The organism is Granulicella mallensis (assembly GCF_014203225.1).
GTDB classification, from domain to species: Bacteria; Acidobacteriota; Terriglobia; order Terriglobales; family Acidobacteriaceae; genus Granulicella; species Granulicella mallensis_A.
The window spans coordinates 57,672-115,342 of the sequence record NZ_JACHIO010000019.1 but is presented as its reverse complement, the minus strand read 5'-3'; the positions used below and the strand labels follow the sequence as shown (position 1 = coordinate 115,342).

General features: G+C 60.4%; 50 protein-coding genes (1 of these 50 only partly in view). 37 read left to right on the top strand and 13 right to left on the bottom strand.

Going from position 1 to position 57,671, the window contains the following annotated elements; genetic code table 11:
* The 3 genes from HDF15_RS19990 to HDF15_RS19980 all read left to right on the top strand — a co-directional run.
* Positions 1–897 carry the 3' portion of a hypothetical protein gene (locus HDF15_RS19990; protein ID WP_184258755.1) on the top strand. It extends 681 nt beyond the left edge of the window, so only the last 897 of its 1,578 coding nucleotides appear in the window; its start codon lies beyond the left edge, outside the window; the stop codon is at positions 895–897.
* A gap of 406 nt (positions 898–1,303) precedes the next feature.
* Positions 1,304–3,613, top strand: coding sequence for a sodium-translocating pyrophosphatase (locus HDF15_RS19985; RefSeq protein WP_221314528.1), 2,310 nt, complete (start codon positions 1,304–1,306; stop codon positions 3,611–3,613).
* A 565-nt stretch (positions 3,614–4,178) separates the two neighbouring features.
* Positions 4,179–5,531, top strand: a complete 1,353-nt coding sequence (locus HDF15_RS19980; RefSeq protein ID WP_184258753.1) for a DUF1015 domain-containing protein — start codon at positions 4,179–4,181, stop codon at positions 5,529–5,531.
* Positions 5,532–6,008: 477 nt separating this feature from the next.
* On the opposite strand, the gene HDF15_RS19975 is transcribed toward HDF15_RS19980, so the two are convergent.
* The 5 genes from HDF15_RS19975 to HDF15_RS19955 all read right to left on the bottom strand — a co-directional run bounded on the left by HDF15_RS19975 (position 6,009) and on the right by HDF15_RS19955 (position 10,869).
* Entirely contained in the window at positions 6,009–6,812 is an 804-nt protein-coding gene (locus tag HDF15_RS19975; protein WP_184258751.1) for an SDR family oxidoreductase, read from the bottom strand.
* A 338-nt stretch (positions 6,813–7,150) separates the two neighbouring features.
* On the bottom strand, positions 7,151–8,035 hold the full coding sequence (locus tag HDF15_RS19970; RefSeq protein ID WP_184258749.1) for a haloalkane dehalogenase: 885 nt from the start codon (positions 8,033–8,035) through the stop codon (positions 7,151–7,153).
* Positions 8,036–8,227: 192 nt separating this feature from the next.
* A complete protein-coding gene (locus HDF15_RS19965) occupies positions 8,228–8,809 on the bottom strand; it encodes a TetR/AcrR family transcriptional regulator (protein ID WP_184258747.1) in 582 nt (193 codons plus the stop codon).
* A 71-nt stretch (positions 8,810–8,880) separates the two neighbouring features.
* Positions 8,881–9,660 (bottom strand): thiazole synthase, encoded by a 780-nt coding sequence (locus tag HDF15_RS19960; protein ID WP_311733160.1) that lies wholly within the window; start codon positions 9,658–9,660, stop codon positions 8,881–8,883.
* A 180-nt stretch (positions 9,661–9,840) separates the two neighbouring features.
* The gene (locus HDF15_RS19955; protein ID WP_184258745.1) at positions 9,841–10,869 is read right to left on the bottom strand and encodes an acyltransferase; all 1,029 of its coding nucleotides are present in this window, start codon (positions 10,867–10,869) and stop codon (positions 9,841–9,843) included.
* 686 nt (positions 10,870–11,555) lie between these two features.
* On the opposite strand from HDF15_RS19955, the gene HDF15_RS19950 reads away from it, so the two are divergent.
* The 18 genes from HDF15_RS19950 to HDF15_RS19865 all read left to right on the top strand — a co-directional run bounded on the left by HDF15_RS19950 (position 11,556) and on the right by HDF15_RS19865 (position 30,337).
* Positions 11,556–13,073 carry a carbohydrate porin gene (locus tag HDF15_RS19950; RefSeq protein ID WP_184258743.1) on the top strand — a complete coding sequence of 506 codons (1,518 nt, stop codon included), beginning with the start codon at positions 11,556–11,558 and terminating at the stop codon, positions 13,071–13,073.
* Between the two features lie 33 nt (positions 13,074–13,106).
* Positions 13,107–13,550, top strand: a complete 444-nt coding sequence (locus HDF15_RS19945) for a PepSY domain-containing protein (RefSeq protein ID WP_184258741.1) — start codon at positions 13,107–13,109, stop codon at positions 13,548–13,550.
* 50 nt (positions 13,551–13,600) lie between these two features.
* Positions 13,601–14,584, top strand: coding sequence for an A24 family peptidase (locus tag HDF15_RS19940; RefSeq protein WP_184258739.1), 984 nt, complete (start codon positions 13,601–13,603; stop codon positions 14,582–14,584).
* 155 nt (positions 14,585–14,739) lie between these two features.
* The gene (locus HDF15_RS19935; RefSeq protein WP_158822922.1) at positions 14,740–15,147 is read left to right on the top strand and encodes an NADH-quinone oxidoreductase subunit A; all 408 of its coding nucleotides are present in this window, start codon (positions 14,740–14,742) and stop codon (positions 15,145–15,147) included.
* 6 nt (positions 15,148–15,153) lie between these two features.
* Positions 15,154–15,660: an NADH-quinone oxidoreductase subunit C gene (locus HDF15_RS19930; RefSeq protein ID WP_184258738.1), complete on the top strand. Its 507-nt coding sequence runs from the start codon at positions 15,154–15,156 to the stop codon at positions 15,658–15,660.
* The gene (gene nuoD / locus HDF15_RS19925) at positions 15,660–16,985 is read left to right on the top strand and encodes an NADH dehydrogenase (quinone) subunit D (protein ID WP_184258737.1); all 1,326 of its coding nucleotides are present in this window, start codon (positions 15,660–15,662) and stop codon (positions 16,983–16,985) included. Before HDF15_RS19930 ends, nuoD begins: the two co-directional genes overlap by 1 nt.
* A 50-nt stretch (positions 16,986–17,035) precedes the next feature.
* Complete coding sequence (locus HDF15_RS19920; RefSeq protein ID WP_184258735.1) at positions 17,036–17,329, top strand: hypothetical protein; 294 nt, start codon at positions 17,036–17,038, stop codon at positions 17,327–17,329.
* 2 nt (positions 17,330–17,331) lie between these two features.
* The gene (locus tag HDF15_RS19915) at positions 17,332–17,637 is read left to right on the top strand and encodes a transcriptional regulator (RefSeq protein WP_184258733.1); all 306 of its coding nucleotides are present in this window, start codon (positions 17,332–17,334) and stop codon (positions 17,635–17,637) included.
* Positions 17,638–17,719: 82 nt separating this feature from the next.
* On the top strand, positions 17,720–18,229 hold the full coding sequence (gene nuoE, locus HDF15_RS19910; protein ID WP_044178018.1) for an NAD(P)H-dependent oxidoreductase subunit E: 510 nt from the start codon (positions 17,720–17,722) through the stop codon (positions 18,227–18,229).
* Entirely contained in the window at positions 18,230–19,564 is a 1,335-nt protein-coding gene (gene nuoF / locus HDF15_RS19905; protein WP_184258731.1) for an NADH-quinone oxidoreductase subunit NuoF, read from the top strand.
* 54 nt (positions 19,565–19,618) lie between these two features.
* A complete protein-coding gene (locus HDF15_RS19900; protein WP_184258729.1) occupies positions 19,619–20,323 on the top strand; it encodes a thioredoxin domain-containing protein in 705 nt (234 codons plus the stop codon).
* Between the two features lie 74 nt (positions 20,324–20,397).
* On the top strand, positions 20,398–22,773 hold the full coding sequence (locus HDF15_RS19895) for a molybdopterin-dependent oxidoreductase (protein ID WP_184258727.1): 2,376 nt from the start codon (positions 20,398–20,400) through the stop codon (positions 22,771–22,773).
* A gap of 94 nt (positions 22,774–22,867) precedes the next feature.
* Entirely contained in the window at positions 22,868–23,932 is a 1,065-nt protein-coding gene (gene nuoH, locus HDF15_RS19890; RefSeq protein WP_184258725.1) for an NADH-quinone oxidoreductase subunit NuoH, read from the top strand.
* 68 nt (positions 23,933–24,000) lie between these two features.
* Positions 24,001–24,507, top strand: a complete 507-nt coding sequence (locus HDF15_RS19885; protein ID WP_014264608.1) for an NADH-quinone oxidoreductase subunit J — start codon at positions 24,001–24,003, stop codon at positions 24,505–24,507.
* Positions 24,508–24,622: 115 nt separating this feature from the next.
* Positions 24,623–24,925 carry an NADH-quinone oxidoreductase subunit NuoK gene (gene nuoK / locus HDF15_RS19880; RefSeq protein WP_014264607.1) on the top strand — a complete coding sequence of 101 codons (303 nt, stop codon included), beginning with the start codon at positions 24,623–24,625 and terminating at the stop codon, positions 24,923–24,925.
* Positions 24,926–25,025: 100 nt separating this feature from the next.
* Positions 25,026–27,065, top strand: a complete 2,040-nt coding sequence (gene nuoL / locus HDF15_RS19875) for an NADH-quinone oxidoreductase subunit L (protein ID WP_184258722.1) — start codon at positions 25,026–25,028, stop codon at positions 27,063–27,065.
* Positions 27,066–27,137: 72 nt separating this feature from the next.
* On the top strand, positions 27,138–28,811 hold the full coding sequence (locus tag HDF15_RS19870) for a NuoM family protein (protein WP_184258720.1): 1,674 nt from the start codon (positions 27,138–27,140) through the stop codon (positions 28,809–28,811).
* Positions 28,811–30,337 carry an NADH-quinone oxidoreductase subunit N gene (locus tag HDF15_RS19865; protein ID WP_184258718.1) on the top strand — a complete coding sequence of 509 codons (1,527 nt, stop codon included), beginning with the start codon at positions 28,811–28,813 and terminating at the stop codon, positions 30,335–30,337. The genes HDF15_RS19870 and HDF15_RS19865 overlap by 1 nt, the downstream gene beginning before the upstream one ends.
* A 290-nt stretch (positions 30,338–30,627) precedes the next feature.
* On the opposite strand, the gene HDF15_RS19860 is transcribed toward HDF15_RS19865, so the two are convergent.
* The 4 genes from HDF15_RS19860 to HDF15_RS19845 all read right to left on the bottom strand — a co-directional run bounded on the left by HDF15_RS19860 (position 30,628) and on the right by HDF15_RS19845 (position 32,532).
* Positions 30,628–30,933 (bottom strand): ATP synthase F0 subunit C, encoded by a 306-nt coding sequence (locus HDF15_RS19860; RefSeq protein WP_014264603.1) that lies wholly within the window; start codon positions 30,931–30,933, stop codon positions 30,628–30,630.
* Positions 30,934–31,094: 161 nt separating this feature from the next.
* The gene (gene atpB, locus HDF15_RS19855; RefSeq protein WP_184258716.1) at positions 31,095–31,826 is read right to left on the bottom strand and encodes a F0F1 ATP synthase subunit A; all 732 of its coding nucleotides are present in this window, start codon (positions 31,824–31,826) and stop codon (positions 31,095–31,097) included.
* A gap of 44 nt (positions 31,827–31,870) precedes the next feature.
* Positions 31,871–32,281: an ATP synthase subunit I gene (locus HDF15_RS19850; RefSeq protein WP_014264601.1), complete on the bottom strand. Its 411-nt coding sequence runs from the start codon at positions 32,279–32,281 to the stop codon at positions 31,871–31,873.
* Positions 32,281–32,532: an AtpZ/AtpI family protein gene (locus HDF15_RS19845; RefSeq protein ID WP_184258714.1), complete on the bottom strand. Its 252-nt coding sequence runs from the start codon at positions 32,530–32,532 to the stop codon at positions 32,281–32,283. Before HDF15_RS19845 ends, HDF15_RS19850 begins: the two co-directional genes overlap by 1 nt.
* Positions 32,533–32,619: 87 nt before the next feature.
* Between HDF15_RS19845 and lysS the strand changes: the two genes are divergently transcribed.
* Positions 32,620–34,431 (top strand): lysine--tRNA ligase, encoded by a 1,812-nt coding sequence (gene lysS, locus HDF15_RS19840; RefSeq protein ID WP_184258712.1) that lies wholly within the window; start codon positions 32,620–32,622, stop codon positions 34,429–34,431.
* Positions 34,432–34,610: 179 nt separating this feature from the next.
* On the opposite strand, the gene HDF15_RS19835 is transcribed toward lysS, so the two are convergent.
* A complete protein-coding gene (locus HDF15_RS19835) occupies positions 34,611–35,681 on the bottom strand; it encodes a PLP-dependent aminotransferase family protein (RefSeq protein WP_184258710.1) in 1,071 nt (356 codons plus the stop codon).
* Between the two features lie 44 nt (positions 35,682–35,725).
* Between HDF15_RS19835 and HDF15_RS19830 the strand changes: the two genes are divergently transcribed.
* From HDF15_RS19830 to HDF15_RS19805, 6 genes are all read left to right on the top strand, one after another.
* Positions 35,726–36,520: a TIGR00282 family metallophosphoesterase gene (locus tag HDF15_RS19830; protein ID WP_184258708.1), complete on the top strand. Its 795-nt coding sequence runs from the start codon at positions 35,726–35,728 to the stop codon at positions 36,518–36,520.
* A 66-nt stretch (positions 36,521–36,586) separates the two neighbouring features.
* Positions 36,587–37,351, top strand: coding sequence for a 2-keto-4-pentenoate hydratase (locus HDF15_RS19825; RefSeq protein ID WP_184258706.1), 765 nt, complete (start codon positions 36,587–36,589; stop codon positions 37,349–37,351).
* Positions 37,352–37,531: 180 nt separating this feature from the next.
* A complete protein-coding gene (locus HDF15_RS19820) occupies positions 37,532–38,476 on the top strand; it encodes a Ku protein (protein WP_184258705.1) in 945 nt (314 codons plus the stop codon).
* A 10-nt stretch (positions 38,477–38,486) separates the two neighbouring features.
* The gene (ligD, locus tag HDF15_RS19815; protein WP_184258703.1) at positions 38,487–41,240 is read left to right on the top strand and encodes a DNA ligase D; all 2,754 of its coding nucleotides are present in this window, start codon (positions 38,487–38,489) and stop codon (positions 41,238–41,240) included.
* 90 nt (positions 41,241–41,330) lie between these two features.
* On the top strand, positions 41,331–42,887 hold the full coding sequence (locus HDF15_RS19810) for a CoA-acylating methylmalonate-semialdehyde dehydrogenase (protein WP_184258701.1): 1,557 nt from the start codon (positions 41,331–41,333) through the stop codon (positions 42,885–42,887).
* Positions 42,888–42,980: 93 nt separating this feature from the next.
* The gene (locus HDF15_RS19805) at positions 42,981–43,625 is read left to right on the top strand and encodes a hypothetical protein (protein ID WP_184258699.1); all 645 of its coding nucleotides are present in this window, start codon (positions 42,981–42,983) and stop codon (positions 43,623–43,625) included.
* A gap of 113 nt (positions 43,626–43,738) precedes the next feature.
* Here HDF15_RS19805 and HDF15_RS19800 read toward each other — a convergent pair whose 3' ends face one another.
* Complete coding sequence (locus HDF15_RS19800) at positions 43,739–44,092, bottom strand: hypothetical protein (protein ID WP_184258697.1); 354 nt, start codon at positions 44,090–44,092, stop codon at positions 43,739–43,741.
* A gap of 317 nt (positions 44,093–44,409) precedes the next feature.
* Between HDF15_RS19800 and ppk1 the strand changes: the two genes are divergently transcribed.
* From ppk1 to HDF15_RS19755, 9 genes are all read left to right on the top strand, one after another.
* Complete coding sequence (gene ppk1, locus HDF15_RS19795) at positions 44,410–46,656, top strand: polyphosphate kinase 1 (RefSeq protein ID WP_184258695.1); 2,247 nt, start codon at positions 44,410–44,412, stop codon at positions 46,654–46,656.
* A 306-nt stretch (positions 46,657–46,962) separates the two neighbouring features.
* Positions 46,963–48,549, top strand: coding sequence for a pitrilysin family protein (locus tag HDF15_RS19790; protein WP_184258693.1), 1,587 nt, complete (start codon positions 46,963–46,965; stop codon positions 48,547–48,549).
* Positions 48,546–49,997, top strand: a complete 1,452-nt coding sequence (locus HDF15_RS19785; protein WP_184258691.1) for a pitrilysin family protein — start codon at positions 48,546–48,548, stop codon at positions 49,995–49,997. The genes HDF15_RS19790 and HDF15_RS19785 overlap by 4 nt, the downstream gene beginning before the upstream one ends.
* Before the next feature lie 264 nt (positions 49,998–50,261).
* The gene (gene pdxS, locus HDF15_RS19780; protein ID WP_184258780.1) at positions 50,262–51,272 is read left to right on the top strand and encodes a pyridoxal 5'-phosphate synthase lyase subunit PdxS; all 1,011 of its coding nucleotides are present in this window, start codon (positions 50,262–50,264) and stop codon (positions 51,270–51,272) included.
* A 5-nt stretch (positions 51,273–51,277) separates the two neighbouring features.
* Positions 51,278–51,862, top strand: a complete 585-nt coding sequence (gene pdxT, locus HDF15_RS19775) for a pyridoxal 5'-phosphate synthase glutaminase subunit PdxT (protein ID WP_184258689.1) — start codon at positions 51,278–51,280, stop codon at positions 51,860–51,862.
* A gap of 100 nt (positions 51,863–51,962) precedes the next feature.
* Complete coding sequence (locus HDF15_RS19770) at positions 51,963–52,727, top strand: cupredoxin domain-containing protein (RefSeq protein ID WP_184258688.1); 765 nt, start codon at positions 51,963–51,965, stop codon at positions 52,725–52,727.
* Positions 52,724–54,442, top strand: coding sequence for a cbb3-type cytochrome c oxidase subunit I (locus HDF15_RS19765; RefSeq protein WP_184258686.1), 1,719 nt, complete (start codon positions 52,724–52,726; stop codon positions 54,440–54,442). Before HDF15_RS19770 ends, HDF15_RS19765 begins: the two co-directional genes overlap by 4 nt.
* 20 nt (positions 54,443–54,462) lie before the next feature.
* The gene (locus tag HDF15_RS19760; protein WP_184258684.1) at positions 54,463–55,233 is read left to right on the top strand and encodes a cytochrome c oxidase subunit 3; all 771 of its coding nucleotides are present in this window, start codon (positions 54,463–54,465) and stop codon (positions 55,231–55,233) included.
* Positions 55,230–55,460, top strand: a complete 231-nt coding sequence (locus HDF15_RS19755) for a copper resistance protein CopC (protein WP_184258682.1) — start codon at positions 55,230–55,232, stop codon at positions 55,458–55,460. The genes HDF15_RS19760 and HDF15_RS19755 overlap by 4 nt, the downstream gene beginning before the upstream one ends.
* 229 nt (positions 55,461–55,689) lie before the next feature.
* Here the strand turns inward: HDF15_RS19755 and HDF15_RS19750 are convergent, their stop codons facing one another.
* Together HDF15_RS19750 and HDF15_RS19745 are read right to left on the bottom strand one after the other, a co-directional pair.
* Positions 55,690–56,463 (bottom strand): heme-binding domain-containing protein, encoded by a 774-nt coding sequence (locus tag HDF15_RS19750; protein ID WP_184258680.1) that lies wholly within the window; start codon positions 56,461–56,463, stop codon positions 55,690–55,692.
* Positions 56,460–57,455: a metallophosphoesterase gene (locus HDF15_RS19745; RefSeq protein ID WP_184258678.1), complete on the bottom strand. Its 996-nt coding sequence runs from the start codon at positions 57,453–57,455 to the stop codon at positions 56,460–56,462. Before HDF15_RS19745 ends, HDF15_RS19750 begins: the two co-directional genes overlap by 4 nt.
* Positions 57,456–57,671: the final 216 nt, after the last annotated feature.

Below are 57,671 nucleotides of genomic sequence, written 5' to 3'. Positions count from 1 at the left end.
ACGCTACTCTACTTCACCCTCGCAATGCCGGTGCTCAAGGAAACCTACTGGGCTATCGGCCATCTCTCTCTGCCCGGGCTGGCGATGGAAGCTATCGAACTCTGCCTGCTCGCCGCCGGAACCATCACGCTCTACGCAATCACCAAACCCCAGTCATTGCTCCTTCGTCTGCTGCTCATCGCGGGCACAGCCTCTCTCTTCGCCTACTTCCTGCAGGGAACGGGCTGGTACTACCAGCAGATTCCCGCCCTCGATCTCTTCGGCGCAGCCCTGGTGCTCCAGTTGCTCAACCTCGCCAACCGCAAATCACTCATAGCCCCACGCTGGAGCGTCCCTGCTGTCGCTGCGCTCTGCCTTCTGGCGCTCGCGCTCACAACCAACTTCACGGGCTACCCCTTCACCGCCGACCGTGCGTTCGCTATCGAGTCTCCCGATCCAGCGTTCTTCAAGGACCTTCCTTCCGACACTCCCGTCGCCACCCTGACCACCTCGGTCGACGAAGCCATGATGCCCATCGAGCGCTACCACCTGACCTGGGCCCAGCGCATGAACAACCTCTGGCTACTGCCCGCCATCCTCCGCAATGAAACTCCGGCAGCCGGCAAGCCTCCCAGCCGCATCCTGCCACCCAGCCAATTAGCAGCGCTCGAAGCCCTGCAACATCGCTTCATGGTGGAAGATTTCAACCACTGGCACCCTCAGCTCGTACTGGTCGAGCGCTGCCAGCAGGTCAGCATTCACTGCCAGGTGCTCGAGGACCGCAACGACAACCTGCTGACCTGGTTTCTCCGCGACCCCGCCTTCGCAGCCGTCTGGCGGAACTACACGTATCAAGGCTCACGCGGCTCCTTCGACGCCTACACCCTCACGCCACCTTCTCCCAGCGTGGGCAAATAGCACGAGCCTTTGTTGTTGCTTTTGCACTTGCCTTTCTGGTTGTCATTCCCGCAGGGAATCTGCTTCTGCCTTTGCCTTTGCCTTTGCTTTTGCTTTTGCTTTTCTGGTTGTCATTCCGAGCGCAGCGAGTGAACCTGCTTCCTCCCGTTCTTTGGTAGTGCCGCCACAGACGTTATGCGTCCACCAACCGCTCCTCACATGCCTTCTGAGCACCACCAGCGAAAAACGGGAGACAGCAGGTTCACTCGCCGCGCTCGGAATGACAACCAGAAAGACAAAGACAGCCCCGCGTTGACCCTGCCGCACGTGTGTGCTCTAATTCGCCCGTCTCCCCGGTGGGCAGTTATCCCGTTGCCAAACGGTCCGTTCACCCTCTATCTACGCGACTCAAGGAGGACCACCCTTCATGCACTTCGGCGTACTTACAGCAGCACTCTTCACCCTTCAAGACATCCCTTCCACCCCCGTAAACAGCAGCGACAGCCTCTGGCTCTGGATCGCCATGGGCGTCGGCGTACTGGCTCTCATCGCCGCCTTCGTCCTGGCCAGGATCGTTCTCGCCGGAGACACCGGCACCGCCGAGATGCAGGCCATCTCCAACGCCATTCGCGAAGGCGCCGAAGCCTTCCTCTCCCGCCAGTACCGCACCATCGGCATCCTCGCCGTCGTCATCGCGATCGTCGTCTTCTTCGGCTACTACTTCTCGCCCCGCACCCAGGATGTCGCGCTCAAGACCGTCATCGCCTTCCTGGTCGGCGCCATCTGCTCCGGGCTCGCCGGGTTCACCGGCATGTACGTCTCCATCCGGGCCAACATCCGCACCGCCTCAGCCGCCCGCACTTCTCTGAATAAAGCGCTCCAGGCCGCCCTGCGCGGCGGAGCCGTCACCGGCCTCGTCGTCGTTGCGCTCTCGCTCCTCGGTGTCGGCGCGCTCTTCTTCTTCTTCGGAGGCCTCGACCACCCACGCCAGGTTCCCTACCAACTCGTCGGCTTCGGCTTCGGGGCCTCGCTCGTCGCCCTCTTCGCGCAGCTCGGCGGCGGCATCTACACCAAGGCCGCCGATGTCGGCGCGGACCTCGTAGGCAAGGTCGAAGCCGGCATCCCCGAGGACGATCCCCGCAACCCCGCCGTCATCGCCGACCTCGTGGGCGACAACGTCGGCGACTGCGCCGGCCGTGGCGCGGACATCTTCGAATCCACCGCCGCCGAAAACGTCGGCGCGATGATCCTCGGCGCGGCGCTCTATCCCGTCTTCGGCATCAAGGGCATCCTCTTCCCCTTGATCGTCCACGCCATCAACCTCGTCGCCTCCATCATCGGAGTCGCCGTGGTTAAAACGAACGACACCGAAGACCCCATGTCCGCCCTCAACCGCGGCTTCTACGTCACTGCGATTCTGGCCCTGGCAGGCTTCGCGACAGCCGTCTACATGATGCTCAACGGTCCCGGCGTCCAGCCCCTGTACCTGCTCTTCTGCGGCATCATCGGCCTGGTAACGGCGTTCCTCTTCGTCTGGATCACGCAGTACTACACCGAGAGCAAGTACCGCCCTGTGCAGTCCATCGCCGAAGCCTCCCTCACCGGCCCGGCGACGAACATCATCAGCGGCATCGCCGTCGGCATGGAAACCCCCGCGATGCCCGTCATCGTCATCTCCGCCGCGTTGCTGCTCAGCTACTACTGCGGCGTCAGAGGCCTCGCCGGATTCCCCGGAATCTCCGACTACGCCAAGGGCATCTACGGCACCGCTATCGCCACCATGGGCATGCTCTCCTGCGCGGCCTACATCCTCGCGATGGACACCTTCGGCCCCATCACCGACAACGCCGGCGGCATCATCGAGATGTCGAACCAGGACGAGTCCGTCCGCGACAAGACCGACAAGCTCGACTCCGCCGGCAACACCACCAAGGCCCTGACCAAGGGCTACGCCATCGGCTCCGCTTCACTCGCGGCCTTCCTGCTCTTCTCCGCCTATCTCGAAGAGATCAAGTCCATCGTCACCGCCAAAGTTACCGCCGCCGGCCCCGCAGGCTACATGCCGCCCGGCTGGTCGTTCACCAACATCAACCTCGCCGAAATCCCCGTCTTCGTCGGAGCCCTGCTCGGCGCGATGCTGACGTATCTCTTCTCATCCCTCGCCATCAAAGCCGTAGGCCGCACCGCGCAGATGGTGGTAAAGGACGTCCGCGACCAGTTCCGCGAGAACCCGGGCATCATGGCGGGCACCTCCAAGCCCGACTACGCGCGCTGTGTCAGCATCGTAACCGGCGCGGCACTGAAAGAGATGGTCCTCCCCGGCATCCTCGCAGTCGGTCTCCCTGTAGCCGTGGGTCTCATCTTCCGCAACTTCAGCTCCACCTACGGCGCGGGCTCCGAGGTCCTCACCCGCAACGGCATCCTCAACGTGCCCACGATCAACGGAGTTCCGGTCAACCTCGGCGGAGCCTCCGCCGTAGCGGGCCTGCTGATGGTCGGCACCATCTCCGGCATCCTGCTCGCCATGCTGATGAACAACGGCGGCGGCGCCTGGGACAACGCCAAGAAGTGGATTGAAACCGGCCAGTACGGCGGAAAAAAATCCGACGCCCACAAAGCCGCCGTCGTCGGCGACACCGTAGGTGACCCTTTCAAGGACACCGCCGGCCCCTCACTCCACGTGCTAATCAAGCTGTTAGCAACCATCACGCTAGTGCTAGCACCGCTCTTCCTATAGGACGTCACTAGCGCTGCTCTTGTCGTTGTTTGTTTTTCGTCGTCATCCTGAGCCGTAGGCGAAGGACCCCCGCATTGGGACCACCACAAACGCAAAGCGCACCACCAATACGGGAGCCTTCATCTACCTCTCAGGATGAGCAACAGCAATTTTCAAGTGAAAAAAAGTAATAACCGGCACAAATCCCAGCCCCGAAGGGGCGATATATCCCAGCCCAGGGTGGAGGCGGCTGGCGAGCGCTTTTTGGTCGCCGTGTCGCCGGAACCCTGGGTTACAGGCCCGGAGAAGTTAGAGCCCTGAAGAGGCGACCTATCGCGGGTGTTATGGCCCCACCCAGGGCTTCACCCTTGACGCAAAGCGCGCCACAAACTTTTACATCGCGCTCTGCCTCAGTGCCCCTACCAATGCGGGGGTCCTTCGCCGTTGGCTCAGGATGACGACGAAAAACAAACAACAACCATTTGGCACGATCACCACCGATTACCCTGCTGTCTCGCTGTCTCGCTGACTTGCTGACTTGCTGACTCGCTGTCTCGCTGACTTGCTGACTCGCTACAATGAATCCATGGCACGCTTGTACCCCTTCCGCGCACTCCGCTACGATCCAGCCCGCGTCAACATGACCGACGTCGTCACCCAGCCCTACGACAAGATCTCTCCCGCGATGCAGGAGCGCTACTACGAGGTCAGCCCCTACAACCTGATCCGCGTCATCCTCGGCAAGCAGAAGCCGCGCGACACCGACAAGGAGAACGTCTACACCCGCGCCGCCGCCACCCTCAGCGAATGGCGCGCCGAAGGCATCCTGAAGGAAGAGGCCGAGCCCGCACTCTACGGTTACTCCCAGACCTACAAAGTTCCCGGCACGGAAGAAGTACGCGAGCGCCGCGGCTTCATCGCCCTCGCCCAGCTCTCCGACTATGCCGACCAGGTCGTCTATCGCCACGAACAGACCTTCCCCAAGCACAAGTCCGATCGCCTCGCCCTCTTCAAGGCGACGCGCGCCTACTGCGAGCAGATCTACATGCTCTACTCCGACCCGACCTTCACCGCCGAGAAGGCGATCTTCGAATCCGGCGCGGCTCCTGAGCTCGAGATCACCGACGAGTACAATGTCCTGCACCGCGTCTGGAAGCTCACCGACCCCGCGCTCATCCAGCGCGTGCTCACCGCGATGGACGATAAGAAGCTCATCATCGCCGACGGCCACCACCGCTACGAGACCTCGACCGGCTACATGCACGAGCGCGCCGCCGAACTGGGCGTCGACGAAAAAGCAGAGCCCACCCGCACCGCCGATGGCCTGCCCCAGCCCGCCTTCCCCGAACAGGCCATGATGATGACCTTCGTCAACATGGACGCCCCCGGCATCACCATCCTGCCGACGCACCGCGTCGCCTTCGGCCTCATCGACTTCCACGGCCGCGAGTTCGCGAGAAAAGCCGAGGCCTACTTCAACATCGAGGAGATCCCCAACACCCCCGAAGGCCTCTTCCCCGGCGACGCCGCCCTGCTGAAGCGCCTGAAAGATACCCCCGGAGTGGCCTTCATCGCAGCCACCCGCGACGGCGATTTCCTGCTCACCCCAAAGCCCGAAGCTATCGCTCCCCTGCTCAGCAGTCTCTCTCCACGCCAGCAGCAACTCGATGTAACGCAGCTGCATAAGGTCGTGCTGGAAAAGCTTCTCGGCCTGAACGAAGAGACGGTCCGCGCCGGCTCCAACGTGCGCTACCTGCGCGAGGCCTCAGAAGCCCTGGCCCAGGTAGGCAGCGGCAACGCCGACATCGCCTTCCTGATCAAACCCGTCACCCTCGAGCAGATGAAGGACATCTCCCTGAACCTGGAAGTCATGCCTCAGAAGTCGACAGACTTCTATCCCAAGCTTCTCAGCGGTCTGGCAATGTACACACTGGACTAGGTGGCCGGGTTATTATCACTGGCCCCTGCTCTTGCTTTTCTTGCTTGTCATTCCCGCAGGGAATCTGCTTCTGCCATTGCTTTTGTCGTTGCAGTTGCCTTTGCTTTTCTGGTTGTCATTCCCGCAGGGAATCTGCTTTTGTCGTTGCCGTTGCTTTTGCTTTTGCTTTTCTGGTTGTCATTCCGAGCGCAGCGAGCGAACCTGCTTCCCGCCCGTTGGGCCACCACCGCCAAGCACCCGCAATGCAGCCATTCAGCCCCGAAGGGGCGTTTCATCCCAGCCCAGGGCAAAGCCCTGGGTTGGCGCACAAAGAAACACAAAGGGCTGAAAGCCCGACTCATCCGTTCCGTACAACGATGAATCGGGCCTTCAGCCCTCTACCTTTACGGTTTCCCTAACCCAGGGCTTTGCCCTGGGCTGGGATGAAGCGCCCCTTCGGGGCTAAACCCCTCGGGGAGCCGCTACTCGAACCACTAGTTACTTCTTCAACCCATACCGCGCCGCCGCTTCCTTGCGCGAAAGGTTCGGACCAAGCGCCTTACGCGCCTCATCGTACTTCTCCCACTGGGCAATATCCGCTAATGCGGGGATCGTAATCAGCTCATGCTGGTCAAATCCCACCAGCGACGCATCGACCATGTCCGCAGCCGTCATGACCCACTCGCCCGGCAGATTGTGCACCGGCAGACCCGCGCGGTCCCAGAACTCCGTGCCGGTAGCTCCAGGAAGAACAGCCTGTACCTGAATACCCTTGTCCTTCACCTCGTTATGCAGAGACTGCGTGAGGTTCACAACATAAGACTTGGTGCCGCTATACACGCCATTGAGCATCTCAGGCGCCAGCGCCACGATAGAGGAGATGTTGATGATGATGCCGTTTCCGCGAGCGATCAGCCCCGGCAGAACAGCCGCCGTCAGACGGGTAAGCGCCGTCACATTCAGGTCGATCATGTTCTCCATGTCATCTACCTTGGAGTCGATCAATTTTGCGGTCGCACCGAATCCTGCATTGTTCACGAGGCCCGTAATAGCACCGTCGGAAGCCAGACGCTCCTCGACCTTCAGCCGGTCGGCCTTGACGGTAAGATCGGCAGGCAGAATATCGACCTTGCGTCCAGTCTTGGACGTCAGCGTAGCCGCCAGCTCCGTGAGCCGGTTTTTGTCGCGTGCCACAAGAATCAAGTCATAACCGCGCTGAGCGAAGCGATCGGCATACACAGCGCCGATGCCAGTGGATGCACCCGTGATAAGTACAGTGCCTTTAGTAGTTTGCGTCGTCATAGGAAACCTCGGTCGAACTGAAATGTGAAACGTTGAGTGCGTTCATGGATATGAGTAGACCAGTCTGTCTATAGATGCAGAATCTTTTCCAGAGTCTGTCTATTCCTAGGGCGTGTCCTCAAACTGCACTTTGAGGATGCTCGAACGGTGCAGTCAGTTTGTTGAGACACAGATCGGAAGGGCACGGTTTCAACCGTGCCATAAAAGATCAAACTGAAGACTTGTACCACTCTGCCGAAGGCCGGAGTGAAGCCCGAAGGGCGCAACGACTGAATTGCCTTCCTTCGTGCAAGCAAGCCAACCTGGCCATCAGCACGAACAAGCCCCACAAACGCCCGCTACAACTTCGCTATCCAGTCAGCAACGGCCTGCCCGATCTCATCCGGAGAATCTTCCTGAACGAAATGGATTCCCGCCACCGTCTTCTCGGTCAGTGCTGGCCATCCACGGACGAGGTTGACCAGCGTATCAATCGCGAGAAACGCCCCTGGCTCGGCCTTCAGGAACAGCTTGGGCACACGGCTCTTCCCCAGCCAATCCGCGTATTCCGCCGCGATCGCATGGACATCGGCGGGCTCGCCCGCGATGGGTAGCTGCCGGGGCCACGTCAGCGTTGGCCGCCGCCCCTCGCCCGGCTCTGCAAACGGACGCCGATACTCCGCCATCTCCTCCTCGGAGAGCGTACGCAGGACGGCACTCGGCAGAATCTCTTCAATGAAATGGTTGTTCTGTAGAGCCATCGCCTCGCCGGCCTCCGAACGCAGCGGGTCCACGGCTGAATGAACTCCCATCTTGTCCCAGTCCTCCTGGCTCAGCGGCGCCACGATCGCCTCCATGAACGCAATTCCCTTGATAGCCTCGCGATGGCGGTTGGCCCAATCGAAGCCGAGCCCCGAGCCCCAGTCATGGACAACCAGGGTGACACGCTCGTGCACGTTCAGGACCTCGAGCAGGGCGTCGAGGTAACGGCGATGATCAACGAAGCGGTACGAGCCTGGGCCACTGTCAGGCAGTTTGTCGGAGTCACCCATGCCGATCAGGTCGGGAGCGATGCAGCGCCCTAAGGGCTCCAGATAGGGCAACACGTTACGCCAGAGGTACGACGAGGTGGGATTACCATGCAGCAGCACGATGGGATCACCCTGTCCCACCTCCACGTACGCCATCTCGTGCCCGAGAACCCGTCGCCGCTGTTTTTGGTACGGAAATGCCGCAGAGATCACGCTGGCTTCTCCTTCTCTAATGTGGTCGCCGGATAGAGTCGGCACACCGTTATCACTGCATCTGAAAGACCAAAAGGCTCTCTTCGCAAGATCGGGAAAATCTCAATCGCTAACTGACGAATTGGAGACGGATGCCTGACTCTGACGGGAATTGGTCGCGAACTTCGTCGCAGCCAGCCCTAGCCCCTGCAACTACCCCTTCAAAAGCACCTTGAAGGTGAAATCCAGAAAGAGCTCCAGGGCCCGATCGCTTCGCTCAGCCTTCGAACGCAGCAACGCCCCTTCCCAGTTATTCACGATGAACGACGCCAACTCCCCGGGGTTGGCCGAGGGATCCAACTCCCCCCCCGCCACAGCCTCACGAAGCGCCTCGGCGACGGCATCCTCCCATGCACCGAAGCACCCCTTCAGCATCGGCTGCAATACGTCGCTGTGGTCGGCAATCTCCAGCGTCAGATTGCCCATCAAACAACCGCTGATCGGCCCGGTCTGTCCATACACGGAGATCAAATCTTCAAAGTACAGACGGAGCCGTTTCAAAGGAGCCTGGTTCTTATCTCCCAGTATCATCTCCCAGCGATGTGTCTCCCCCTCCCCATAGCGCTGCAACACCGCCGCGGCGAAGACTTCTTTACTGGGAAAGTGATGGTAGAACGAACCCTTCGGGACCTCGGCCAGGGCAAGAATCTCATTCACTCCCGTAGCGCCATATCCAGCAGTATGGATCTGCTTGAGTCCAACCTCGATCAACTGCTCACGAGTTTTCTGTGCCATGGGGAACCTCTAGACAGACCGGTCGATTCCCAGCCTACCTCATTCGATGCCAGCGGCCCAAAGGGGATTCGTTACCGGGAGATTCCTTCCAGGGGAGAACTTGCCGTGGCATACAACTTCTTCTCCATCCGGCCTGCCAGAAACGCCTCGCGCCCGGCCTCTATGCCCTTCTTCATCGCCGACGACATCAGCACCGGGTTCTTCGCGGCAGCCATCGCCGTATTCAACAGCACGGCATCGAAGCCCATCTCCATCGCCAGCGCCGCGTCGCTCGCCGTCCCCAACCCCGCGTCGACCACCAGAGGAACCTCGGTAATCAGCTCGCGCATCATCCGCAGAGTGTACGTATTGGCAATCCCCAACCCCGTGCCGATAGGCGCTCCCAGCGGCATCACCGCCGCCGCGCCTACGTCAATCAGGCGCTTCGCGAACACGATGTCGTCGGTCGTATAGGGAAGCACGGTGAAACCTTCCTTTACCAGCACCCGCGTAGCCTCCACCGTCGCCTGGACATCGGGATACAGCGTCGCCAGGTCGCCAATCACTTCAATCTTGACCCAGTCCGACAGTCCTACCTCGCGAGCCAGTCTAGCCGCCCGGATGGCCTCTTCGGCGGTGTAGCAGCCCGCGGTATTGGGCAGCAGAAAATACTTCTTCGGATCGATGAAGTCCAACAGGCTCTCTTTGGTCCGATCGAGGTTCACGCGCCGCACCGCGACCGTCACCAGCTCCGCACCCGAGGCCTCAATCGCGGCCTGGGTCTCCGCCCCGTCCTTGTACTTCCCTGTCCCGACAATGAGACGCGATTTGAAACTACGACCGGCAATAATCAATTCATCTGAAGAGTTCACATCCTCATCCTAATTCGATCGCGACAGCAGATGAAACTGGCCCGGTTTCACCTTTAAGCGCTTGATCATCTCGATAGGTATAGCGGAAGTGCCGTTTCAGTCGAAGAATCGGCGACTCAATCAATACCCACGTGATCCGCGCAATACCGAAACACACACAAATATTGAGCAGCGTAAAAATCAATTGGGCCCCATAGGATGCCCTGGCAGCAGATGATTTTGGAGACGGCGAATGATGAGAGCATCCATCAAAACCAGCACCGACGGGTGTATCAGATAGACGCTGTAGCTGTACTTGCCCATGCCGCGCAGCAGTCTGGTCCGAAAGATAGCCCCTGCCATTTTGCTTGTAAGGCAGATTGTCAGCAGCGACGAGTAAAAGACAGCGAACCCAGTGAAGGTAATCGCGCCCTGTGCCGCGGACGGCTGCGCCTTCCATATCAACAAAGCCAGACTCACAGCAAAAATGGGTACTGCCCAGCGAAGCAGTTTTGCCCCGTCGACGTGCTTGTACAAGATCGCCAGCAGACCGCCAAAGAGCAACGAGTCCATCCTAAACGGGGTCAATCGGTATAAAAAATTGTCGTGTGTAGCTGCAAACGCCTGGACAATGGGCAGGTTGCGCAGAATGAGCACCGACACGATTCCAGCCATCGACACCAGGGCAAGCCGTTTCTCGTTCAGGAAGTAGACCACCGCCGGCCACACTGCGTAAAACTGCTCTTCGATAGAAAGCGTCCAGTAATGGGAGAGAAGCGGGACGATCATCGGATGAAAGGCAGTACGCCAATTCACCAGATTCAACCAATACCAAAGCTGCTCCGTCAGACCTACATGACCGCCGGCGTTACCGTTGAGCGCCCCAGCGTGCGATTTGAACAATGGCCATAGCCAAAAGACAGTGATAAGGCTCAAGTAGTAGAGCGGAAAGATGCGCAGCACCCGGCGCATATAGAAGACTTTGAAAAAGTTCGTCGAGGTCTTAGCGTCGAGCAGGATGCGTGTAATCAAAAATCCGGAGAGCACGAAAAACAGATCCACCCCTGTCCAACCAAACAACGTCACCTGGTTGAACGTTTTGGTCATCCAATTGGGATTCTGGATCTCCGGTCGGGCAAACATATGGAAGAGCAGTACCAGCAAGATGGCGAGACCACGGAGCCCATCAAGTGCTGCTAGGTGAGACTCTTCCCTCGTTTTTCCCGTCATTGCGGCCAGTCTACCACCGGTCAAGCTGTCCTCTAGACACAAACGGCCCGCCCCAGTAAAGGAGCGAGCCGTCTTGCGGTGATCTGTTGGGATTGACCTGAGGCATCCGTTCTCGGATGGGCCTCGGCGAGGACTTGTCATTACTACGAAAAGCCGCCAGGACTAGAGCAACGAATGCTCTAAGCCTCAGTCACCTCACGTTGGTTGTTGCAACTGAAACAATCAATCTTCATAGGCTGGACCATCCTCCTTTCCCGTGTTGAAAAGAAAATACCAGTGTTCGCGATGGAGATCAAGTCTGAGGCACTATGCCTTCTATGGCACTCCAACCTTGGCATGCTTGATCCTCTTGCCCCATTCGCGAGCATGCCCATATTTCATCTCCTCTTCACGTTGGATGCGATGGGCTTCCTATACCCTATGGGGATACACTATAGACAATCCACGCAAAAGACCGCAGAAAGGAGTGCTCCCATGAACTTCCTATTTTTACGCCGTAAAGCAGAAACTCCTCCCATATCCCCCAAAATGCGCGCCATTAGTCTGACACGCACCTTTGTCGAAACCGGCGATGAACGCTGCCCATTTGCAGGCATCTGGATGCGTTTGGCCGACGATTGTCCGGCTCCCGCTTCAGCTCCAGACGAGCCTGAAAGAACCCGGCCCGCCATGCGGAGATTCCTCCCTTGGCGGCCATTTCATCTCTGCCTTACAACGTTCCGGTACAGTATTGCCTGCCCCAGCCACTCGTGATCATGCCTATGACCTTCCGCAAAGCCGCGCGAACCCTGCTGATTCCCTGCCTCTTTGCCGTTTCGACGGCCTACGCGCAGCAACCGCCTGCACAAGCCCCTGACCCCGAAGTCACCGCACCGCAGGTCACGATCTTTCCGCACACCGATACCTCGCGCTACCTGATTGCAGGCCAGGCGAACATCATCTTCCAGGGCCATCCCGGCTTCCATTCTCCCTATGAGGGCACCAACTCCCTGCTCGCACGCGGCGAGTACAAGGTCTCGATGGTCGGCACTCTCTTCCTCGGCCTGCAACTGCACCACAACCTGCGCTACAACACCGACGCCATCTACAACCTCGAAAGCTCGGGCGGCCGCGGTGTATCCGAAGCCCTGGGACTGGCCGGCTTCACGAACCTGGATGTCGTCCGCAATCCGAACCTCGGTTCGGTGCCCTATACCGCGCGTGTCCAACTGCATCAGACCATCGGCCTGACCGACAAGCTCATCGACACGCAGCGCACCCAGCTCTCACTCGCAACCAAAGTCCCGGAGAGGCGCTTCGACCTGCGCGTCGGACGAATGAGTCTTCCCGACGTCCTCGACGTCAACGGTCCCGGCTCCGACTCGCACCTCCAGTTTCTGAACTGGACCGCTGACAACAACGGCGCGTGGGACTACGCCGCCGATACCCGTGGCTACACCTACGCCTTCGTCACCGAGTACGACGACATCCACTGGTCTGCCCGCTACGTTTTCGGCCTGATGCCCACCGTAGCCAACGGCGTCGATCTCGACTGGAATCTTCGCCGCGCGCGTGGCGACAACTACGAGTTCGAGTATCGCAAGACGCCCTTCGCCTTCCTGCCCGAACGTCTGCTATCGCCGGAGCGCAAAGGCGCCGTCCGCCTGCTCAGCTTCGTAAACCACGCCGACATGGGCGTGTATCGCGACGCTATCGACGCAGCCCTTACCGCCCGTGCCAACGGCGACCCCTCCGCCGTCCCCGTCATCACCGCTCACGCCCCCGGCACAACAGTGAAGTACGGCTTCGGACTCAACTTCGAACAGGAGTTGACGCAGGACCTCCGCACCTTCGGCCGCTTCGGCTGGAATGAAGGTCAGCACCAGAGCTTCGCCTACACCGAGGTCGACCAGACCTTCGAACTCGGAGGCGACCTCGCCGGCAACCGCTGGTCGCGGCCCAACGACAAGGTCGGGCTCGCCGGCATCTCGAACGCTATCAAGCGCGACCATCAGCAATACCTGGCGCTGGGCGGACTTGGTTTTCTGCTCGGCGACGGCAAGCTGAACTACGCCCGCGAAGACATCCTTGAGGCCTACTACACCGCACACAACTGGCGCGGCCTGTTCACCGCATTCGACGTGCAACTCATCGCCCACCCCGGCTACAACCAGGACCGCGGGCCGGTAGCCATGTTCAGCATCCGCACGCACGTGGACTTCTAGCGCACCCCTATCCCGTAGACTCCATTCAATGCCATGGCCAACTCCCTGAAACTCTTTCGCCAGATACATCGCTACGTCGGGCTGTTCATTGCACCGGCCCTTCTCTTCTTTTCCTTCACGGGAGCCTTGCAGACCTTCAGCCTGCACGAGACGACACAGGGCAGCAGCTATAAGCCGCCCGCATGGATCGTGATGCTGGGACAGGTACACAAGAAACAGACCACCATCGTCCCCGTCCGCAAACTCAAAGCCGACACCCCTAAGCCCGATAAGGCACCCGATCCTGCAGCCCAGCCTGTCCCCAAAGAGAAGAACCATCTTCCGCTGAAGAGCTTCTTTCTGCTGGTTGCCATCGGGCTCTTCATCTCGACAGGAACAGGCATCTACATGGCCTACAAATACGAGCGCAGCAAGCTTCTCGTTACCGGCCTGCTGCTCGCTGGTATCGTCATCCCGTTACTGCTACTTCCCTTTTGAAATCTTCGTGACTATTCCGAGAACACGAATACGCACCCTATACTCGATCCATGCCGTCGTTCGTAGAGTTCGAGACCCTGGTACAAATTGTGCCTCTGACCTTCGAGCTTTCAGCTCTCATCCTGGGCCTGCTCTTCGGCAGCTTCCTGAACGTCTGCATCTCACGTCTACCTGACCATCGGAGTATCAACAGTCCGCGCTCCCACTGCCCAAATTGCAAGCAGACGATTCGCTGGTATGACAACATCCCGATATTGAGCTGGATTCTTCTCCGTGCTCATTGCAGACAATGCAAAACGCCAATCCCATGGCGCTATCCGCTGGTGGAACTTGCAATAGGGCTCTGGTTTCTCGTTCTTTCTGTCCCGATTTATAGGCTGTGTACATCAAACTGGATGACAGTCGACTTCGGCCCTCCTCTGGGAGTATGGAGAGCAGAACAAGCTACAACGCTGATCGGGCTTCTCATCCTCGGCTTCCTTCTCATCGGCCTGCTCGTCATGGACTGGCAGACCTACACCCTCCCCGACGCCTTCACCCTCACCGGCGCAGCCATCGGCTTTTTCCTCGTCTGCGCACAGGCCATCTTCCTTGGTCCTGGCCAGGACGAGATCAAGCTCAACCCGCGTCACAGCTTGCGCATGTCGAGCCCCGGCTCCTTCGTCGCCAAGGGCAACGTCTTCCTTACTGGCCCCGAACATCTTGTCTTCGGCCGCCTCGCCGCCATCGTGGGAGTCGCCCTGCTCCTGCTCGCCATCCGCGCCATCTACAAGGCCGTTCGCCATCGCGACGGCCTTGGCCTGGGAGACGTCAAGCTGCTCGCCATGATTGCGGCCTTCCTTGGCTTCTGGCCCGCGATCCTTGCGCTCTTCGTCGGAGTCATCCTCACCGCTGCTTACGGCCTCACTCTGATGGTCCGTCGCCAGGCCACCGCCACAACCCGTCTGCCGCTGGGCACGTTTATCAGCATCGGAGGCCTTGTTGCCGCGCTCTTTGGTGCTCCGCTGATCGCCTGGTATAGCTCGCTGCTGTGAGGAACGAAAAAGCCTTTCAAGCCGGCTGGGATACATTTCCAAACGAGCGCCAAACCCCATTTACAAATCACCACCCGCTAATCGCCCCTCGCAACCCCTTATCCCCGTTCGCTGCTTGACCCTTGACCGACTCACTCCTACACTTAAAAATGCCCATGCAGAGCTACCCATACATCTGGCAATATCTTCCTCTCGTGCTTCAGATCCTCGTCGCCGTGGGCCTCGCCGGCGGCATGGTTGGAGCCTCGTTCCTTATTGGCAAACACAAGCGCTCGCGCACCAAGCTCGGAGCCTATGAGTGTGGCATGGACCCGGTCGGCGACGCCCGCGGCCGCTTCTCCGTCCGCTTCTACATGGTGGCGATGCTCTTCATCCTCTTCGACGTCGAAGCCGTCTTCATGCTTCCGTGGGCGGTCATCTATCGCCGCCTGCCCGGCATCACCGGCTCGCGCCTCTTCGGCTTCTGGGAGATGCTGGTCTACATCGGCTTCGTAGCCGTCGGCCTCTTCTACGTCTGGAAGAAGGGCATCCTCAACTGGTCGAACGATAAGGCGGACCTCTAGGAATTTATGGCTGACGCAATCACCAATCCCGCTACCCCCGAGGCCTGTTTCGGCAAAGAAGCCGTTACCGCCGCACTGGCTGACCACGCCGCCATCAAAGGCCTGGCCGACCTCATCGTCGATGCCAAGTGGGATCGCCAAGAGCTCACCCTTACTGTAGCGCCCGACACCATCATCGCCGCCGCCAAAGCCGCGCAGGCAGCGGGCTACAACTTCCTCGAAGATGTCACCGCCGTTGACTGGTACCCCACCGAGCCGCGCTTTCAGATCAGCTACTCGATCCTCAGCTTCGGCCTGAAGCAGCGCATCCGGCTCGTCGCCCGCATCGCGGAAGGCCAGAGCATCGACTCCATCACCTCCGTCTGGCCCTCGGCCAACTTCTACGAGCGCGAAGTCTTCGACCTCTTCGGCGTTCACTTCGGCGGCCACCCACGCCTGACCCGCATCATGATGCCCGACAACTGGGAAGGCCATCCACTCCGCAAGGACTACCCCGTAGAGGGATACCGCTAATGGCATTTGTAGAAGATCTCGAGAAACCCGCCGTACGCGACACGACCGGAGCCACGCTCGCCGGCTTTCGCAACGCCGAAGACCTCATCGTCCCCGACGTAAAAGATGTCGTCGAAGAGTCCGTCTCCGGCCACAAGCCCAAGGGCAGCGACGCCATCTCCGACCACACGATGATCCTGAACATGGGTCCGCAGCACCCCTCGACCCACGGAGTTCTCCGGCTTGTCGTGGAAATCGACGGCGAAACCATCGTCTCGCTCGCACCCGATATCGGCTATCTCCACACCGGCATCGAGAAGACCTGCGAAGCTAAGTTCTACCAGCAGGTCGTGCCCCTGACCGACCGCATCGACTACCTCGCGCCGATGACCAACAACCTGGCCTACGCGCTGGCAGTAGAGAAGCTGCTGCAACTCGAAATCCCGGACCGCGCCCAGTGGCTTCGCGTGCTCTTCAACGAACTGATGCGCATCAACTCGCATCTGGTCTGGCTCGGCACGCACGCCATGGACATCGGCGCGCTCACGGTCTTCCTCTACTGCTTCCGTGAGCGCGAGCAGTTACTGCGCATCTTCGAGGCCGTCAGCGGCCAGCGCATGATGACCAGCTACATCCGCATTGGCGGCGTGTCCCTGGAACCCCCGCTCGATCTCTACAAGCAGATTCGCACCTTCCTCAAGGACTTCCCCTCCAAGATCGAGGAGTACGAGGGGCTGCTGAACGGCAATCCTATCTGGCGCTCGCGCCTGGAGGGTGTCGGCTTCCTCTCGGCAGCGGACGCCATCGCCCTTGGCGTTACCGGTCCTCCCCTGCGTGCGTCCGGCATCGATTTCGATCTGCGCCGGGATATGCCGTATTCCAGCTACGAGAAGTTCCAGTTCAACGTCCCGACCTCCACCGTAGGGGACGTCTGGGCTCGCTACCTCGTCCGTATGCAGGAGCTGCGCGAGTCGGTAAAGATCTGTCTCCAGGCTCTCGATGGACTGCCCGAAGGCCGCATCACGGCCGACGCTCCGAAGATCATTCTGCCCGACCGCGAGCAGATGAAGACGCAGATGGAGTCGCTCATCCATCACTTCAAGATCGTGACCGAAGGCTTCCAGGTCCCGGCCGGCGAGGCCACGAGTTCGGTCGAAGCACCGCACGGCATGATGAACTACTACGTCGTATCCGATGGCACAGCCAAGCCCTACCGTGTGCATATGCGCAACGCCGACTTCGCCACCCTGCAGGCGCTCGAAACCATGTGCAAGGGCAGACTTCTCGCCGATGTTGTTGCCGTCATCGGTTCTATTGATATTGTTCTTGGGGCAATTGACCGCTAATGTGCCAAACCGAGCGAGATACCATCGCGCGGGATAAATTATGGGATTCTATGGTTGGCCAGTTGCGCTCACGGCTGGCTTCAATGGAAGCTTCGGGAGAACTTGAACAAGCAGAACTAAACGAGCCCTTGCGAAATGAATTGACGATGACCTCAAAGGGCGGTTACTTGAGTGTCTGGTTGCATACAGACACCGGAAAAGGAAGTTGGAACGTAATCACCGGAGAACTACAGGTGGCAGAACCATGGTTTATGTCGTCTGAAGGCATCGTCGAATTGAGCGGAGAAAGCATGAATCTCCCAAACGCTGTGGAACGTTTCGCAGCAAAGATTGTAGTGAAGTGATCATGTACGATGCGCTCCACACCGAACTCTGGACCTCTTGGGCGTCTCTGCTCCGCAGTTACGCAGCCGCCCACGGACTCAACGCACCGCAGCATGCCATAGTCGAAGTCAGCGCCGAAGAGATCACCCTCCGCGTTGGCAGCAGATGGCTCAAGTTCACGCAACACGAGATGCAGCACAGCGACGAAGCAGCCGTTCCCTTCGCGCTCCAGGAAAACGGCAGCGTAAGCCTCAACCACGCTGCTGAAGAAGAGATGGATCTCGCCGCCGAGCGGCTGGCACGCGAGATGATGCACCCGCCGCAGTAGTTTGTCGTTGTTGTTGCTTTTCTTTCTGTCATCCCCGCAGGGGATCTGCTTCACCCGCACCACCGAGGACGCTAGGAATCACATGGCCGCCATCGCCAACACGATCTTCTCTCCCGAGACCGCCGCCCGCTTCGACAAGCTGGCCACGATCTATCCCGTCAAGCGCTCGGCGCTCATCCCCATGCTGCTCTATGCGCAGGATGAGGTCGGCTATGTCTCCGACGAGGTTGTCGCAGAGCTGGCCAAGCGCCTCGACCTGCTCGAGCTCGACGTCCGCAACGTCCTCAGCTACTACTCGATGCTCCGCACCAAGCCTGCCGGCAAGTACAACGTGCAGGTCTGCACCAACATCTCCTGCATGCTGCGCGGCGGCTTCGAGCTGCTCGACCACTGCAAGCACACCCTGGGCATCGGCCACAAAGGCGTCACCCCCGACGGCCTCTTCTCTCTCGAAGAGGTTGAGTGCATCGGAGCCTGTTGCTGGGCCCCCGCCGTGCAGGTGAACTACGACTTCCACGACGACCTTACCCCCGCCAAGATGGACGCCGTCCTCGCCGACTACCGCGAAGGCCGCGGAAAGGATGTGAAGTAGATGCCTACCCTCGTCTCCCATCCCGATGAAGTCAAAGTCGTCTCCCGCCGCTTCGGCATGGGCGCGGCCGAGATCGATAAGTATGTTGAACTCGACGGTTACAAGGCCGTCCAGAAGGCTATCGAACAGGGTCCCGAGTGGATCGTCAATGAGATGAAGGCCAGCGGACTTCGCGGCCGTGGCGGCGCAGGCTTCCCCACCGGCATGAAGTGGTCGTTCGTGCCCAAGGTCTCCGAGAAGCCCAAGTACGTGCTCGTGAACGGCGACGAATCCGAGCCCGGCACCTGCAAAGATCACATCATCTTCCTGCACGATCCCCACGCCATCATCGAAGGCACCATGATCGCGGGCCTCGCCATCGGCGCGAAGATGGGCTTCATCTACCTGCGCGGCGAGTATCGCTACCTGCTCAAGATCGTCGAAAAGGCCGTCGCTGACGCCTACGCCAAGGGCTTCCTCGGCAAGAACATCTTCGGCAAAGAGGGCGTGGACTTCGACATCATCACCCAGACCGGCGCAGGTGCCTACGAAGTCGGCGAAGAGTCGGCCCTGATGGAGTCCCTCGAAGGCAAGCGCGGCGTGCCGCGCATCAAGCCTCCCTTCCCCGCCGTCGTCGGCCTCTATGGTGGCCCCACGGTCATCAATAACGCCGAGACCATCGCCAACGCCCCGCACATCCTGCTGATGGGCGGCGAGGCCTATGCCAAGCTCGGCAGCGAGCGCAACGGCGGCACACGCCTCTTCGGCATCTCCGGACACGTAGAGCGCCCCGGCGTCTACGAGCTTCCCATGGGCTACTCGCTGCGCAAGGCGATCTATGAGGTCGCGGGCGGCATAAAGGACGGCAAGCAGCTGAAGGCCGTCGTCCCCGGCGGCTCGTCCTGCCCGGTGCTCAAGGCCGATGAGATCGATGTTGGCCTGGACTTCGACCAGATGGGCAAAGCCGGCACCATGCTCGGCTCGGGCGGCATCGTCGTCCTCGACGAGACCGTCTCCATCGTCGAGTTCGCGCTGCGCACGATCCGCTTCTACCAGCACGAGTCCTGCGGTTGGTGCATCCCCTGCCGCGAAGGCACGGACTGGCTCAAGAAGACGCTGACACGCTTCCACGCGGGCGGCGGCAACAAGAAGGACATCGACAACATTCAGTACCTCGCCGAAAACATGCTGGGCCGCACCTTCTGCCCGCTTGGCGACGCTGCCGCGATGCCCACGATCGGCTTCATCAAGAAGTTCCGCTCCGAGTTCGAGGAGTACCTGGCGGGCGCTCGCGTCGAGCACCCTCTCATTCAGATTCAACCGGTCGGTGAACCGGAGCTCGCAGGCGCACACTAAGAACGAACCGATGCTCTTTGGTTTCGGTAGGTCATGGGAAGGAGAAAGAAGTCGATGAAACTGTTCGGTTTTCTTAAAATCGGTGCTCTTGCTCTGGCAACCTCTCTTATGCCGTTGACCGTACAGGCCCAGTTCGCCGGAGCTCCGCCGAGCAACGGTCTACACAATTTATCCCTGCTGAAGCCTCCCGCCGGAAGCAAAGTAGCCATCGTTGTATTCGAAGATCTCGGCTGCCCGGCTTGTGCTCACGCGCATCCTATCGAGCTCCAGGTTGCGGCTGCGACACACGTGCCGATACTGCGTTTCGATTTTCCAATTGAAGCCCACATCTGGACGCAACAAGGTGCGGTTTGCGCCCGCTACATCCAAAATAAAATCAGCCCCAAACTGGCCGATGAGTATCGCAGCGATGTCTTTGCCGCACAGAACTCTATTGCCAACAGAGACGACCTGCAGAGGTTTACAGAGAACTGGCTGCAACGCCATAACCAGCGAATGCCTTTCGTGATGGACTTGGACGGATCGCTCGCCAACGCCGTTCACAGCGACTTTGAATTGGGCCGCCGCATCAACGTGGAATTTACGCCAACGATCATCGTCGTCAGCAAAGACAAGCAACAGGTCGTATGCGGTACAGGCAACAATAGCTACGACGACCCAACACGCATTCGCTCTGTGGTGGATGCGGCAGTCGCACAGACCCGAAATGCTGCAACCTCAGCACAACCGGCAAAACAAGCAAAGAGTGGGCGGAGCTAAATGCCCATCTCCACTTTCCACTCCACGCGCTTTACGCCGCACACACCAGTTCCCGGTAGGATTTAGAGAAGCCTATGCCAGACGTAACCTTTACCGTAGACGGCCAGAAACTCACCGCACCCGCAGGCACACTGCTCATTGAGGCCTGCAAGTCTGCCGGCATCGAGATTCCCGCCTTCTGTTACTACCCCAATCTCTCGTTGCAGGCCGCCTGCCGCATGTGCGTGGTGCGCATCGAGAAGATGCCCAAGCTCCAGACCGCCTGCACCACCCCGGTCGCCGAGGGCATGAACGTCACCACCGAGACTCCGGAGATCGCCCAGGCTCGCAAGGCCACGCTGCAGCTTCTGCTCGGCAACCATCCGCTCGACTGCCCCGTCTGCGACGCCGGCGGCGAGTGCGAGTTGCAGGACATGACCTTCAAGTACGGCGCTGCGGACTCCTTCTACACCGAACCCAAGAATCACCGTGAAGAGCAGAAGTGGTCGCCCGTGGTCTACTTCGACCGCCCGCGCTGCATCCTCTGCTACCGCTGCGTGCGCATGTGCGGCGAAGGCATGGACGTCTTCGCACTCGGCATCCAGAATCGCGGCAGCTCGTCGGTCATCGCACCGAACGTTCCTGCGCAGCTCTCTCCCGAAGACCTGCCCAACCTCGACTGCGAGCAGTGCGGCATGTGCATCGACGCCTGCCCGGTAGGCGCGCTCACCAGCGGCACCTATCGCTACAAGACTCGCCCCTGGGAGATGAATCACGTCGCTACCGTCTGCACGCACTGCGGAGACGGCTGCAAGACGACCCTCGGCGTGCGCTCCGTCTCCGACGGCTCCGAGATCGTTCGCGGCGACAACCGCGACAAGTCCGGCATGAACGGCGATTTCCTCTGCAACAAGGGCCGCTACGCCTTCGACTTCACCAACAACATTGAGCGCCTCACCTCGCCGCTGGTTCGTCAGGCCGACGGCAAGCTCAAGCCCGTCTCCTGGGATGAGGCCCTGCGCTTCGCCGGCAAGAAGCTGCGCGAACTCCGCGACCAGCACGGTGCGCAGTCCATCGGCGTCATCGGCTCGAACCGCACCACGAACGAGGAGAACTACCTCCTGCAGAAGTTCGCGCGCACGGTGATCGGCACCAACAACATCGACCACCATCGCACGGCGGACTACGTTACTCTCGCCAACGCCCTCCAGGGCACCACCGGCAGGTTCGCCTCACAGCGCTCCGTCGAAAAGGCCCAGGCACTGCTGGTCATCGGCGGCGACCCCACCAACCAGGCCCCGCTTACCGCCTGGAACCTGCGCACCAACGTTCGCCTCAACAAGGCTCGCGTCTACATCGCGAACCACGAAGAGATCAAGCTGCGCCGCCAGGCCAAGAGCTTCATCCAGGTCCAGCAGTTCGGCTACGGAGCCCTCGCCAGCTACCTCGCAGGCAACGACAGCTCCGCTGAAGCTGCTTCCATCGTGGCGCAGGCCGATGAGCTCTCCAACTTCCGCACAGCCATCAAGGGTGAAGAGAAGATCGTCGTCCTGATCGGCAACGAAGTCCGCGGCGGCGAACTCGCCAACCTCATCAAGGCCCTGCCCAACGCCGAGTTCGGTCTCATGGCCGACTACGTCAACTCGCGCGGCGCCTCCGATATGGGCCTGCTGCCCGATGCCCTGCCCGGCTACCAGCCGATCTCCGGCTCCGCTCTGGCAACCGAGTACAGCGCCCCCGCACAATCCGGCCTCGACCTGCTGGCTATGTTCGACGCTGCAACCGCCGGCAAACTTTCGGCGCTCTACGTCGTCGGCTCGAACCCCATCAAGCGCTTCGGCATCGATCCCTCCGCGCTCAAAGGAACCTTCGTCATCGTGCAGGATCTCTTCCTCACCGAGACCGCACAGCTCGCCGACGTCGTCTTCCCTGCTGCCAACCTCTACGAGAAGGCCGGCTCCGTCACCAACAGCTACGGCGATCTCCAACTCGTCAGCAAGGCCGCCGACAAGGGCGGCGCTCGCTCCGACTTCGAGCTCATCGTCCGCCTCGCCGATAACATGGGCCACGACATCAAGACGCTCGTGCCCTTCGGCAAGGGCCTCCGCGCCGACATGGGCCAGAGCCGCGGTGCGCAGTCCGGTGAAGCCGATCGCCATGCGGTATGGCTCATGGCTAACAACATGGAGCCGAAGCTCAGCCCCTTCGATCCCTTCGCCATCCTCGACGAGATCCAGCGCGTCGTTCCCGGCTACGACAAACTCCTTCGCCTGCAGCTTCTCAGCGGCAACGACCAGCACATCGCTCCTGCTTCAACCGGCCTCGTGCAGATCGAAAACCGCAAGGATCTTGTACTGCCCTCGTCGGATACGCTCTTTACCTCCGGCTCACTTACTCGCTATTCGCCCATGCTGCAGGATGTGCAGCGCCACCAGGAAACCGAAGTCGCCGATCACCTGGCCGCCGACTAACTCGTTGCTCAAACCCGCGTAGCTCTTAGCTGAATAAAAATCCGAACCGACGTAGAACTCTGGGCCATAAGCCCTGGACCCTGAAACCCTGACGATGAGCCACATTACTCCATCCTTCACGACCTTCCTGCTCCTCACGATCGTCAAGATCGTGGTGGTGCTGGTCATCACGCTCACGGCGGTGGCCTACACCGTGCTGCTCGAACGCAAAGTTCTCGGCCGCATGCAGAACCGCTGGGGGCCCTCGCGTGTCGGCCCCTTCGGCCTGCTGCAGCCGCTCGCCGACGGTATCAAGCTCTTCCTCAAGGAAGACATGATGCCCCTCGCCGTCGAACGCCCGCTCTTCGTGCTCGCGCCGATCATCGCGCTCTCCTGCGCGCTCATCTCGATCTCCGTTGTGCCGTTCGGCGCAAAGACGATGGTCGGAGGCGTCGACCTCTTCCAGATCGCTGACCTCAACATCGGCCTGCTGGTCATCCTCGGCATCACGAGCATCGGCGTCTACGGCATCGCGCTCTCGGGCTGGTCGTCGAACAACAAGTACTCGCTCTTCGGCAGCCTGCGCGCCAGCGCCCAGCTCGTCAGCTATGAGCTTGCGCTCGGCCTTTCGCTCGTTGGCGTCGTCCTTCGTGCCCAGTCGCTCTCGTTGCGCGATATCGTCAACTCGCAGTCCGCGCACGGCATGCGCTCCTGGAACGTCTTCGGCGGCTGCCAGATCATCGGCTTCTTCATCTACCTGATGGCTGCTTACGCCGAGACCAACCGCGCTCCCTTCGATCTTCCTGAAGCCGAGTCCGAGCTCGTCGCCGGCTATCACACCGAGTACTCCTCCATGAAGTTCGCAATGTTCTTCATGGCCGAGTACGCCAACATGATCACCGTCGCCTGTGTGGCTACGCTGCTCTTCTTCGGCGGCGCGGGCTCCCCCTTCGGCCACCTGTTCGATGGCTTCGCCAGCACCGGCTTCCTCCACGCGGTTCTGCCGATCTTCTGGTTCGTCGCCAAGATTCTCTTCTTCCTCCTGCTCTATATCTGGGTGCGCGCCACGCTGCCGCGCTTCCGCTACGACCAATTGATGAGCTTCGGATGGAAGTTCCTGATGCCCGTCGCCATGCTCAATATCCTTGCGACAGCCCTGGCCCTCGCGTACCACGGCTGAGCTTCAACGCATTTACAATCAGTACGAACCGCATCAAGAAATACAACAAGACCGGAAATCACTAGCCGATGCAAACCGCACTCTTCATCATCTTCGGACTGCTGGCCGTATTGGGAGCGCTCAATCTCCTCTTCCAGCGCCATCCGATCAACTCGGCGCTTTCGCTGATCGTCGTCATGATGTCTCTGGCGGTCCTCTACTGGTCGCTGGGTGCGGAGTTCCTCGCCGCCGCCCAGGTCATCGTCTACTCCGGCGCGATCATGGTGCTGTTCGTCTTCGTCATCATGCTCCTGAACGCCGGCGAAGAAGAACGAACCCATGGATCGCAGATCGCCTACATCGCGGGTATCCCCGGTGCAGCCGCCATCTTCTGCCTGCTGACCTTCGTGTTCCTCTCCGAGAAGAAGCAGTTGGGAACGACGCAGCTCGGCGGCTACCTCACCAGCGCGGTCTCCAACATCACCGAGATCTCGCACACGCTCTTCACCTCCCTTCTGCTGCCCTTTGAGGTCACCTCGATCCTCATCCTGGTAGCGATCCTCGGCGCAGTCGTACTCGCGCGGAAGGAGCTCTAATCGTGACCGTCTCGAACAATCATTTTGCCCCAATCTTTTGTGCCTGGATGAGCGCCGCAGTCGCTTGGATGGCTGTCATAGTCACCGTCATCGCAAAGAAGAGGAGGAAGATCTAATGGTGCCGATCGCTTACTACCTCGTCCTCGCCGCGATCCTCTTCTCCATCGGCGTGGGAGCGTTTCTCATCAAGCGCAACATCATCACGATCTTCATGTCGATCGAGCTGATGCTCAACGCCGTGAACCTCACATTCGTCGCCTTCGCTCATATGTGGCACCAGATCTCGGGCCAGATCTTCGTCTTCTTCGTGATGGTCGTCGCCGCGGCGGAAGCTGCCGTCGGCCTCGCCATCATCATCGCGTTGTTCCGCGCACGCCAGACCCTCAATGTTGATCAGGTCAACCTGATGAAGAATTGATCCAAAACGCCGTCTTCGTTTTTGCACCTGTATTTCTTTCTGTCATTCCCGCAGGGAACCTGCTTCTTCCCTGCCAAACCGAGAGAGCCTCCAAGAACCAATGAATCCTCAACTGCTCTGGCTCATTCCGATCCTTCCCTTCGCCGGCTTCCTGATCAACGGAACCGTCGGCCGCAAGCTGCCGCGCGCCGCCGTCTCGGCGATTGCGCTGCTCTTCACCGCAGCTCCGGCCGTCATCGTCGCGATGCTCTGGAACTACATGAAGTTCGGCAACGGCCCCTTGACCTTCTCGGCCGTCAGCCGTCCATGGATCGCAGTCAGCGGCTTCCAGGTCAACTTCGCGTTCACGGTCGACCACCTCACGCTCATCATGCTGGCCGTCATCACCGGCGTCGGCTTCCTGATCCACCTCTACTCCGTGGGCTACATGGCGCATGAAGACGGCTTCTGGCGCTTCTTCGCCTACCTGAACCTCTTCATGTTCTTCATGCTGGTTCTGGTGCTCTCCAGCAGCTTCCTCCTGCTCTTCGTCGGCTGGGAGGGCGTGGGCCTCGCCTCATACCTGCTTATCGGCTTCTACTTCACCAAGGACTCCGCCGCCAACGCCGGAAAGAAGGCCTTCGTCGTCAACCGCATCGGCGACTTCGGCTTTTTGCTCGCGATGTTCCTGCTGCTTGCACACTTCGGCAGCCTCGACTTCAACAGCGTCTTCACGCAGATCTCCGCCACCCCACTCACCGGTGGCTTCCTCACAGCGATTGCCCTGCTGCTCGTCGTCGGCGCAACCGGCAAGTCCGCACAGATTCCGCTGTACATCTGGCTGCCTGACGCGATGGAAGGCCCCACCCCCGTCTCCGCTCTGATCCACGCCGCAACGATGGTCACAGCGGGCATCTACATGGTCGCGCGCTGCCATGTACTCTTCGATAAATCGCCCACCGCGCTTATGGTCGTTGCCGTCATCGGCGCGGCGACAGCGCTCATGGCCGCGACCATCGGCATGGTTCAGCACGACATCAAGCGTGTGCTGGCGTACTCCACAGTCTCGCAGCTCGGCTACATGTTCCTGGCCTGCGGCGTTGGAGCGTATTCGGCAGCAATCTTTCACCTGATGACACACGCCTTCTTCAAAGCGCTGCTCTTCCTCGCCGCCGGTAGCGTAATCCATGCCCTCTCCGGGGAACAGGACATGCGTGTCATGGGAGGACTTTGGAGAAAGATTCCCGTCACCTTCGGAACGATGACGATGGGCGTGCTGGCCATCGCTGGCATTCCTATCTGGGCAGGTTTCTTCTCCAAGGACGAGATTCTGTACCAGGCCTTCATCTCGGATAACCCGTTAGCGAAGCTGCTTTGGCTGGTCGGACTCATCACCGCAGGTCTGACCTCGTTCTACATGTTCCGCCTCTGGTTCAAGACCTTCTTCGGGGCGCCACGCTTTGAGGAGCACGGTCATAGCCATGACCTGCATGCAGCACACGGCGCAGCTATCCACGCCCGGCACGACACCAAGCTCGTTCTCGAAGCCGAGCCTGAACCAGCCCACGGCCATGCTCACGGCGTGCATGAATCTCCGTGGATCATGACTCTGCCGCTCATCATTCTTGCCATCCTCGCTACTGTCGGCGGCTGGGTCGGCGTTCCGCTTGCCTTCGGTGGACACAACGAGTTTGAGCATTTCCTGGAACCGGTCTTTTCCAGTGCCGCCGTCACACCGGAGCACGTCTCCTTCCGGGGAGCAGAGCCGATACTCGCCGTGGTTTCGATTGCCGTCGCCGTCCTCGGTTTCCTGATCGCCTATTTCTGCTACTACCGCAAGCCCGGCACTGCCGGCGCATTCGCACAGAAGTTCAAGCCGCTCTACTCCCTGCTCGACCACAAGTACTGGGTCGACGAGATCTACGGCACCGTCATCGTCACTCCCCTGCTCGCATTCTCACGCTTCTTCCTCGGCTACTTCGTCGATACCGGCCTCGTCCAGGGAACAGGTGGAAGTCTCACCGCAGGCACTCGCAGTTTTGCATGGCTCGTCCGTCGTGTGCAGTCCGGCAATATCCGTTCTTATGCCGGTTGGCTCGCCCTGGGTGCAGCCGCCGTCATCGCTGTCGTTGTCTTTGGCCTACATCCGCATCTGCGCTAAGGTGCTCTTGCTTTTGTTTTTTTGTTGTCATCCCCGCAGGGGATCTGTTGTTAGAACCACCACAGGACCTCGATGAATCTCGATCACTCCATCCTGACGCTCATCCTCCTCGCCCCCCTCGTGGGCGCGGGGGTGCTTGCGCTTATTCCTGAACGCGCAGGCAACAAGATCCACGCGATCGGCGCGCTCATCGTCACCCTCGTGACGCTTGGCCTGACGCTCCACCTGCCGTGGCACTTCAACTACGCGGCCGCTCGCGGCAGCTTCCAGTTCGACCAGAACTGCCCGTGGATCGCCTCCCCCGCCATTCGTTACCACCTCGGCGTCGATGGCCTCTCCATGTGGCTCGTCGTGCTGGCCGGATTCCTCGCGCCCATCGGCGTGCTGGCCTCCTGGAACGCCGTCAAGGAGCGCACCAAGCTCTTCTACACGCTCTTCCTGCTGCAGCAGGTCGCGATGCTGGGCATCTTCCTCGCGCTGGACCTGTTCCTGTACTACGGCTTCTGGGAGCTCTCACTGGTCCCGATGACGCTGCTCATCGCCACCTTCGGACGCACCGAGAATCGCCGTAAAGCCGCCATCAAGTTCTTCCTCTACGCCTTCATCCCTTCGGCGATCCTCCTGGTCGCGATGCTCTGGCTCTACGCCCGCACCGGCACCTTCGATCTGCCCACCCTGCAGGCCCTGGCCGCACAGCATGCCATCTCCACGAACCACACGGCTCTCTGGCTCTGCTCGCTGGCCTTCCTCGCCGCCTTCGCGGTCAAGGTTCCGATCTTCCCGCTGCACGGCTGGCTCTCCGATGCCGTCCAGGAAGCTCCCACCGCTGCCGTGATGGTGCTGGCCGGCAAGCTCGGTCTCTACTCGATTCTGCGCTTCAGCTTCGGCATCTTCCCCGAACAGTCCCGCCACATTGCTCCCTGGCTGATCGCGCTTGGAGCCATCGGCATCGCGTACGGCGCATTGCTGGCTCTCATCCAGACCGACCTGAAGAAGCTCGCGGCCTTCTCTACCCTGTCGCACGTCAGCTTCATTGTGTTGGGCATCTTCACCTTCACGACGATGGGCATCGACGGCGGCGTCTACCAGATCCTCAACGAGTCGCTTGTCGGCGCAGCGCTCTTCGTGCTCCTTGGCCTGCTCTATGAGCGCTATGGCACCTATGACATACGCGATTACGGCGGCCTCGCCACCAAGCATCCGTGGATGGTGACGATGTTCGTCATCACCACGCTCGCCGCGGTCGGCCTGCCCATGCTGAACGGCTTCGTCGGCGAGTTCCTGATTCTCTCCGGTGCCATGCAATCGGTATTCAGCTACCACATCTTCTGGACAGTCGTCGGTACCACCGGCGTCATCTTCGGCGCGGCTTACATGCTCTGGATGATTCAACGCATCTTCTACGGCAAACTCGGCCTTCGCTCGGAAGAAGTCAAGGGCTGGGACCTGTGCGCCCGCGAGCACGTTGAACTCTGGCCCCTTGCCATTCTCTTTCTCGTCATGGGACTCGCTTCGCCGGTATGGATGCAGGCCATCGACAGTTACGGAGCAGCAGCAGCCAATCGTCCTGTAGCTGTTGAGGCTGTCAATATCGAGCCCGCCAGCTCCGAGCCCCATAACAACCTCACGCTTCCCTGTGCGCAGAAAACTCCCTGCAATCAAGCCGGGGCGTTCGTCGATCCCTCACTCGCCGCTGCCGCAGTCAACAAGCCAGCTCCGCCGGTCAACAAGGGAGCACAATACTAATGCCCACGAACCTCCTCACTCTGCTTCCCGAGATCATCCTCACCGTCACAGGCGTCCTGGTCATGCTGGCCGAGCCGATGATCGCTCCCGGTAAGTCGCGCAAGCCGCTCGGTTGGCTCGCTATCCTTGGCACATTAGCCTCCGGCCTTGCAGCCTTCTACCAGTTGCAGCTCGTCAATGCCTCAGGCCCGATCTCCGGCTTCTACGCCACCATCCAGGTCGATGCCTTCTCGGTCTTCTTCCACCTGTTGATCTCCAGCATCGTTCTCGTAACCCTGCTGGCCTCGCTCGACTACTTTGAAGGCCCCGTCAGCCACGCCGGCGAGTACTTCGCCCTGGCCTGCTTCGGCGCCACCGGCATGATGTTCATGACCTGCTCGGTCGAGCTCCTGATGGTCTTCATCGGCCTCGAGATCTCGTCGATCTCGACCTACATCCTCGCCGGCTTCCGCAAGGGCCAGGCCACAGCCTCCGAGTCCTCGCTCAAGTACTTCCTGCTCGGCAGCTTCGCGACGGCGTTCTTCCTCTACGGCATCGCCCTCTGCTTCGGCGCGACCGGCTCGACCAGCATCGGCGCTATCGCCGCCAGCCTCGGAACCACGGCCACCCCGGCACTCGCGCTGCTTGCCATCGCGATGGTCGTCATCGGCCTCGGCTTCAAGGTCTCGGCAGCTCCCTTCCACGTTTGGACGCCGGACGTCTACCAGGGCGCACCCGCTCCGGTCGTCGGTATGATGTCGACCGCACCGAAGGCCGCTGCCTTCGCCGTGCTGCTGCGCTTCCTCTTCAATGCAGCACCGATGTATCGCAACCACTGGATCGTCCTCATCGAGATCCTCGCGGTGCTCTCAATGACCATCGGCAACCTTGGCGCGCTGATGCAGCGCGACGTCAAGCGCCTGCTGGCCTACTCGTCCATCGCCCATGCCGGATACCTGCTGGTGGCCTTCACCTCCATCCAGCAGGACGCCGTCGCCGCAGCCTGCTTCTACACCGCAGCCTATGCGGCGATGAACGTCGGCGCCTTCCTCGTGATCACGCAGCTCTCGGGCTACGACGAGCAGGCCCGCACGATCGACGACTTCACAGGAATGGCCCTCAAGCGTCCCGGCCTCTCCGCGCTGCTGGGCTTCTTCCTCCTGTCGCTCATCGGAATCCCCTTCACCGGCGGCTTCTTCGGCAAGTTCTATGCGTTCTCCGGAGCCATCCACAACGGGCATGTCGTGCTGGCCATCATCGGCCTCGCTAACTCCGGCGTGGCCTGCTTCTACTACCTGCGCCTGCTGGCCGCGCTCTATGCCCGTCCGGTCAGGGAAGATGCCACCCTCCTGTCCCCACGCAAACTTGCCATCCCGGCAGGTATTGCCATTGCAGCATCCGCAGTCGCAACCCTGGCCCTGGGCATCATGCCAAACCACGTGTTGAATCTCGTTCAGCGGGCTACGCCGGAGACCCTGCCGGCCTTTAGCGTCGCGCCTGCGGTTTCGACGCTGCCCCCGGCAGCGCCTACTGAAATGACACGTTAGCCGCTCAGGGTTGGATATACGAAAGGCCTCCGCTTTGGCGGAGGCCTTTCTGTTTGGAGTAGCTGTTTTCTGGTTCTCTTGCTCTTCTGGTTGTCATTCCAAGGCACAGCCAAGGAATCTGCTTCCCGTCCGCCTGTTCGCGCACAGATGCCAGGCGTAGACAGGGACGGGAGGGCATGGCTTCAGCCATGCCGATAGAGGCTTCCCCCACCGCCTCCGGCTATGTACTTACAAGCACAAACAGCAGGGCCTCCGCCGCAGCGAAGGCCCTTCGTGTTTCCGAGATCGATTTAGGCGTGAACCTTGAGGAAGATGATAACGAATGTGAACAGAGCCAGCGACTCGATGAAGGCAAGACCGAGAATCAGGAAGATGAAGATTCCAGGACGAGCGCCGGGGTTACGCGCGAGAGCCTCAGTAGCCGAAGCAGTCGCCTTACCCTGACCGAGACCGCACAGACCGGCAGCCAGAGCCATGCTCAGACCGGCAGCAAGCGGAACCCACTGGGCGGCCGCACCAGCAGCCTCCTGACCAAACGCCGGCGTCGCGATGAGCAGCGCGGCCAGAGCCATAAACACATATTGCAGCTTCTTCATGATGTTACTCCTTGCCCCCGTTAATCTCGCCGCCAGTGGGTGGTTGAAGCTCACCGTGCTGGCTCCCTCACGCTGGAGCGGCGGTAGATCGCCCCGCGAAGAGGGGGCACCCCTTCGCGGGAAACTTGGTAGGTCAGGGCTTTAGCCCTGACTAGAACAATCTAGTGATCGTGCGCGACTGCAAGGGACAGATAGATCATCGCCAGCAGCATGAACACATACGCCTGAATTACAGCTACACCAAGATGCAGGCCCATAAATATCAGCGGAATGCCAACCGGGATGAGCGAGAAGAACGCCATCGTCAGCAGATCGCCGGCAAACATATTCGCGTACAAACGCACCGTGAGCGATAGCACACGTGCAAGATGCGAGATGATCTCAATCGGGAACAGCAGCCAATACAACCACCACACCGGCCCGAGGAACTGCTTAATGTAAGCCAGGCCGTTCGAGCGAATGCCATGAAAGTGATAGTAAACAAAGGTGATCAGAGCAAGGCCTAGCGGCACCGTGGGGTTGGCCGTCGGCGACTCCAACCCCGGAACCAGGCCCGCCAGGTTGCAGAGCAGGATGAACAGTGTCAGCGCCGACAGGTAGGAGGTGAACTTCTCATACCCATGCCCTATGATCTGCTCGCCCTGTCCGGAGACAAACTCGTTGGTGATCTCAGCGAGGTGCTGGACACCGCCCGGCTTCTCGACACTGAGGGTCAGCCGCACATGCACGAAGTATCCTATGAGCACCACAAAGACCAGCAGTTCCATCGCCACAGCGTTGGTGATCGGGGCTTTATAGGACTCAGGGGTTACATGCACCGCGTGCAGCAACGCATTCGCCGGACCGGCGAAGTAGTGGTTCAGAGTTCTGGTTAGTAAGAGCTGAGGCATCATATCGAATCGTTGTCGGAGGGCTGGGTTCCAGGCCGCTCAGGGAGCTAAACCGTCCACGCTTTGACCAGACGAAGAGCTTCAAACGAAAGGGCGAAAATGCCCAGTCCAATGCCCGCTGCGAGCGCGTAAACCGAACCATCCAGAAACTTAAGACTAACATACAGAACCACGATGGTCAGGCCCAATCTGAGGAAGAAACCGACCAAAACGAGACCCATCGGGCGGGCCTTTCCACCAACATCCATGCGGGCCATGACGGCGGTCATCAGCCGCAGCCACTCCCATAAGCCGGAGCCCGAAATGGCAGAGCCAACCAGCAGCAGAACAGCACTCTGCCAGCCAAGCTTCCACCACAGCACCGGCAACGCCACCACTGTGACAATCGCCAGCAGCCGCAACGCGCGCAGCATGGTCCGGCGGAAGTCGTCATCACTAAAACCGTCAAGGGCGAGCATCAGTTGCCTCCCTTTTTAAGGTAGCGTGAGGCCGTTCTGAATATCTGGATGAAGCCAGCCACGGCTCCCAGCAAAATTCCCACAACCCCTACCCACGAGGTATGAAAGTGCTTATCTACTGCCGCCCCGGCCAACCAGCCGATGAGACAGCCAGCCGGAAGCGCAATGGCGAGCTGGACCATCGACTCGGCTTTCACGAGGTCGCCGAGCGCGCCATGCGGTTTCTTCGGGATGTTGCCATCATCGGCCATCGCCCAAACTTATCACTCCCGGGGCGGTAGGGGCCAACCGCCCCGATATACTGAAGCGTCAAGACCAACAGCAAAGCGAGCCCGATTTTGTCCCAGTTTGAGAGCCAGTTCGAAGAAAACCTGTACCAGCTACGCCGCGAGAAGCTCGCGCAGATCGCCGCGATCGGCGAAAAGCTCGGCCTGAGCCACGCCGACAGCACCTACCCCAACAGCTTCGACTTCACCCAGACCATCCCCGAGCTGCGCGCAATAGGCGACCCGAAATCGGGTGAGGAGTTGGAAGCCTCCCGTGTCGAAGCCGCTATCGCAGGCCGCATCATGGCTATCCGCGTCCAAGGCAAGGCCGGGTTCGCGCAGTTGCAGCAGGGCGGCCAGCGCCTGCAAATCTACGTCCGCAAGGACGACGTCGGCGAAGACCTCTTCGCTCTCTACAAGCTGCTCGACCTCGGCGATCACATCGGCGTGCGCGGCTACCTGATGCGCACCCGCACCGGCGAACTCACGCTGCACGCCTCACCTGTCAACGACAAGCCTGCCATCGCCTTCCTCACCAAGTCGATGCTCGCGTTGCCTGACAAATATCACGGCCTGGAAGACGTCGAACTGCGCTATCGCCAGCGCTACGTCGACCTCATCATGAACTCGGGTACCCGCGAGAATCCGGGTGCCCCATCCTCGGCCGGCAGCCTTATCGCCGGGCAGGGTGGGGTGCCTTCTCCGGAAGCGCCACAAATTTCTCCAGAGGCCACCGAGTCCGAATCGTCACCCGGGAATGTTCGTGAGGTCTTCGTCAAGCGCGCGGCGATTCTGCGCGCCCTTCGCAACTTCTTCGATACGCGCGGCTACCTCGAAGTAGAGACGCCGATGCTTCACACCATCGCAGGCGGCGCGGCAGCACGGCCCTTCAAGACCCACCACAACGCTCTCGACATCCCGCTCTCGATGCGCATCGCGCCGGAGCTTTACCTGAAGCGGCTGGTAGTCGGCGGTTTCGACCGCGTGTACGAGATCAACCGCAACTTCCGCAACGAAGGCGTCAGCACCCAGCACAACCCCGAGTTCACCATGCTGGAGTTCTACCAGGCCTACGCGAACTATCACGACCTGATGGACCTTACGCAGGAGCTCATCATGACTGTCGCCAAGGAAGTGAATGGAACCACGATCACGAATTTCAATGGTGTCGAGATTGATCTTGGCAAGTGGACGAAGCTGTCGATGCGCGAGGCGATCCTTCGTTTCTGGCCGGAGAATATCCTGGCCAAACCCGAGGTGGCAGACTTTGCCAGTGCAAACGCTATGCTGGAGTGGCTGGATCGCGCGATTGCCAACCTGCCGTTACAGGAGTCGGGTAGCATCTATGCGCATCCATCGGTTGAAGTTGCAAAGACATTACTTCACTGCCGCGAAGCAATCCAGTCCGGCACACCTTATGGCAAATGCATTGCAGAGCTCTTCGAGATTGTTGCCGAAGAGCACCTGATCCAGCCCACAATCATCTACGACTTCCCTCTCGCGGTCTCGCCGCTCTCGAAGGTCAAGCCCGACGAGCCCGACTGGGTCGAGCGCTTCGAGTTCTACATCGGTGGCTTCGAGGTCGGCAACGCCTTCTCCGAGCTCAACGACCCCGACGACCAGCGCGCCCGGTTCGAAGCCCAACTCACCGAACGCGAACGCGGCGATGACGAGGCCCACCAGATGGACGAAGATTACGTCCGCGCCCTCGGCTATGGCCTGCCTCCGACCGGCGGCGAAGGCATTGGCATCGACCGCCTGACCATGCTGCTGACCGGCTCACGCTCGATTCGCGATGTGATTCTCTTCCCTCTGATGCGTCCCCACACAAAGCCTGTAGCGACGAAGGAAGAGGGGCAGGAGCATGGGGAATCAGCGGAGTAGTCAGCATCCCTGTTTTCCTATAGAGCTACGAGTTTCGAGATGCGAGTTACGAGAAAACTCGCATCTCGAAACTCGTAGCTCGCAACTCACAGCATAAAAACCTCAGAAGCCCAGCCCAGCGATAAATCAATCCAAAAGCTACAGATAGAGCAGCTTCGGGATGTTCCCTCCTGCGCCGGCTACGAAAGCCGATCTAACTCCTCCGCTACCCTCGCCACGCCTTCCAGCGCTCTTTCTGCATCCACTTCCCCGCCCAGAGCGATGCGAAAACCATTCGGCGCATCCTTGCTCGTCGCAAACCAGTTGCCTCCGCTGATCGCTACCTCTCGCTCAGCCATGCGCTGCTCAAACCATTGCGGCGTCGTATGCGAAGGAAGGTTCACCCACAGATGCCAGGCTGCGCGAGCCCCCGCCCAGCAGCGATCCCCTAGTAACGAGCGTGCCGCCGCATTGCGGCGCGCGCCTTCTACATTCTTTTCCGCAATCACGCGGTCCAGCGTCCCGTCCTCGATCAACGACACTGCTGCGCGGTTATGCACCAGCGAAGACCCCGTAGCCGAATTCATGATCGCGGCCGACAACCCCGGAATAAACCGCTCCGGAACCACCAGAAATCCCGTCCGCGCCCCAGGAGCATAGCTCTTACTCAGCCCTCGCACATAGAACGTGCGCTCCGGCGCGAGCTTCGCCAGCGTTGGCGGAGCATCCGGTTCCATATAGCCGTACGCATCGTCCTCGACGATCAGCAGATCAAACTCTCTCGCTACAGCCACCAGAGCCTCGCGTCGTGCCAGCGAGGCCACACACCCCAGCGGATTATGCACTGTCGGGGTCACATAGATCGCAGCTACACAGTTCCCCTCGGCAGCACAATGCTCCCGCAGGCTCTCCGCAACCATGCCTTCATCATCCACGGCACAGCCTATCAGCGGACACCGCATCGCACGTGCCTGCACCAGAGCTCCCGTGTAGGCCGCTGCGTCTACAGCAATCGTCTGCCCCGCCAGCCCACTGACCATCAGCGAGAGCAAGCTGCCGTGGTGCCCGCCCTCGGTCAGAAATGTCCGCTCCGGCGGCGTTCCCATCCACCTGGCTCCGGCGTTCGTGAGCGCTGTCTGGTTGCTGCGATAGGTCGGGCGCATTTCATTAAAGTTGTTCTCGTCCAGGGCATCCACCGCCGCCCGCAGACGTTCGCGCCACTGTCCCGGCTGCCCCGGCAACAAAGGGAAGTTGTACTGCATATCGATCATGCACCCAGCATACTTCCCTCACCCCGAGGCTGTAGACTCATGCAGTGAATATTCTCTTTGTAGGCGACGTCTTTGGCTCGCCCGGTCGCCACATCATCCGCGAACATCTTCCCCACGTCATCGAGTCCAACTCGGTCGATCTGCTGGTCATCAACGGCGAAAACTCCGCCGGAGGCTTCGGCATCACGCCGTCGATCGCCGAAGAGCTCTTCGACCTCGGCGCGCACGTCATCACCACCGGCAACCATATCTGGGACAAGAAGGAAATCTTCGAGTACATGACCGTTCCCGCCGACTCCCACGTGCGCGGACGCCGTGTACTTCGCCCCGCAAACTACGCGGTCGGCACCCCGGGCTTCGGCTTCTACCAGGGCTCGCTTCCCAACGGCCAGGAGTACGCCGTGATGAACCTGCAGGGCCGTGTCTTCATGTCCTCGTGCGACGACCCGTTCCGCAAGGCCGACGAACTGCTCAGCCAGATCACCGCCAAGGTCATCCTGCTCGACGTACACGGCGAAGCGACCAGCGAGAAGGTCGCGCTGGGCTGGTATCTCGACGGCCGCGTGACAGCCGTGCTCGGCACCCACACTCACATCCCCACCGCGGACGAGCGCGTGCTCCCCGGAGGAACAGCGTACCAGAGCGACGTCGGCATGTCCGGCCCGTACGACTCGGTGATCGGCGTCGAGACCGAGCTGGTACTGAAGCGCTTTCTCACCGGCATGCCGGGCAAGTTTGAGCCGGCAAAGGGCAACCCGAAGATGTGCGCGACGCTGATCGAGTGCGACGGCGGCACTGGCCGCGCCAGCCGCGTACAGCGGTTCATGCTCGGCGAGTAACGCTACTGGACGACGTGACGGGCACGCCCGCCATCATACAAACTGGAAACAGTGTAGGAGAAAGCAATGACCGGAGACCGCGAGAACCAACTGGAAGCTGCAGCCAACCTGCTGCTCGACGCACGGCGTACCAATACCCCGATCGCCGATCTGCCGGAAGAGCTTCGTCCAACCAATCTCGACGAGGTCTATGCCGTTCAGGACATGATCGCCGCAGCCTACGGCGAGATCGGCGGCTGGAAGATCGGCGCACCGACTCCCGAGGCCACTCCGATGTACGCCCCCATGCCCGCGCAGTGGATCGCTGCCAACGGCAGCGAACTCAACGGCAACCGGTGGTATCGCGGACTTGAGGCGGAGATCGCGTTTCTCGTGGGCGAAGACCTGCCGCCACGCGCCACACCGTACTCGCGCGAGGAAGCTGTGGCAGCCATGGCCTCGTGCCACCCCGTGATCGAAGTCCTCGAACCCGGGCTGAGCGATTCGACCAAAGCCGACCGTAACTCCACGCTTGCGGATCTGCAGATGCACGGAGGTTTTATCTACGGCCCTGCGTTCGACAACTGGAAGACGGTCGACTTCAACACCGAAAAGGTCACGCTGGCGGTCGACGGCGTCATTCGCGTCGAACGCACCGGTTCGAACACCTCGGGAGACCTGGTAAAGCTACTCCCCTGGCTGGCAAACGAAGGCGCAGCCCGCACCGGCGGCCTGCGCAAAGGCCAATGGATCACGACAGGATCGTGGACCGGCAACACCCAGGCCTCAGCAGGTTCAGCCGTGGACGTAGTCTTCTCGACCATGGGCAGCGTAAGCCTGCGCTTCGCCTAAAAACGCATCTGCTTTTGTCTTTGCCTTTCTTGTTGTCATTCCCGCAGGGAATCTGCTGTCTGGGCTGACAGCCGACCCTGGGCCGGAATGACCGAAGCCACAAGCCTCGCGCTCCCGATACATCCCACAGTCCGGCCACGCACTCTCACTTTAGTGGTGAACCTTGCCTGAGGTGCAGCTATGGCTCGTCCTTATTGGAGCGGACAGATACAGATCTCGCTGGTGTCTTTCGGCGTGAAGCTCTTCGTCGCAACGGAAGCAAAGAGCGATATTCACTTCCATCAGATCGACCGTAAAACCGGCGAGCGTGTCAGACATCAGAAGGTGCTGGCAAGCGCGATAGAAAACGATCCGGATGAAGCCGCCGACTCCGACGAAGTCGTCGAACGCAGCCAGATCGTCAAAGGCTACGAGTACAGCAAGGGCCAGTACGTCACCATCGAACCCGAAGAGCTCGAACATCTTCGCGTACCTTCCAAGCACACTATGGAGGTCACGCAGTTCGTCGATCGCGAGCAACTGCCTCCGGAGTTCTTCGAGAAACCCTACTTCGTCGTTCCGGAAAACGACGCACAAACCGAGGCCTTCACCACGGTCCGCCAGGCACTGGAAGACACCGGCAAGGCCGCGATCTCCAAGATTGCCTTCGGCGGTCGCGAGCACGTTGTCGCCATCGTCCCGGCAGGTTCAGAGGCCCACGGCGGCATGATGGCGTACACCATGCGCTATGCAGCCGAACTGCGTGACCCCGCCGAATACTTCCAGGACATCAAGAAGACCAAGGTCTCCAGCGACTCCCTCGCACTGGCAAAAGAGCTCATCAAGCGCAAGGCCAAGCCCTTCGATCCCTCGAAGTTCGTCGATGGTTATGAAGTCGCAGTAAAGGAGCTCGTAGAGGCCAAGCTGAAACATGCTCCGGTTCCACGCGAGGAATCTCCTGCACCCGCCAAGGGCAAGGTGATCAACCTGATGGACGCCTTGCGCAAGAGCGTCAGCGGGGACAGCCAGCCTGCAAAGAAGACGGCCGCTAAGAAGCACGGCCTCGCGCTGGTGAAGGGAGCCGTGAAGAAGCAGACGCACCACGCAGCGAAATCGAAGGCGACACCAAAGCGGAAATCGGCATAGGAGGCTCGTGATGGCGCCAACAAAAAAAGCCACATCGCGGAAGTCAGCCAGCAAAAAAACAGCCGCAAAGAAGACCCCGCATAAGACACGCGCCTCGGCGGCGGATGCCGTCGACGAGCAGCTTGCGCGTTATCGCGAGATGCGCGACTTCAAGGTCACCGACGAACCTAGCGGCAAGAGTAAATCTACAAAAGCCAAAGCCTCCAGCCTTCCCTTCGTGATTCAAAAGCACGCGGCCAGCCACTTGCATTATGACTTCCGCCTTGGCTGGAACGGCGTGCTCAAGAGCTGGGCGGTCGCGAAAGGCCCCAGCTACTTCACCGGCGATCGCCGGCTCGCCGTGCAGGTAGAAGACCATCCGATGGAGTACGGCGGCTTCGAGGGCATCATCCCCAAAGGACAGTACGGCGGCGGCACCGTCATGGTGTGGGACCAGGGCACATGGGAGCCGCAGCCCGGGCACGAAGATATCGATGAAGGTCTGCGCGAAGGCAGTCTGAAGTTCGTGATGCATGGCACAAAGATGAAGGGCAAGTGGACGCTCGTGCGCATGGGTGGCAAAGCCGCCAACGAGCGCAAGCCGAACTGGCTGCTCATCAAGGAGCACGACGAGTTCGAACGCGGCAAGGACGATCCAACCATCACCGATGAAGCACCCGACTCCGCCGTGACTGGCCGCACGCTGGACCAGATCGCAGGACAGGAAGACCACGTCTGGAACTCCAAGGACACGGCACGCGGCAAGGCCTGGCATCGACAGGAACCCGCTGCACCAGAAAAAAAGGTGCAATCCCCGAGATCGTCAAAGGCAAAGAACGACGCTGCGCTCAAAGATCTACCCAGGGAGACACAACCTGCGTTTCTCTCGCCGCAGCTTGCTCTTGAGGCCACAGGGCCTCCCGGAAAAGATGGCTGGCTGCATGAGCTGAAGCTCGACGGCTATCGCATCCAGGCGCGCAAATCCGGCAGCGACGTGCAGCTCCTCACGCGCAAGGGACTCGATTGGACCCACCGCATGTCCGCTATCGCAAAGGACATTGCGAAGCTGCCCGTAGAGAATGCAACGCTCGATGGCGAGGTGGTCGTGGTCAGCGAAAACGGCACGACCAGCTTCGCCAATCTCCAGGCATCGTTTCAGGATGGCGAGAAGCATCCCCTGACCTACTTCTGCTTCGACCTGCTGCACCTCAACGGCCGCAACACCCGGGGTCTGAGCCTGCGCGAACGCAAAGCCTTGCTGGCGGAGATTCTTGGTGCAGGCATCGGCTCTGTTCAACTGAGCGAGCATATCGAGACCGACGGCGAATCCATGTTCCACCAGGCCTGCGAGCTTCATGCCGAAGGCATTGTCTCCAAGTGGGCCGCTTCAACCTACTCCTCCGGCCGCAGCGGGGAATGGCTCAAGTCCAAATGTCTTCGCGAGCAGGAGTTTGTCATCGGTGGCTACACGCTATCCTCCGAAGGCCCGGACCGCATTGGTTCCCTGCTACTGGGCTACTACCGTGACGATAAGCTGATCTATTCAGGCCGCACGGGCACAGGCTTTACGCAAAAGACAAAGCGCACCTTGCGCAAACAACTTGGTGATCTCGAAGCCAGTTCCCCGCCCTTCTCCAGAGTTCCCGTAGATGCGCGCAGAGATGCTATCTGGGTGAAACCCAAGCTTGTTGCGCAGGTCCGGTTTGCCACCTGGACGGCTGACAATCTCGTCCGTCAAGCCGCGTTTCTCGGACTGCGCGAAGACAAACCCGCCAGGGAAGTTCAAAGGGAAGAAGCGACCGTCGCACCCCAACCCAAGGGCACATCGAAGCGCGCAACAAAGATAGCAGCAACGCATCGAACAACCGTTCCCCTCGCCGCCAAGACAGCGACGAAAACGGCAACAACAGCTTCGATACGTCTCACCCATCCGGACAAGACCCTCGACGCTGAAAGCGGCCTCACCAAGGCGGATCTATCCGCGTTCTATCAGGGTGTCGCCGAGCACATGTTGCCGCACATCGCCGACCGGCCCCTCAGCCTTGTGCGCTGCCCCGAGGGCACGGGCAAACCCTGTTTCTTCCAGAAGCACGTCAATCACATGCTGCCACCGGGTGTCGGAGGCATCGACGTTCCGAATAAAAAGACCGGCGAGCCGGAGCCCGACATCACGCTCAACACAGCGGAGGCACTCATCAACCTGGCGCAGATGGGCGTGCTGGAAGTGCATCCGTGGGGCTCGCGCAACGACGATCTCGAACATCCTGACCGGTTGATCTTCGACCTCGATCCGGATGAATCACTGCCATGGTCAACTCTCTGCGACGCAGCGGCAGAGGTTCGCAAGCGCCTGAAGAAGGCGGGCCTCGAAAGCTTTCTAAAGACCACCGGCGGCAAGGGATTACACGTCATCGCTCCCATCCAGCCCGAGTTGGATTGGCCACAGCTCAAAGCGCTGGCTCACAAGTTCGTCGAGAGCATGGAAAGAGAGAATCCCACGCTTTATCTGACGAAGATGACCAAGTCCGCGCGCAAGGGAAAGATCTATCTCGACTACCTGCGCAATGAACGCGGGGCAACGGCGGTCGCTCCCTACTCACCCCGCGCCCGCGCCGGAGCGCATGTTTCGTTGCCCCTGCCGTGGTCGGCGTTGAAGCTCCCAGAGCGTCCCGTGTACTCCGTCAAGAACTTCGACGAATGGCGCTCGCGACTCCGCAACGATCCATGGAAGGCGATGCTGACGACTCGTCAGAAGCTCGATCCTGCAAGTTTTGATGAGGCGTGAGGCTTAGCAAATGTAGCAACATCACTACACAAAACACCAAAGAAACCTCTTCCTGTTACGATGTTGGTTTCTTCCCGCAAGGAGAACCCCATGTCCGCCGCCATTGCATCGCCCCTCCCGACCAGGTCTTCCACCATCGACATCCGTGAGATCACCCACTGGATCTCCGGCACTGCCGTTCGCGGCACGTCAGGCCGTTTCGCCGACGTGTACCACCCCGCCTCCGGCCAGGTGCAGGCCCACGTTCCCCTCGCCTCCGATACCGAGGTCGACAAAGCCGTGCAGGCCGCTGCTGCCGCCTTTCCAGAGTGGTCTTCGTCTCCGCCGCTGCGCCGCGCCCGCGTGCTCTTCCGTTTCCGCGAGATCTACGAGCGCCGCCTGGACGAAGTAGCCGCCCTTCTCAATCGCGAGCATGGCAAGGTCTTCTCCGATGCCAAGGGAGAGGCCACACGCGGTCTCGAAGTCGTCGAATTCGCTACCGGGATTCCGCAGCTTCTCAAGGGCGAGTTCACCGAGCAGGTTGGCATCGGAATCGATAGCTGGTCGATGCGGCAACCGCTTGGCGTCGTCGCCGGCATTACGCCGTTCAACTTCCCCGCGATGGTACCTATGTGGATGTTCCCCATCGCCCTGGCGTGCGGTAATACCTTTGTACTGAAGCCCAGCGAACGCGATCCCAGTGCCTCGATTCTCCTGGCTGAGATGCTCAAGGAAGCCGGCCTTCCCGATGGCGTCTTCAGCGTCGTGCACGGAGACAAATCCGCCGTCGACGCGATCCTCGCCCATCCCACGATTCAAGCCGTCAGCTTCGTCGGTTCTACGCCCATTGCGGAGTACGTCTATCGCGAAGGCACAAAGCACGGCAAGCGCGTCCAGGCTCTCGGCGGAGCAAAGAACCACATGATCGTGATGCCCGATGCCGATCTCGACCAGGCCGCCGACGCCCTCGCCGGTGCAGCTTATGGCTCGGCGGGTGAGCGCTGCATGGCGATCAGCATTGCTGTAACCGTCGGCCACCAGACCGCCGACACGCTGATCGAAAAGCTCAAAACCCGCATCTCCGATCTGCGTGTAGGCGACGGAGCTCAGGACGCGCCCTCAGGCGAGGCCGATCTCGGCCCACTGGTAACGAAGGCCCATCTCGACAAGGTGACAAGCTACGTCAAACTTGGCATCACCGAAGGCGCGGAGCTCGTCGTCGATGGACGTCAGGGTGCCCTACCCCAGGGCGACGGCTTCTTTCTCGGCGCCTGCCTCTTCGATCACGTTAAGCCCGAGATGCGGATCTACAAGGAAGAGATCTTCGGACCGGTGCTGGGTGTAGTGCGCGTCAACAACTTCGAGACAGCGCTGCAGCTCATCAACGATCACGAGTTCGGCAACGGCACAGCCCTGTTCACTCGCGACGGCGACACCGCCCGCGACTTCGCGCGGCGCGTGCAGGCGGGCATGGTCGGCATCAACGTGCCGATCCCCGTGCCGATGGCCTTCCACAGCTTCGGCGGATGGAAGCGTTCCCTCTTCGGCGACCACGCAGTGCACGGCCCCGAGGGCGTGCGTTTCTACACCCGCATCAAGACCGTGACAGCACGCTGGCCGACAGGTATCCGCACCGGTGTCGACACAACGATGCCAACGCTGGGATAGCTTCGCCAAACTCTTACGAACCACCTGTTACTTAGCCGCGATCACGGCTAAGTAACAGGTAGATACTGAGTCTGCAACGAGGCGCGGAACTGGATGAGCAAGCGTAGATTCATCACTCGGAATAAGTTGGCACTCATTGCCTTTATAGCCTTTGATAACGCACTCTACTCACAATCATCAGACCAGCAAGATACGATCAAGGCCTTAGCCGCAGAAACGACACGCCACTCGGTTCTCACTTATGTTCAACGCTACATCGACGACGAGAATAAAGTCGTTGGGTATTCAGGAACCCTCTATCTCCATATAGAGTCGGTTACATTACACGGCTGCGACTTACAAATTAACGTTGTAGTTCAGGACAAATACTCCGAAGTAGCGCAAAAACAAGAACCTGCCGGTAAAAGGGCATTCCTTGAAGAACAACGATCCTTTACCTATCGCTACACCTATCAACTGAACCTGATGAATGTTGAGAGTTTACAGGCCGATTCCCCCATAGGAAGGCCCAATCAGCTACAGAACTATACCGGCGCTACCTGTGAAGAGGATAAGTTCTGCAACCTTCAATGGCTTCGTATAAAAACTGCAAAGCCTGCAATTAAAGAAACCAGAACCCTCAACGGTTTGTTAGATTTCGATCAGACAGTCGATACCATTACGATTCCCATCACTTCTCACGAGATCGCTCTCCAATCAGCTGCTTATCTTCAGGACATAGCAGCAACGTGTCACTAATTGGCCGCTCGTCACTTGTGCCACTGTTGACGGCGAGACGATACCCGTGGCGCAAGAAAAATGCCCAGCCGTCAACTACGGCTGGGCGTTTCATTTATGAAGCTTGGCTACGATTAGTGCGTGTCGTGATGTTCTTCGACATGCGTATCCGGCTTGCCTTCAACCTTGTGGGCCACGGTGCGCGTTCCCTCGGCGGTCTTGTGAGCACTCCTCTTGGTAACGCGAACGGTCTTATGTGTAGCGACCCTGGTCCCATGAGCCGTGTCGTGCGCAGCCACCTTCGTGCCGTGCTCCGTGTCCCGCGCGGCGACCTTGGTTCCGTGGGCGGTGTCGTGCGCTACCGACTTGGTGGCATGAGCCGTATCGTGGCCGGCATCTTTCAGGTCCTGCCCAACCGTCTGCGCCTGAGCGAGGCCGAGCGAGAGAGCAGCAGTTAAAGCAACTCCGGCGATCATAATTTTTGTCATTGAGATTTCTCCTTGAAAGATGCGGTAACCCGGAACTTAATGTTCCCTTGGTCTCCAAGATACCTGCAAGTGTCGCTTCTCGTCTTGTGGATTGGCGCTTCACCACGCGAGCCTGCAAGCATTAGCCAGGGCATGCAGGGATAGGAAAGGCGGCAATACAGCATAAACAAGCGAAAATACAGCGCCGAAGACGCGGCTTTACCAGCATCGCCTCTCAATCCGGGCTTCATCTGGCAAATTCATGCCCGCTCGTTTCCCCAACTGCAAACCACTATTAACATTTGCCATCACTGGAGTGCGCTACCCTGATCCAACACATGGCCCAGCAGAGAAAAGTCGCCAAAAAACAAGTAAGCGTGAGGAAGTCAGTGGAACAACCGATTTCACCAGCCGCCGATGTTTCAAAGACGCCCAGCCGCTACATCAACCGCGATGAGAGCTGGCTGCTGTTCAACCGCCGCGTACTGGAAGAGGCCGACGACGCCACCAATCCGCTGCTGGAGCGCCTGAAGTTTCTCGCCATCACTGCCAGCAATCTGGACGAGTTCCTCGAGATCCGTGTTGCCGGCATCCTGCAGCAGATGGAAGAAGACCTCGGCCTCCCCCAGAAGCCGGACGAAGGCGGCCTCACCTCGGACGCGCGCATGGACCGTCTGCGCGACTGGCTGCACCGCTTCGCCGCCGACCAGGACCAGTGCTGGACCGAGCGCCTGGCCCCCGCGCTTGAAGCCGCCAATATTCACCTCGTGAAATGGAAGGACATGACCGAAGAGGACCGCCTCTTCGCCGCGCGCTTCTTCCACGATCAGGTCGATCCCCTGCTTACTCCCGTTACGCTGGACCCCTCGCATCCCTTCCCGCGCGTGCTCAATAAGGCGCTCTGCCTCGCGCTGCTGCTGCGTCACAAGCGCAAGAACCGCGCCGGAGTTCGCAGCCCCAAGGTCCTCGGCGTCATCACCATTCCCCGCTCCCTGCCCGACCTGGTGGTACTGCCGGAACGAGACGGCCAGCGCAACTACCTGCTGCTCGATGAACTGATCGAAGCACACTCCGAGCGCATGTTCCGCGGCTACGAGGTCCTGGGGCGGGCAGCGTTCCGCGTCACGCGCAACAGCAACCTCTACATGCAGGAAGAAGAAGCCCGGTCGGTGCTCGAGAGCGTCGCCGCCGAACTTCACAATCGTCGCAAAGGCGACGTCGTGCGCATGGAGATCGACGCCACCGCCGCGGATGTAATCGCCGAGCGGCTGCGCATCAACTTCGAGCTGGAAGAGTGGCAGGTCTTCCGCACCCAGGCTCCCGTCAACATCAACCGCCTGATGAATCTCTACAAAGAGATCAAGACCTCCGACTTCAAGTTCCCCGAGTTCCACGGACGGCGTCTCCAGCTCGGCCCCAAAGCCAGGGACGTCTTCGACGAACTGCGCAAGCGCGACATCCTGCTGCATCACCCCTACGACAGCTACAACACCGTCGAGGCGTTCATCGCGGCAGGCACCAACGATCCGCGCGTCATCTCGATGAAGCAGACGCTCTATCGCACCAGCGCCGACTCCTCGATGTTCCGCGCGCTCACCGAAGCCGCGCAGAGCAAGGACGTAACAGTGGTCGTCGAGCTGATGGCCCGCTTTGACGAAGCCTCCAACATTCGTTGGGCGCGCGAGCTCGAAGATGCCGGCGTGCAGGTCTTCCACGGTATCTACGGTCTCAAGACGCACTGCAAGCTGGCCTTGCTGTGGCGGCGCGATCCCGATGGCGTCGTACGTAGCTACGCGCACCTGGGTACCGGCAACTACAACCCCGTGACGGCACGCTTCTACACCGACATCAGCCTGCTGACAGCGCGGCCCGAACTGACCGAAGCCATGCAGCGCGTCTTCCGTTACCTGACCGCCAACTGGGAAGCCAGCCACGAGACCTACCGCCCGCTGCTCGTCGCTCCCGTTACGCTGGCCGACGACATGCTCGCCTTGATCGCCCGTGAAGAGGCCCATGCGCGCAAGGGACACAAGGCGCACATCATCGCCAAGATGAATGCCCTGCTCGACACCAAGACGATCGAAGCTCTCTACTCGGCGTCGCAGGCCGGGGTTGAAATCGACCTGATCGTGCGCGGCATGTGTGCTCTGCGTCCCGGTGTTCCCGGCCTGAGCGAGCGGATTCGCGTGCGCTCCATCATCGGCCGCTTCCTGGAGCACAGCCGCATCTTCTGGTTCGCCAACGGAGGCCACGAAGAGGTCTACGCCGGCAGCGCCGACTGGATGCCGCGTAACCTCTACGAGCGTTGCGAGGTCGTCTTCCCCATCGTCGATGAAAACGGCAAGCACAGACTCCGCAAGGAGATCCTCGAAACCTACCTGAAGGATGACGTAAAGGCACGCCTGATGCAGCCCGATGGAACCTACATCCGCGCAACCGGCAGCGGCAAACGCATCAGCGCGCAGGACTGGTTCATGGAACACGCAACAGCCTCGGACTCCGGCGAGAACCGGCAGGAGCCCTCCGATCTGCCCACAGCTCTACCTGCCGCAACCGAAGCGTCTCCGAAAAAAGCACGCTCCTGAGATAGCTGTTGTAGCTCTCTTAGATGTAACCACCAACCTGGGTGCCCCATCCTCGACGCGCGTTCTTTGCGCGGCAGGGTGGGGTATAGACGCCAAGCGAATCCCACAAATCTTCGAAGCGCGCTCTGCGTCGGGGGTATCGTTTGCGGTAGCAAACGACCGCTCTTCTCTATTTCAGGCACAATTGCCCCAACAGCCCAAAGACCCCAGACTCTTCGGCCTATCAAACTGGTGTATCCCCCGACATATGAATAGAATCGCCGATAACGGAATGCACAAAGCGTTCTATCTCGAGGAAGAGGTTCGATGGTTACGTCTGCACTCCGCCCGCACGAGCTCCAGCCATGGCGCAGCAAGGTCTTACGCACAGCAACTCTCGCCGCAGTGACCCTGCTGTTCCTTCCAGGCCTCAAGGCACAGGACAAGTACGAGCAGCAGATGGAGAGCCACACCACGGTCAAGGTGCTTCCCAACGGCCTGACTCTCGTCCTAAGCGAGCGCCACGAAGCCCCCGTCTTCAGCTTCTACACGCTGGTCGATGCCGGCTCCGCCGACGATCCCGGCGGACAGAGCGGTCTCGCGCACATGTTCGAGCACATCGCCTTCAAAGGCACCACGGAGGTCGGCACCACCGACTATCCCGCCGAAAAGGCCGCGCTCGACAAGGTGGAGCAAGCCTATGCCGCCTACGACACCGAATTCCGCAAGCCTGTAGGCCAGGATAAAGCGCGTCTCTCAAGCCTGCACCAGGCCTTTGAAGACGCGGTAAAGACCGCGCAAACCTACGTCATTCCTAATCAGTTCTCAGAGATCGCCGAAGAGAACGGCGCCGTCGGCCTGAACGCCTCAACCGCTGAAGACTCCACGCAATACTTCTGGAGCATGCCCTCCAACCGTCTCGAGCTCTGGGCCTACCTGGAGTCCGGCCGTATCGGCTGGCCGGTAGCGCGCGAGTTCTACAAGGAACGCGACGTCGTCAACGAAGAGCGCCGCATGCGCATCGACTCCTCGTCACAAGGCCGGCTCATCGAGGAGTTCCTCGCCGCAGCCTACATGGCACATCCCTACGGCCGCCCAGGCGTCGGCTGGGAGAGCGACATCACCCAGGTCACCGCAACCGAAGCCGCTGCGTTTCACAGCAAGTACTACGTTCCGGCGAACATCGTAGTAGCCGTAGTCGGCGACTTCGACACCAGGACCGCGCTGCCCATGCTGGAGCGTTACTTTGGCCGCATCCCCGCTGGCCCCAAGCCTGAGCCGCTGACCACCATCGAGCCGCCGCAACACGCCGAGCGCACCGTGGTTCTGCGCGAGGCCACGCAGCCCATCTATCTCGAGGGCTACCACAAGCCGGACTACCGCGATCCCGACGACTCGGTCTACGACGCCATCACCGACATCTTCTCCAACGGCCGCACCTCGCGCCTCTATCGCAGTCTGGTTCGCGACCAGAAGATTGCGCTGGTCGCAGAGGGCTTCAGCGGCTTCCCCGGCAACAAGTTTCCCGGCCTGTTCGCTTTCTATGCCCTTCCCCAGCGCGGCCACACCTCGGATGAGCTGCGCACGGCGATCCATAAGGAACTCGACACTTTGAAGACCACCGATGTCAGCGATGCCGAACTCGAACGCTTCAAGACACGCGCACGCGCCGACCTGCTGCGCGGCCTCGGCGACAACGCCGGCCTCGCTTCGCAGCTTGCCCAATACCAGACGAGCTTCGGAGACTGGCGCGTGATGTTCCAGGAGCTTGCGAAGATCGACGCCGTCACCAAGGCCGACATCCGCCGCGTCGCAAACAAGACGTTCGTCGAGAGCAACCGCACCAGCGCACGCATCGACTTCCAGGCGCCGACCGCAACGCCCGTCGCGGCCGGCAATGGAGGTGCGAAATGACCAACTTCACTCCGCGCCTTCTTACCCTTGCTCTCGTTGCGGGCCTCTCCACAACCGCCTTCGCTCAGACCCCAGCCCCTCAAGAGCCCTGGAAAGCCATCCCGATCCCTTCGCTGCATGAGTTCAAACCCGTCCAGCCGATCAGGGTGGAGCTACCCAACGGCGTTCAACTCTTCCTCGAAGAAGATCATGAGCTTCCGTTCGTGAACGGCTTCATCCGCATACGTGGCGGCAGTCGCGACGAACCAGCCGACAAGGTCGGACTCGTATCTCTCTACGGAGAAGCCTGGCGCACCAGCGGAACCGCTACCGCAAGCGGCGACGCCCTGGACGATCAGCTCGCCGCGAAGGCCGCAACCGTCGAGACCGGCGGAGGCCAGGCCTCCACGTCCCTGAGCTGGTCGAGCTTCGCGAAGGACTTCGACAGCGTCTTCGGCGTGGCCATGGATTTGCTCCAGCATCCCGCCTTCCAGCAGCAGAAGTTGGACCTCGCCAAGCAGAGCCTCGCCAGCGGCATCCTCCGGCGCAACGACGACGCCAGCGGCATCGCCCAGCGCGAAGCCGTCGAGATCGCCTATGGCAAGACCAATCCCTACGGCCGCTCCGAAGAGCTCGCCACGGTCTCTGCCGTCACCCTCGAAGACCTTCGCACCTGGCACGAAAAGACATTTATAGGCAGCAACCTGATCGTTGGTGTCATCGGAGACTTCGACGCCAAGGCCATGGAAGCGAAGCTGCGCGCAGCCTTCTCTCCCCTCCCGCGTGGCACCCAGCTCAAGTCAGCCAAGGTGGAGTTCACCGAGCCCCCAGCCGGCGTTTACTTCGCCAACAAGGCCGACGTCGATCAATCCAATGTCTACATGGTTGGACTGGGCACGCAGGAAGACAACCCCGACTACTATGCGCTCAGCGTGATGAACGAGGTCTTCTCCGGCGGCTTCGGCTCGCGGGTCGTGCAGAACGTCCGCACAAAGCTCGGATTGGCCTACGACGTCGGCGGCAACTTCGGCGCGGCCTATGACCACCCCGGACTCTTCGCGGTAGGCTTGGGCACCAAGAGCTCCAGCACCGTGGCCGCTACCAAAGCCACGCTCGACGAAGTCCGCCGCCTGCGCACCGATCCTCCCACCGAGGACGAACTCCGCAGCGCCAAGAGCGATCTGTTGAACTCCTTCATCTTCCACTACGACACCCCCGAAAAGGTGCTGAGTGAGCAGGTCACGCTCGCCGTCTACGGCTACCCCGCGGACTTTCTGGAGCGCTATCGTGCCGGGATTGAACGCGTAACCTCAGCGGATGTGTCCCGCGTCGCACAGAAGTATGTTCAGCCGGAGAAGCTCGCCATTGTTGTAGTGGGCAACTCCAGCGAGATTCAGCCGCCGCTCGACGGGCTCGGGAAGGTGACCACGCTCGACATCAACATCCCCGGAGCCCCGAAGGAGCAATAACCCGCTCTGAAGGGCCGAATCACTGTTGTAAAAGGGCACGATTGGTGTTTTGAAAGGGCGGGACTTTTAGTCCCGCCGCATCACCGCTCTCCGCCATGTGGCTTTAGCCACGGAGGGAATGCCCGCTGATCCGGAGAGCCCTTCGACCACCTCAGGACTCCAATCCCGCCCTTTCTGCCCGCAATCACATAGCCCATCACAAACTGATAAACTTACCCTTTGGGCAGGATGGTCATCTCATCGCTGCTGCAGGGGGAGTTTGCTATGGCACAGGAAAACAATGGAACTGGCGCAGCACCGTCGCTGCGGCTCAAATTAGGTCTCGCCGAGATGCTCAAGGGCGGCGTCATCATGGACGTGATGAACGTCGAGCAGGCCCGCATCGCTGAAGAAGCCGGCGCGGTCGCCGTCATGGCGCTCGAGCGCGTCCCCGCCATGATCCGCTCCGAAGGCGGCGTCGCCCGCATGGCAAATCCCAAGCTCATCAAAGGCATCATGGCCGTCGCGACCATTCCGGTCATGGCCAAGGCCCGCATCGGCCACTTTGCCGAGGCCCAGGTACTGCAATCGCTCGGTGTCGACTTCATCGACGAGAGCGAGGTCCTCACCCCCGCCGATGAGGTCTACCACATCGACAAGCACGCCTTCACGACGCCGTTCGTCTGCGGCGCACGCAATCTCGGCGAAGCCCTGCGCCGCATCGCCGAAGGCGCTGCGATGATCCGCACCAAGGGCGAGCCCGGCACCGGAGACGTCGTCCACGCCGTGCAGCACATGCGCCAGATCGTCCGCGAGATCAAGGCCCTCACCGTGCTCGGCGACGAAGAGCTCTACAACGCCGCCAAGGTCCACGGCGCTCCCTATGAGCTGGTCCGCATGGTCGCGAAGTCCGGCAAACTGCCCGTCCCCAACTTTTCCGCCGGCGGCATCGCAACCCCCGCCGACGCGGCCCTCATGATGCAGCTCGGCGCAGAGACGGTCTTCGTCGGCTCCGGCATCTTCATGAAGGATGGCGCCAAGCCGCTCGATGTCGAGCTCTGGGCCAAGCAGGATGCGGAGGTCGGCCTCTGCACCAGCAAGGAAGTCGGTCAGCCCCGCAACCCCGAAGAGCGCGCCGAAGCCGTCTCACGCGCCAAGGCCATCGTGCTCGCAACGCTGCACTTCAACGATCCGAAGATCGTCGCCGAAGCCTCGGAAGCCATCATCGGAAGCATGAAGGGCCTCGCCGCCGCTGCCATCGAAGAGAAGAACCTGATGCAGACGCGCGGTTGGTAACTACCGTGTCGAGCGCTCCCCTCATCGGTGTCCTTGCCCTGCAAGGCGCCTACGATATTCACGCCGAGCGCCTCACGGAGCTCGGCGCATCCGTTCGCCTGGTGCGCAGGCCGGAGCAGCTTGCAGGGCTCGACGGACTCGTCATCCCCGGTGGCGAGTCGACGACCTTTCTCAAGCATCTCGAACGCGCAGGTTTTTACGACGCGCTCGACGAGTTCGTTCACACGAAGCCCACGTTCGGCACCTGCGCCGGCTGCATCCTGCTGGCGAAGGACGTCGCCAATCCGACACAGCGCTCCTTCGGCGTGCTCGACATCGCTGTCGAACGCAACGCCTACGGACGGCAGAACGACTCGGCCATCCTGAGCACCGAAACCACGCTTCCCGGCGGCCCCATGGAGATGGTCTTCATCCGCGCCCCGCGCATCAGCCGTGTCGGCGAAGACATCGAGATTCTCGCCCGCCGCGGCGACGATCCCGCGCTCATCCGCAAAGACTCTCTGCTCGCCGCAACCTTCCATCCTGAACTCAGCACCGACACCCGCGTCCACCAACTCTTCCTGGACATGGTTCATCAAGCCCACTCGTAACTCGCCTCTCGAGACTCGAAACTCGACCTGAACTCCCCCGACTCGAGTTTCGAGTCATAAGCTTCGAGTTACGAACCAACGGCACCACTACAATCAACCTATGCACTCTGCGCAGGCGATCGCTACCGGCCAACGCTTCTGGCGTCTGCCCGTCGACGCCTCCGCACACGGCCCCGCGCTCGACACCCATCTGCTGCTGAACCTCTGGATCGCACTCGCTCTACTCGCGCTCGCACATCTGATCCTGCTCGCCGGCCTGGCATTCCGGCGACGCGCATCGCGCCCGGTCCATACGCTGCTGCTGGAGTACCTCCCCCTCGCCGCGCTCACACTTTTATTTGCATTCCTCGCGGCCCGCGCGCAGCAGCTCTGGGCAGCGCAGCGCTACACCGGCGCCAGCCTCACAGCCATGCAGGTAGAGGTCACGGGCATGCAGTTCGCCTGGTACTTCCGCTACCCGGGCGCAGACGCTGCCTTCGGCGAAACCAAACCCACGCTCGTCGCTCCGGGCGAAGGCAATCCCCTCGGGCTCGACCCGGCGGACCGCCACGGCGCGGACGACCTCGTCACCAGCCAGCTCGTCCTGCCCGCCGGACGCGAAGTCGATCTTGCACTGCATGCGCAGGACGTCATCCACGGCTTCTCCGTACCCGAGATGCGCTTAAAACAGAACGCCGTGCCCGGCCAGACGGCACACATCCACTTCACGCCCACACAGCCCGGCAGCTACGCCATCCTCTGCACACAACTGTGCGGCCTCGGGCACTATCGCATGCAGGCCACGATGCTCGTACTTCCCCCCGCAGCGTTCGACACCTGGCTGCAGGCCCACGAAGCCGCCGCCGGCAAGCGAGGCCAGCCATGACAGCCCAACACAGCCGCTGGACGCACCACCGCACCGTGGGCTTCGGCTACGTGGCGATCTCGCTGGCAGCAGCCTGCGTCGGCACCGTACTCTCGCTGCTGATGCGCCTGCACCTCACCTGGCCTGCGTGGTCTCTGCCGCTGCACGGCCTCATTCTGCCCGAAGAGTACCTGGCCCTGGTCACCATGCACGGGACGCTGATGTTGTTCTTTGTGCTCACGGTCGCGCCACAATCAGGATTCGGCAACCTCATCCTGCCTGCACAGATCGGCGCGCGGCGCATGGCGTTTCCCCGCCTCAACGCCGCGAGTATGGGTCTTACGGGCCTGGCTCTCCTGGTACTGCTGGCAGCGTTCTTCGTCCCCGGCGGCTCGCCCATCTCCGGCTGGACGGCCTACCCTCCGCTCTCGGCCACCGCGCTCGCCGGCCCCGGCCAGGGAGAGGGGATGGACGTGTGGCTCGCTGCCATCGCGCTGTTTTCCCTTGCCTCCACCCTGGGCGCGATCAACACTCTGACAACCATCGTCAAACTCCGCGGCGAGGGTATGAGTTGGCAGCGGCTTCCGCTCACCGTCTGGGGATGGTTCACCGCCGCCCTGCTCAGCGTGCTCGTCTTCTCCGTACTGCTGGCCGCGCTGGCCATGCTCTTCTGCGACCGCCATTTGCAGAGCGGCTTCTTCCTTCCCACCGGCGATCTCGTCAACGGTGTCCTGTTGCAGCACCACGGCGACGGCTCCCCGCTGCTCTGGCTGCATCTCTTCTGGTTCTTCGGCCACCCTGAGGTCTATATCGCCATCCTCCCCGGCATGGGACTCACCTCCATGGTGCTGGCCAACTTCGCGCACCGCCGCGTCTTCGCCTATCGGCTGATGATCGCAACCACCCTGCTCATCGGGTTCCTCGGCATCCTCGTCTGGGGACACCACATGTTCGTCGCGGGCCTGAATCCCTTCGCAGGCTCAGCCTTCGCGCTCTCGTCGATGGCCATCGCCCTGCCCTCATCCGCCAAGGTCCTGAGCTGGCTTGCCACCATCTGGCGCTCGCGCCCCCGGCTCACCACGCCGATGCTCTTCGCTCTCGGCTTCGTCTCGCTGTTCATCACCGGCGGCCTTACCGGCCCGATTCTCGCGCAGCCGATCCTCGACGAGTACCTTCACAACACCTTCTTCGTCGTCGCGCACTTCCATCTCATCATGGCGATGGCCGGCATCTTCGGTCTCTTTTGCGCGACCTACTACTGGTTTCCGCTGCTCTTCGGCCGCCTGCTCTCGGAGCCGTTGGGCAAGCTGCACTTCGCCGGTACCTTGATCGGGGCGTACGGTACGTTCCTTCCGATGCACCTGACCGGACTCGCCGGAGAGCCACGCCAGTATGCCCAGCTCACCGGCGGCGGAAGTGGCCCCGCAGGCCAGTTGCTGCAAACCACCCTGCCGCTGCAACACGGCATCACCTACGCAGCCTTCTTCCTCGCCTGCGCGCAGCTCCCCTTCCTGCTCAACCTCGTGCTGACCCTGCGCTCACATCTCCTCGCAACGCCCAACCCCTGGTCGGCAACGACGATGGAGTGGGCATCGCAGGACTTCGACGAGGCATCTACCGAAGACAAACCCACAGGTCTCGTAACCTATCGAGGCCCTTGTCACTATTCAGAAGATGGCGTATCTTTTCTCCCGCAGTGGGAATCAGGCGCGACGTCTACGCTTCCGCCGGAGTAAGCTGAAAAACAAGGCACGCCATGTCCCCCATCCTCACACCGCCCGAGATCGATCGCCGCCACCGCGCCCACGAGAGCGATAACGGCTCCGGGCGCAGACCTCCCACAGACAAACTCACCGGCGGTAACGGCGAGGGCGGCGACAACTGGAACGATCGCCCCCAGGGCCGTCGCGGCCCGCGCGAGCGACTCTCTCAGGTCCGCATGGGCCTGTTCTTCGGCCTGTTCGCGGTGCTGATGTTCTTCATCGCCATCGTCAGCGCCTTCTTCGTCACCCGGGCCAGCGGCCACTTCGACGCCTACAGCCACTACGTGAACGAGTGGCTTCCGACCACCATCCCCTCGATCCTCTGGCTCAACACCGCCGTGCTCCTCCTGAGCTCAGCCAGCGCGGAGATGGCTCGCCGCAGCATGTTTCGCGAAGTCGATGTGATGGATGAGTGGATTGGCCTGAGCCGCCGCACCTCGCAGCGTGCCGCAGCCTGGCTCTCCGTAACCCTTGGGCTAGGCGGCTTATTTCTCGTGGGGCAATGGATAGCCTGGGACCAGCTCGCCGCGCAGCATGTCTTCTTCCGGTCGAACCCCAGCAGCCACTTCTTCTTCCTCATCACCATCGCCCACGCCATTCATCTCTTCATCGGCGTAAGTGCTCTCATCGCCGCGTTGATCGGGCTCCGCCGCTCCCACAAGCTCGCTTCGCGACAGATCCTCGTCGACGCAACCGTCTGGTACTGGCACGCGATGGGCCTGCTCTGGATCTTCCTGTTCGTCCTGTTGGAGTACGGCCAATGAAGGGGCGTTTGAGAACCAACCTGCTGCGCTGGGTATGGCTCGTCAGCCTGTTGCTGCTGGGCATCGCCGCGCAGAGCTTCGGCCAGGGCTGCTCGCAGTGTCTCGACAACACCCGCGCGACGCCGCCTGCGGTACAGGCCGCCTATCGCAAAGCCATCTATCTGCTCGGCGGCACCGGCGCGGCGCTGTTCATCGCTGGAACGCTCTTCATCCGGCGAGAACGCTGACGCATTCGGTAGAGATTTGCAGGCCCCATACTGACCCGCTGTACTCAATCCGTGGTCCGACTGCGTACAGCGGCGTCGCGTGTTGACCGCCGAAGTCCTGTGGCCATCGCATCCTGACTTCAATCACAGGCCGTCTTGCCAGGCAAAGCGAGAAATTTCAACATCAATTCTCTGCCGAACCAGGTTGGCCAAGGAACGCGCTATATCTCTCCTTGACCTGTTCGATCGGCTATTTAAATTGCTTGAAATAGGCAATCAAATCCGACCGCTCCTGAGCCCTCGGAACACCGATGCTCATATTGTTGTCCGGCACCATCATGTCGGGGTCGGTGAGCCACCTCTCCAACGAGGCTTCATCCCATGTAATGCCAGATTTTTTTAGCCCCGCGGAGTAGTTGAATCCCGCTACGCTTCCAGCCTTTCTTCCAAACACACCGGCCAGCCGCGGTCCTTCTCGATCTGCCTCCATCGTGTGGCAGCCCATGCACCGCTTTTCAAACACCATCTTTCCGCGTGCGGCATCGCCAGAGCTGCTTGTACTCGCCTGCGGTGCTTCGCTCGTTTGCATACTCGAGAGTGTTGCCACATCCTGGGTTGTCAGTTGAGATTTCAAGTGAAGAAGACGGTACTGCGACGGTGGCATCTCACCAGCCTTCGCTTCGTGAATGATCTCTCCGATCATCTGCTCTTGCTCATCGGCAGCCATCTGATCCCAGGATGAGAGATTCAGCTTCTTGCGCGCCTCTACGATATCCCACTCGATCAGCCATGATCCGGGTGCCAGGAGTGCATACACCGGCCACCGGGTTTCATTCGAATGGCAGTCAGCACATTTGCTGATGAGGATCTTTTTCGCGTCAGCAGACATACTTGCGTGCACCAACAGCGTGTCGAGCCCCTTTCCAGGCTCGACACGTGGGTTGCCAAACGGATGAACAAACCCCAATCCCCCTATGACAGCCGCGGCTGCGGCCAGCGCGATGATTACACGTGAATGTCTCAAGCGCCCTCCTCCAGCGAGTGATCGACTACGGCGAGATGACTGTGTCCGCGAACGACTTTGACGTTTGTTACCCCGAGCACACTCTGCAGCTTGCCCGCGGGAACGACCATCGGTCCGGGGTTCGGCGCAGTTCCCGGCGCGGGCTGAGGGAATGCAGTAGCCATCGCCGTGTGGAATGCGACGTTGCCCTCCACCTTTTGCACCACTTGATGAATGTGGCCATTCAACACGGTGACCGATCCAAAGCGCTTCAGAAGAGCAAGCGCCTGTGCGCCATCGGCCGTGCCCCAGCCCCACTTCTCATAAACCATCCACAGCGGAATATGCGCGAACACCACGATCGGGGTTGAAGCGCTCAATCCAGCGAGGTCGGATTTCAGCCAGGCCAACTGATCCGCTCCCAGGTTGCCCATCGCGTCGACCTGCACGCAGTTGTTGAGCCCCACAAAGTGAACGCCCTTGTGGTTATAGCTGTACCAGCCATTGCCGACCGTTCCCTTGCCGTATCGCTGCTTGTAAAGCGCACCGTCGTCGAGCGAAAAATCATGCTCGCCCGGAACGTAAAACACCTCTGAGACCCTGGCGCTCTTGATTACTTGTGAGGCCGTGTCGAACTCTGAGGCCTTCGAGTTCTGCGTAATATCCCCGGTATGAATCATGAAGTCCGGTGCCTTCATCCCGGCGGGAACCACGTTGATCTTATCGATGGCCTTCTGTAGGGTCCCCGTGACATCCGGATTCGCACCCTTGTTGAATCCGATGTGACTGTCACTAATCTGGACGAAGGAAAAATCTTCGACCTTCCCGGCACCAGCGCCGGGCTTTACCGACTGGGCCAATAACTTCGATACCGGAATACCACCGGCCATCGTCCAGAGCAGACCTGTGCCTGCCCATGCCATGCATCCGAGAAAATTCCGTCTGTCGATTCCGTCACTAGCAGGTTGCGCCTGACTCTCCTGCACTATCTCATCTTCCGTAAAGCGATTCATATCCAGCTCCATTAGGTTTATTTGCCTGCACCATAGAGAACTGGCGAACACGGAATTTATTCACGGCGAAAAAAGTAATTTAATGAGGGAATAAAGCCGGCCTAATTTAGTTACAAGGCTATGGCTCATCCTGAGAAGGATTTCTTCGATTCCACATATATCGCAGAATAGCGCTCATCCAAACCGCAAACGCAGAGTACGCCAGGTTGGCGCAAA

Coding starts and splice junctions, on each gene's coding strand:
- HDF15_RS19985 (WP_221314528.1), top strand. CDS start 1,304: ATGCACTTCGGCGTACTTACAGCAGCACTCTTCACCCTTCAAGACATC.
- HDF15_RS19980 (WP_184258753.1), top strand. CDS start 4,179: ATGGCACGCTTGTACCCCTTCCGCGCACTCCGCTACGATCCAGCCCGC.
- HDF15_RS19975 (WP_184258751.1), bottom strand. CDS start 6,812: ATGACGACGCAAACTACTAAAGGCACTGTACTTATCACGGGTGCATCC.
- HDF15_RS19965 (WP_184258747.1), bottom strand. CDS start 8,809: ATGGCACAGAAAACTCGTGAGCAGTTGATCGAGGTTGGACTCAAGCAG.
- HDF15_RS19955 (WP_184258745.1), bottom strand. CDS start 10,869: ATGACGGGAAAAACGAGGGAAGAGTCTCACCTAGCAGCACTTGATGGG.
- HDF15_RS19945 (WP_184258741.1), top strand. CDS start 13,107: ATGGCCAACTCCCTGAAACTCTTTCGCCAGATACATCGCTACGTCGGG.
- HDF15_RS19940 (WP_184258739.1), top strand. CDS start 13,601: ATGCCGTCGTTCGTAGAGTTCGAGACCCTGGTACAAATTGTGCCTCTG.
- HDF15_RS19935 (WP_158822922.1), top strand. CDS start 14,740: ATGCAGAGCTACCCATACATCTGGCAATATCTTCCTCTCGTGCTTCAG.
- HDF15_RS19930 (WP_184258738.1), top strand. CDS start 15,154: ATGGCTGACGCAATCACCAATCCCGCTACCCCCGAGGCCTGTTTCGGC.
- nuoD (WP_184258737.1), top strand. CDS start 15,660: ATGGCATTTGTAGAAGATCTCGAGAAACCCGCCGTACGCGACACGACC.
- HDF15_RS19920 (WP_184258735.1), top strand. CDS start 17,036: ATGGTTGGCCAGTTGCGCTCACGGCTGGCTTCAATGGAAGCTTCGGGA.
- HDF15_RS19915 (WP_184258733.1), top strand. CDS start 17,332: ATGTACGATGCGCTCCACACCGAACTCTGGACCTCTTGGGCGTCTCTG.
- nuoE (WP_044178018.1), top strand. CDS start 17,720: ATGGCCGCCATCGCCAACACGATCTTCTCTCCCGAGACCGCCGCCCGC.
- nuoF (WP_184258731.1), top strand. CDS start 18,230: ATGCCTACCCTCGTCTCCCATCCCGATGAAGTCAAAGTCGTCTCCCGC.
- HDF15_RS19900 (WP_184258729.1), top strand. CDS start 19,619: ATGAAACTGTTCGGTTTTCTTAAAATCGGTGCTCTTGCTCTGGCAACC.
- HDF15_RS19895 (WP_184258727.1), top strand. CDS start 20,398: ATGCCAGACGTAACCTTTACCGTAGACGGCCAGAAACTCACCGCACCC.
- nuoH (WP_184258725.1), top strand. CDS start 22,868: ATGAGCCACATTACTCCATCCTTCACGACCTTCCTGCTCCTCACGATC.
- HDF15_RS19885 (WP_014264608.1), top strand. CDS start 24,001: ATGCAAACCGCACTCTTCATCATCTTCGGACTGCTGGCCGTATTGGGA.
- nuoK (WP_014264607.1), top strand. CDS start 24,623: ATGGTGCCGATCGCTTACTACCTCGTCCTCGCCGCGATCCTCTTCTCC.
- nuoL (WP_184258722.1), top strand. CDS start 25,026: ATGAATCCTCAACTGCTCTGGCTCATTCCGATCCTTCCCTTCGCCGGC.
- HDF15_RS19870 (WP_184258720.1), top strand. CDS start 27,138: ATGAATCTCGATCACTCCATCCTGACGCTCATCCTCCTCGCCCCCCTC.
- HDF15_RS19865 (WP_184258718.1), top strand. CDS start 28,811: ATGCCCACGAACCTCCTCACTCTGCTTCCCGAGATCATCCTCACCGTC.
- HDF15_RS19860 (WP_014264603.1), bottom strand. CDS start 30,933: ATGAAGAAGCTGCAATATGTGTTTATGGCTCTGGCCGCGCTGCTCATC.
- atpB (WP_184258716.1), bottom strand. CDS start 31,826: ATGATGCCTCAGCTCTTACTAACCAGAACTCTGAACCACTACTTCGCC.
- HDF15_RS19850 (WP_014264601.1), bottom strand. CDS start 32,281: ATGCTCGCCCTTGACGGTTTTAGTGATGACGACTTCCGCCGGACCATG.
- HDF15_RS19845 (WP_184258714.1), bottom strand. CDS start 32,532: ATGGCCGATGATGGCAACATCCCGAAGAAACCGCATGGCGCGCTCGGC.
- HDF15_RS19835 (WP_184258710.1), bottom strand. CDS start 35,681: ATGATCGATATGCAGTACAACTTCCCTTTGTTGCCGGGGCAGCCGGGA.
- HDF15_RS19825 (WP_184258706.1), top strand. CDS start 36,587: ATGACCGGAGACCGCGAGAACCAACTGGAAGCTGCAGCCAACCTGCTG.
- HDF15_RS19820 (WP_184258705.1), top strand. CDS start 37,532: ATGGCTCGTCCTTATTGGAGCGGACAGATACAGATCTCGCTGGTGTCT.
- ligD (WP_184258703.1), top strand. CDS start 38,487: ATGGCGCCAACAAAAAAAGCCACATCGCGGAAGTCAGCCAGCAAAAAA.
- HDF15_RS19810 (WP_184258701.1), top strand. CDS start 41,331: ATGTCCGCCGCCATTGCATCGCCCCTCCCGACCAGGTCTTCCACCATC.
- HDF15_RS19805 (WP_184258699.1), top strand. CDS start 42,981: ATGAGCAAGCGTAGATTCATCACTCGGAATAAGTTGGCACTCATTGCC.
- HDF15_RS19800 (WP_184258697.1), bottom strand. CDS start 44,092: ATGACAAAAATTATGATCGCCGGAGTTGCTTTAACTGCTGCTCTCTCG.
- ppk1 (WP_184258695.1), top strand. CDS start 44,410: ATGGCCCAGCAGAGAAAAGTCGCCAAAAAACAAGTAAGCGTGAGGAAG.
- HDF15_RS19790 (WP_184258693.1), top strand. CDS start 46,963: ATGGTTACGTCTGCACTCCGCCCGCACGAGCTCCAGCCATGGCGCAGC.
- HDF15_RS19785 (WP_184258691.1), top strand. CDS start 48,546: ATGACCAACTTCACTCCGCGCCTTCTTACCCTTGCTCTCGTTGCGGGC.
- pdxS (WP_184258780.1), top strand. CDS start 50,262: ATGGCACAGGAAAACAATGGAACTGGCGCAGCACCGTCGCTGCGGCTC.
- HDF15_RS19770 (WP_184258688.1), top strand. CDS start 51,963: ATGCACTCTGCGCAGGCGATCGCTACCGGCCAACGCTTCTGGCGTCTG.
- HDF15_RS19765 (WP_184258686.1), top strand. CDS start 52,724: ATGACAGCCCAACACAGCCGCTGGACGCACCACCGCACCGTGGGCTTC.
- HDF15_RS19760 (WP_184258684.1), top strand. CDS start 54,463: ATGTCCCCCATCCTCACACCGCCCGAGATCGATCGCCGCCACCGCGCC.
- HDF15_RS19755 (WP_184258682.1), top strand. CDS start 55,230: ATGAAGGGGCGTTTGAGAACCAACCTGCTGCGCTGGGTATGGCTCGTC.
- HDF15_RS19745 (WP_184258678.1), bottom strand. CDS start 57,455: ATGAATCGCTTTACGGAAGATGAGATAGTGCAGGAGAGTCAGGCGCAA.